This window comes from Candidatus Deferrimicrobiaceae bacterium (assembly GCA_036504035.1).
Taxonomy (GTDB): Bacteria; Desulfobacterota; Deferrimicrobia; order Deferrimicrobiales; family Deferrimicrobiaceae; genus JANXPS01.
Map to the genome: position 1 here is coordinate 345,107 of DASXVV010000006.1, position 55,857 is coordinate 400,963.

Sequence of the window (55,857 nt, forward strand, 5' to 3'; positions counted from 1 at the left end):
CGGTTCGCCAAAATGGGGGCGGGAAGGAGGAGACCTTGACGTTCGTCAAGGACGCCCGTGAAATCGTCCGCGTATACTGGAAACATCAAGCCGATATTGCCGGAGGTCTTTCGAATGGATCGCTATACCAAGGGTTTCGTGCTCGCCTCGCTCGTCTACCTGATGGCCGCAGGTGCCATCGGGGCGCTGACGCGCGGCGCCGCCGCCTCGCCCGAATGGGTCAAGTTCGCCCACGTCCACTTCAACCTGGCGGGCTTCATGTCGATGATGATCTACGGGGTGGGCTACTTCATCCTGCCCCGCTTCAACGGAACGACGCTCAAGTTTCCCGGCTGGGTACCGATCCACTTCTGGCTCGCGAACATCGGGCTGCTCGGGATGGTCTCGACCTTCCGGCCGGAGATCCCGCCGGCCTTCCATGCCTTCGCTGCCGTCTCGGTGATCGGAAACGCCGTCTTCGTCGTCAACCTGGTCGCCACCATGCTGTTCAAGGAGGCGGACGCCGAGGAGGAACCGGTCGCGGCGCCCGCGCCAGGCCCCGCGACGGCATCCACCGGCGCCCCGGACGCAACGTCCTCCTGCTGTTCCCCGGCCGCCGTGTCGCCGCAGGACGCTTTCGGGACGGATACCCCCGTCGCCCTCTCTCCCGACCTCCGGGTCGGCGAGCTCATCACCCGGTGGCCGCACGCCGCCGACGCGCTCGTCAAGGCGGGCCTTGGCGGGCTGGCAGACCCGGCGCACCGGGAGCAGATCAAGTCGATTCCCGTGACCGTCCGGATGGCGTGCCAGCGCCACAACCTCGATCTCGGCCCCACGATGCTGCTGCTGTCGGAAGCCACGGGGCTGCCGATCGTCGCGGCCGGCCCGGCGCCCACGGCCGCCTCCCCCGCTCCCGCCGGCGGCAAAGCATCCGTCGCCGTCACCGCCACCGTCCGCCGCGGCGCAGCCATAGGGCCCGACGCGATCCTGGGCGACATCCTCGCGGTCTACCCCGAGACGGAAAAAGTGTTTCGCAAGCATTTCGGCGGCGGCTGCTTCTCGTGCCCGGGACAGAAGACCGAGTCGGTGCGCCAGAGCGCCCTGCTGCACAACCTCGACATGAAGGCGGTGCTCGCCGACCTCAACAAGGCTGCGGGGGCTACTTCCCCATCATGATGTAGCTTTTCGCGTCGATGAACGGCACGGCGCCGCCGGTGACCGATGGGAGGACACCGTTCCACTTGCGGATCGCCTCCTGCTGCGCCTCGATCGCCCGAAGCTGGATCAGCTCCGACGAGACGTTCTGCTTCTGGAGCCGAAGCGACTCGGCCTCGGCCTGCGCCGACGCGATCTTCTGCTGCGCCTCGATCTTGATCCGGTCGAGGTCGCGCGCCGCCTTGAGCGCGAGCTGCTCGGCGGTCTGCTTCGATTCGATCGCCTGCGTGAACTGCGCGCTGAACTTGAAGTTCACGATCGAGACGTCGACGACGGACAGGTTGTACGCCATCAGCCGCGCCTTGAGCAGCTCCTTGATCTCGGAGCGGATCTTCTCGCGCGTCGTGATCAGCTCGACCGCCGTGTACTTTGCCGTGGTCGCCTTGACGACCTCCTGGGCGACGGGATCGATGACGCGCTCGCGGTAGCCCTCGCCGATGTGCTGGAAGAGCCAGCCCGCCTTGTCGGGGATGACGTTGTAGTTGACCGCGATCGTCTCCTGGATGTCCTGCATGTCCTTCGACGACGCTTCGGCCTCGGTCTGCTCCTTCTGGACCTTGACGTCGATGCGCACGATCTTCTGGTAGCCGGGGATCCGGAAGTGGATCCCCTCGTCGAGGACGATCGGCTGCACCGCGCCGAAGTTGAGGACGACGCCCCGCTGCCCCGGCCCGACGATCACGAACGGGTTGAGGCCGCCCAGCACGATCAGCGCAACGACGACCGCCGCCACCACCCCGATCACGCGCTTGGCTTTCTGCATGCCTGCCGGATCGATCACGATCTTCTCCATCGTCTTCCTCCTGGGTTTCCGGGAATGGTCACTTCTTCGGCAGCCGCTTGAGCGCCTTCGACGCGTGGAAGGCGAGCACCGGGTCGGCGCCCGACGCGACGCCGGACAGGATCGACGCGACCCCCTCGCACGCCGGGCATTGCGCGAGAAGCTGCACGGCTTGCAAAGCCAGCGCCTTGTCGGCGCCCACGGTCAGACCGCCCACGGCGTCGATCAGCGCGGGGCTGGCCGACAACAGCGCCTTCGGGAACTGCCACCCGGCCATATAGGCGAGCACGGCCGCCCGCTCGGCGGGTTCGCCGGTCCGGAGCGTCGCCGCAAGCGTCGCAATATCTTCGTCCCGCCACGCGGTCTCCTGCCAGCCGCATCGGCCATCCCCCATCCGGTCGAACTGCCGGCCATCGAGCATCCGCAGGCATTCGGCCTTCCGGCAATCGGGCAGATCCGGAAACGCGGGGCAGACGTTGTCGGCCGCCGCGAGAAAGCCCGCGCGATTCTTCTTTTCGGCGAACCCCCGCAAGCGTTCAGCCGCGTCATCGCGCCGCGAATCGGCTTTTCCGGGAGAACGCCCCTTGCCGTCGCTTCCCACGACGCTGCGGCCCAGCCAGTCGCCCGCGAACATCACCGGAGTCACCGCCACCCGCAACGGCAGGAGCGCGCTCGTGCTGAACGAATCGCCCTTCCAGTCGCGCCAGTGCAGGTCCCAGAGCGCATCCTTCGTGTCGTCGTACGCCTTGGGCAACTCCATCACAGGATGGACCAGCAGCAGGTCGACCGTGACGGCGGAGAGACACACCGGCACCGACACAGGGAAGGAGATCCCCCGCGCCGGTTGCGTCTTCGGCACCAAATATTTCTCGCACGCGTTGAACAGCGGCGTGTGCTCGCGGTTGCGCCAGGCGCATCCGGAGAGCGTGGAAGACAGGAGGAGCAGGACAAGGAGGATTTTCGCGCCGGCCCGCCGCATCATCGGGCCGCCTTTTCGCAGCCGTCGAATTCCATGCGGAAGAGCCAGCTCCCGGCGAAATCGACCGGAAGGTAGACGACGCTGCCGACCACCTTGGGCAGGAAGAGGATCGCCTGGCGGAAATCGCTGCCCTGGGGGTTCTTCCAGAGGTCGTCGTACATGTCGCAGGCTGCCTGCGGGGCGGCCTTGACCGGCAGGACGACGCCCATGTCGAGCAGCGCGCCCGTCATGCCGACCGGCACGGTCACCGGAAGCGTCGACACGATGCCCGCCGGCGACTCGACCCACGTGCCGTTCACCGACCGGTCGAGCGTGTTGAGCACGACGCGGTTCTCCTTCCGGAGAAAACCGCACCCCTGCGACAGGAGCGACGCCGCGAGCAGGAACGCCAGGGCGAAGGGCAGCGCCCGCCCCATCGGGTTCGATGTCATCGAAATAACCTAGCGACGCCGTCCGAAGAGCCGCAGCAGCATCAGGAACAGATTGACGAAATCGAGGTAGAGCGTGAGCGCGCCCAGGACGGCTGCGTTCCCCGCCCGCCCTTCGTCGACGCCGGACATGATGGCCTTGACCTTCTGCGTATCGTAGGCGGCCAGGCCCGCGAAGACGAAGACGCCGATGATCGAGACGACCCAGTTGACCATCTCGTTCCGCATGAACATGTTGACGACGGAGGCGATGACGATGCCGATCAGCCCCATGAACAGGAAGCTGCCGAAGCCGGTCAGGTCGCGCTTCGTCGCATACCCGTACAGGCTCGTCGCCCCGAACATCCCCGCGGTGATGAAGAACACCGAAGCGATCGAGTCGGCGGTATAGGCGAGGAAAATCACCGAAAGCGTGACGCCGTTGAGCGCCGCGTAGGCGAGGAATCCGCCCTTGGCCATCCCGGCGGTCATGGTCATGATCCGGGAGCTCAAGTACCACACGAGCCCGAATTCTCCGATCAGCAGCGCGTAGAAGAGGAATCGCGTGCCGAAGATCAGCTTGACGGCCTCCTCGGAAGACGCCGTCGCCAACGCCAAGATCGCCGTGACGAAGAGCCCGAGCGACATCCACCCGTAGACGCCCGCCATCACACCGGTGCGCGTGCGCACCAGCGAACCGGCCTGATCCACCTCGTATCGTTCCTGCATGTAAAGATCCTCCTTGGACGCCACTACCGAATTTGACGATCAACCTTTCGATGATATTACGGATTCGCGCGCCGCGCCTGTCTCATTCGTTGCCATTCGCCCGGCCGCAAAGGTATCCTGCGACGAGGGAGGGTCCACCCATGTGCCGCATGATCGCTTTCGCCTCGCAGGATCCGCAGCCGATCGCCCCGTTCCTCGCGCAGCTCGCACGCCTCTCGAGAGAGGGAATCCTCGTCGAGCGATGGACGCGGCACCCGGGCGGGAACCATCCCGACGGCTGGGGCGTCGCCCTTTATCCCGCCGGCGGCGGCACGCTGCGGATCGTGCGCAGCGGCAGCCCCGCGAACGCAGACCCGGCGCTGGCCGCGCTTGGGAGCGAGACGACGGATCGGTTCATCGGGCACATCCGGTTCGCCTCGAATCTCTCCTCGGTGTGCGAAGCCAATGCGCATCCGTTCGTCGTGGACGGCATCGTACTGGGGCACAACGGCACGTTCAAGGGAGCGATCGGCGCGGAAGGCGACGCGCGCGGCGTCAGCGACTCGCTCGTCTTCCTCGAAATGCTGGCGATGCGATGGCGAGACGGCCGCACCTTCGAAGGACTGGCCGAGGCACTCCGCGCGCTGCTTTCCGACGAGCAGCTTGTCGGCGACTACAGCGCCGCCAACTTCCTGATCGCAGAAGGCGGGCGGTTGTTCGCCTTCCGGAAATCGCGCCGGGACCACGACTATTACGCGCTTTACCTGCACCGGTCCGGACGCGAGCTGGTCGTAGCCAGCGAGCGGCTCGACGGCCGCCCCGACTGGACTCCGCTCGGGGAAGGGGAGCTGCTCGAGCTTTCCCTGCCGGAGCCCCGGCGAAAGACGGTCGAGCTGCCGTCCTGATGACGGGCAAAGGGTGAACATGAAGTTCTTCTTCGGTTTCTTCACGCTGGCCTACGCAGGCGCCAATCTCTACGCATTGATGCGTTTCCGTCGGGCGTTCGGCCTGCGCTGGCGGGCGATCCTCCCGTTCCTGCCGCTCTTCATCCCGCTCGTGTTCGCGCCCCCGATCGTCCACCTGCTCGAACGCCCCGGGACGCTTCCCGCCGCCATGATCGCCGCCTGGGCCGGGTACACCTGGCTCGGCGTCCTATTCCTGTTCTTATGGCTGCACGGGGCGGCCGATATCGGCTACTTTTTCTTCCGGAAGGTGCGCAACTATCCCGGGCGCACGCTGCCCCCCACGACGCGGGAGGCCCGCCGGCTATTTCTGGCCGTGGTCGCCGCCCTGGTCGTCGTCGCCGGCTATTCCTTTTACGAGGCGGCGGACATCCGGCCCGAGCACGTCACGATCGCCTCCGACCGGCTGCCGGCCGGGATGAAGAAGCTGCGGATCGCCCAGATCTCCGACCTGCACGTCGGCCTGCTGATCCAGGACCATGCCGTGCACCGCGTGGCGGACATCGTCCGGGACGCCAGGCCGGACCTGCTGGTGTCCACGGGCGACCTCGTCGATGCCGGGTTCGTCTCGACCGGCGCGCTGCCCGAGATCTTCCGGGCGCTCGACCCGCCGCTGGGCAAGTATGCGATCACGGGCAATCACGAATACTACGCCGGGCTGGCGCGGTCGGTCCTCTTCACCGAACGTTCGGGATTCCGGATGCTGCGGGACGAGGCGCTGACGATCCGGGGACCGGAAGAGGACGGTTCGGGGCCTCCCCCGAATGCCGTCCCGGGGCTGCACCCGGGGGCTGCGCGGATGGGACAGGGCGGGAAATCCGCCGACAACGCCCTCCTGCGCATCCTCGGCGTGGACGACGAAGCGGGGAGTTCATTCGGGGCGCTTCCGGAGGAGGCCGAACGAAGGCTCTTCGCGGAACCGCGCTCGCCGCTGTTCACGCTCTACCTGAAGCACCGGCCCCAGATCTCACCCGAAAGCGCGGGGAAATTCGACCTGCAGCTGTCGGGGCATACGCACAACGGGCAACTGTTTCCGTTCCGGTGGATCGTCGAGACGCGTTTCCCGTACCTCGCCGGCCTGTACGACCTGCCGGGCGGGGGGCAGCTCTACACCAGCCGCGGGACGGGGACCTGGGGCCCGCGCATGCGCTTTCTGTCGCCACCCGAGGTGACGATCATCGACGTGGTGCCGAGGTAATGCGGGGCGCTTACGGGTTCGGGATGCTGAAGGAGGCGGGCGGCGCGGGCGGCACGACCACGTTGTCGAGCGCGGCCGGTTTGACGGTATTGTCGAGCACGGGCGGCTCGTCGGGCGGCTCGACGGCGTTCTCGAAAGGGATCGATTCCATCGTGTCGAACGTGACGTTCTCGTCGTTCATCTGGGGAGGCGCCGGCGCAGCGGCTGCGGGCAGCGCGACCGGGGGGACGTCGGGGACGACAGGGACGTCCTCGGCGATCGCGGCGGCGGCCAGGATCAGGAGAGCTGCGGAGATGCCGAGGCGGGTAGCGCGCATAGTCGAAAGTATACCATTCCCTCCGGTTTTGTCGATGCGGCGGCGCCCCGTTCAGCCCGGGTCGGCCTCGTCGGCGACGACCCCGTAGACGTTGCCTTCGGGCGCGTGCCCCCGCTTGTCGAGCGACAGCTTGCAGGCGCGGTAATCGGGCTTGTCTTGCCGGTTGTAGGCGACCAACGCCTGGACGATGTCGCCCGCCAGCCGTCCCTGCTCGACCAGCAGCGTCATCTCCTCGAGCGCGGTCCGGTTGTCGTAGCAGGTCGGGCGATAGGGGCGCGGGGAGATGAGCGCGTCGTACACGTCGCAGACTGCGACGATCTCGACCATCCGTTCCTTCTGGAAGATTCCGAGGGGGTAGCCGGATCCGTCGCGCCGCTCATGGTGCTCGAGCGCCACCCGGGCGGTGATCGCCCCCGCGTCTCCGAAATAATAGGCCAGCAGCACGTATCCCGCGGCGGTGTGGTGCCGGAGCCAATCGCGCTCGTCGCGCGTAAGCGCCGACCGCTTCTTCATGATGGACAGCGGAACGCACAGCTTGCCGATGTCGTGCATCGGCCCGGAGGTGGCGCCCTGGATGGCCGCGCCGGAGGTCCCCATCAGCTCCTGGGCGAGCAGCGTCGAGAGTGCGAAGACGCACAGGATGTGTCGGTAGGTGAACGGGTCGTGATCCCGGAAATGGTCGAGCGACCGGAGCAGCGGCAGCGGCAGCGTCACCCGTTCCATCATCTGCATCATCCCGTAGAAGCGTTTGCCGTCCTCGAAGACGACCTTGTAGGGCCCCTCGCAGAGGAAGCCGACCAGGTCCGGAAGGACCGTGCCGTGCTGGAGAAGGCCGCCGGAAGGCTCGTTCCGGCTGCGCCCTTGATCGGCGATCGTCGAAAGCAGTCCGGCGGTGACCTGGGAGCCTGCGGGAAGCAGCTCTTTTCCTTCGAGCGTATGGACCGGATAGCGGAGCCGGGGGGCAGGAAATGACGAACCGGGCATGGGTGCGACCTCCGAAATGCCTTTACGCCCCGGGCGGGAGCGTTTCCAGGACGAAACGAGCGACGGCGCACCCGGGGAAAGCGGCCAATGCCTGTTCGCACGCTTCCCGGGCAGCGGCGCGGTGGCCGGCCCGGGCGTGGGCGTAGGCGATGTCGCCCATCGCAAGCTCGCGGTAGGAGGCGGCGCCCGCGCTCATGAGGATGAGGAAGCGGTAGCGGTCGAGGGCCGGATGGCGGGTGAAATAATCGCGGCTATCCTCGAACGCGCGGACGGCGTCGTCGAAGCGTCCGGCGCGCAGCAGGCGGATGCCGGCCCGGTGGCGACGCGTCAGCAGAGGGCGGACGACCGCCGAATAGCAGACATAAGGCGCCGCGCCGACCAGGATCGCGTCGAAAAGGCCGTAGGCCGGGAAAACGCGGGCGGTGAGGGCGATCAGGCCGCCGAGGAGCGCCAGGTGCAAAAGCAGCGCCGGGCGCGACAGGCGGCGGACGAACAGGCGGGCGGGCGGCGCGACGGCGTTTTCCGGTTCGGGATCCATCGACACCTTATACCACGCCTTCGGAGCCCAGCGCGGGCGCGCGCGAGGGCGCGGGCCGGTTGACAAGCCACAACCCCGCCATGATCACCGCCCCGCCGGCCACCTGGACCGCCGTCATCCGCTCGCCGAGGAACGCGACCGACATCAGCAGGCCGAAAAAGGGCGACAGGAACATGAAGGCGGTCGCGGTACCGGCGCCGAGCGTCCCGATCCCCTTCATCCAGAAGATGTAGGCCAGCACGGTCGGGAACGCGATCAGGTAGGCGAGCACCCACCAGAAGGCGGGCGAGAGCGCCGACCAGCGGATGGCCGTCATCTCCGGGACCGAGAACGACAACATCATGGCGGTCCCCAATAAAAGCGACCAGCCCGCGGCCTGGAACGGCGTCGTCCGTTCGAGCAGCCGTCGGGATACGAGCGAGGAGAGCGCCCAGCAGGCGCCCGCGGCGGAGAGGAACAGGTCGCCGCGCATCCGCGCCGGATCGGCGCCGGGCAGGATCGTCTCGCCGAAGAAGAGGGCGGCGCCCGTCACGCAGAGCGCGAGCCCCGCGAGGCGGCCCGCCCGCGCCGGCTCGCGCAGGAATACCATGCCGAAAAGGGTTGCCACGACGGGCGAAAGCGTCGGGATGATCATCGCGGCATCGGAGGCGGGCGCCAGCTTCACACCGCGGAAGAAGCAGAAGTTGTAGCCGGCCACCCCGAGCGCGCTCTGAAGCAGCAGGGCGGGCCATGCGTCCCGGCGCGGCACGGGCCGCGCGGAGCGAGCGAAATGGATCCCGACCATCAGGAGGGCGCCGATCCCGAACCGGAGCACCGCGGCGGCGTCCGGCGGCACCTCCTGCACGATCATCTTGGAGGTGGCGTAGGCACTGCCCCAGAGCAGCATCGTGAGGACGAGCCCCGCGCGGGCGCGTCCGGCCGCCGTGGCCTGCCGTCCGACGGGCGTCCGGCTCACGCAGCGGGTCCGGGATCCGCGGGCGGGTCCGGCCACGCGCCGGGGGAGGTCGCCGCCTTCCGGCGGCGCTTGCGGAACCGGCGCAAAAGGAGCGGGACGGCCAGGGCGAGCGCGAGCCAGGCGGCGCTTGCGGCGCGGTTCGCGTCGCGCGGCGGGCCGGGGGTCGCAACGCACCCGCCGCCGCCCGCGGCGGGCGTCGTCGTCACGATCACGCGGACGGGGTCGGACTGCGCGATGACGCCGAGGTCGCCCACGAGGAGGAAGGTGTTGTCGCCGAAGGCCGCGGCGCGCAGCGTCCGCGTCGTTCCGGCGTTCGTGCGCGCCCAGGTGATGCCGCCGTCGGCCGAGTCGAGCACCGCGCCGATGTCGCCGACGGCCAGGAAATGCCCGGCGCCGTATGAGATCCCGTACAAATCGCCCGCCGCCCGCGTCACCGCGGAGGAGCGGTTGACCCAGGCGATGCCGTCACCCGAGGTCACCACCTCGCCCCCCCGGCCGACCGCCACGAAGGTGTTGTCGCCGTGTGCGACCGCCAGCAGCGGGCCCGTCGTCCCGGCGGCCCGCGGGGTCCAGGCGACGCCGTCGCGGCTCGTCGTCGCGCCGTTGTCGCCGACGGCGACGAACGCGCCCGCGCCATGCGCGATGCCGTTCAGAGTCGTCGTGGTGCCGGACGTCAGCGGCAGCCACACGGTGCCCTGCGTCGACTTGAGCAGCGTCCCGCCGTCGCCCGCCGCGACGAAGACCGCCGCGACGTTATCGAATGCGACGCCCCGAAGATGGGGCCGGCCGGCAACATGCTGCGGCGCGCTCCAGATGCGGCCGTCGACCGAGGTCGACGTCGCCCCGTTGTCGCCCACGGCGACGTACCCGCCGTTTCCCCAGGCGATCGACGAGAAGCGATCGGTGGTCCCGGTGCGATACGTCGACCAGGCCGCGCCGTCGTCCGACGCAAAAAAGGCGCCGTTGTCGCCCGCGGCGACGAAGCGGCCGGCCGCGAAGCAGGCGGCCCGGAACGATCCGGAAAAACCGACGCCGCCTCCCTGCCAGGTCGTCCCGTCCGGGGATGTCACGATCGTGCCCCCGCTGCCTACGGCGACGAAGCGTCCGTTGCCGTAGGCCACGCGCGCGAGCGACGCGAAGATCCCGAGGCCGTGGTCGGTCCAGGTAATGCCCCGATCGTCGGACGTGAGGACGGCGCCTTCGTCGCCGACGGCGACGAAACGCCCGTTGCCGGCCGTGACGCCGTTCAGCCCCTTCACCCCTCCCGCGCCGCCGCCGGCGGTCCAGGTGCCGATTTCGGTCGCCACGCAGCGCCAGGGGCGTCCCGAGGCGCCGACCAAGACGAAAACGCCATTATCCCAGGCGATCCCGCGCAGGTCGTTCGGATAATCCACGGTCCAGATACTCCACTGGTCGCCCCAGGCCGAGATATGGAAGTACCCACCGTCCTGAACGGCGATGAAGCGGCCGATGCCGTAGGGGGCGGGGGAGCCCTCGGGAGCGATATCCCGAAACGTCTGGGTCTTCCACGCGGCGGTGCGGGTCCAGGCAATGCCGTCGTAGGAGCCGTAGATCGCGCCGCCCTCGCCGACGGCCACCGCCTTGCCCTCGACCCGGGCCGCCACGGAATAGAGCGTCATCGTGTTGTCGATGGTCCGCGGGGTCCAGATGGCGCCGTCGGGCGACGTGGCCACGAACCCGTTGTCGCCGACCACGACGTACCAGGGCGCCACCGGCGGCTGCGCCGTCGGGAGGCCGGGCGATCGGGCCACCCCGCGGAGGTCGCGCGTCGTGCCGGAACTGCGCGTCGTCCAGCTCAGCCCGTCCGTCGACGTCAGGATCGTGCCTCCCGCGCCGACGGCGACGAACTGCCCCCCGGCGAAGACCAGGCCGTGGAAGGCGATCCCCTGCGGCGCCGGGTTGCGAAGGTGGGCGTGCGCCGGGCCGGACGGCGGCAGCGCCGGCAGCAGGAGCGTGACAAGGCATGCGACAAGGAATACGAGACGGCGCGGCAGGGTCATCGGGATCGCTCCCCGGGTTGGTTTAAGAAACGGGGCGGGCCGGCAAGGTGCCGGCCCGCCCCCGAGTCTGTTGCCTGGTGCCGGTGGCTCTAGTGGCAGCCGCTCGACGGCGTCGTGCAGTTCGACTGGCTCGAACCGAACGGAACGTAGTTCAGCGACGAGAGGATCGAGGCCCGCGCCAGGCCGGCCGGGATCGCCCGGTCGGTCAGCGTTCCCCAGTGGTTCACCAACGCCATGTTGTGGCAGTTGGTGCAACCGCGGCCCGCGTGGCTCGTGTGCTGCACGAACGCCGTGTTCACCAGGTCGTTGAACTGCGGCGACGCCGTGACGCGGACCCGGTGGCACGCCGTGCAGACGAGTGCCGCGGGGGTCCTCTGCCAGTCGGGCGTCGTCTGGCCGCCGTGGCAGATCGTCGCGGTGCACGTCCGCGTGGTGGCGCCCGTATAGCCGAACGTACCCGACTGGGCGTTGTAGCCGGTGGCGAACGCGACCTGGAGGATGGTGTCGAAGTGGAGCACGCTCGTCATCCCGGCGCCAGTGTGGCAGACCGCACAGTTGCCGGTCACCCCCGCCAGCGCGTTGTGTTTCGCGTGCGCCCCCCCGATGTTCGGGAAAACCCCCGCGGGCTGGGTCAGCGGCGGCGTCCCCGGCGGCGGGTTGCCGTGACACGACCGGCAGTCGGCCGGGTGCGACGCCAGCGCCTCGCCGGTGTGACACTGGGCGCAGGCGGGACCGGCACCGGTCCCGGAGCCGCCCGCCAGGGTCGGTCCGTGGCAGGTCGACGTGCCGCTCGTCGCGGCGCAGGAAGCGGTGCCCGCGCGGGCCGCGGGCGCGTGCGCCTGCAGCCAGCCGGCCCCGTGCCCGGAGGCTCCCGGGAAGGGCGGGTGACAGTTGTGGCAGACCGGCTGGTGCCCGAACTTGTTGTACGTCGCGTGGCAGTTGACGCAGACGGCCTGGACTGCGCTGTTCATGATCAAAAGCTGGTGGTGGTTCGCAAGTCCGTGAGACCACGTGTTATCTAGCACAGGGGGGTTTCTCTTCGGTCCCGTAAAATGACATGTATTTGAACATTTTTGACTAGTTGACGATGTGTCATGACAGTTGACGCAACGTGGGGAATTTTGGGTTGAGGCAGTCCCATGCCATAAATAGTTAGCGTTTGGATCAAGTTGATTTCTAAAGGTGCAGTCCAGCCAGCTCGCCGGGTGGAACGCCGGGCCGCCGGCGTGGCAGGTGAGGGCGCCGCGGGTCGCCGCGGAACAGGAGACGCCGCTCTTCCCGCCCGTGAGCGTGTTGTCGACGGGCGGATTCACGGCGTGGCACGGCCGGCACGAGGCGCCTTTGTCGGCGAACGTCGCCGCCTGGTGCGCCGAGACGGTGTCGGGAACCGCGGTGTCGTTCACCACCCAGGTCGCCGCCAGCAGCAGGTGGTCGGGGCCGGCCGTGTGGCATGCGCCGAATGCGCCGAACGACGCAGCGTAGCACGACAGGTTACTCGTGCCGCCCCGCAGGTCGGCCCCGTGGCAGAGCTGGCAGCTCGCGAGGTTGGTCTTCGCCCGCAGGAAGTGGACGTTGTCGACCCAGGCCTGGGTGCCGTGGCCCGGCCCGCCGGCGTGGCAGGCGATCCCGTTGAAGGACGCGGCCGAGCACGACACGCCGCTGGTCCCGCCCTTCAGGTCGACGCCGTGGCAGGGGGTGCAGCCCGACGTGTCGCGCAGCGCGAAAGTCGGGTGCGTCGTCACGAAATCGGCCGGGTGCCCCTTGACGGGGTCGTAGGGCACGGCGTTGTTGACGGTCCCCGTGCACCCCGCGGCGAGCAGCGCCGCGAGCAGCACCAGGACGGGGATCAGGCCGGACCGGCCGGCGGGCGCCGCTATGGTCATCGCATCTCTCCTCATCATCGTCGCCCTCACTTGTGGCAGGCCCGGCAGCGGCCGTCGGCCCGGTTGCCGTGGCAGCGCACGCACGAGCCGGGGTCGACCCGGCCGTCGATGCGGTGCTGCAGGATGTAGTCGCCCCGGTGCGGCAGCATCCGGTCGGGACGGTCGGCGTTGCGCGTCGCGGGCGTCATCTCGGGCCGGCGGGAATGGCACTCGGCGCAGAATGCCGGCTTGTGGCACGAGGCGCACAGGTTCTGCCCCTGCCGGGCGTAGAAGCCGTGCTGCTTGACGAAGACCGTGGAATGCTTGAAGACCGCATAGGTCTTGAGCGTCCCGGCCGAGATGTCGGAGTGGCACTCGGAGCAATCGGCCCGGATGCCCGACAGCTCTTCGGGATGTTTCGGGGGCACCGAGGCCGTCTTCGACAGCACCGAGCAGCCCGCCGCGAACGCCAGGGCAAGCGCCCCGGCCAGAAGAAGTAGGGTCGCGCGCCGCATCATTTCAAGCCTCCCGCGCCGATGCCGAAGTTGTAGGCCACCTTGAGCATGCCGGCGTAATCGTTGTTGAGCCGCGGGCTCTTCGTGTAAGTCACGTCGCCCGACAGCTTCAGGTCGGGACGGAGCTGGTAGCCGGCCGAGGCGACCGCCTGCACCGCATCCTTCCGTCCGGGGGCGTCGGCGAAGACTTCCTTGTAGCGCTGGGTGAGAAGGTCGAACGCCAACCGGAGGTCGGCGGGGCTCCACATGCCGTAGATCCGGTATTCGGAATATTCGTTCTCGGGCCGGTCGCCCGTCATGACCGCCGCGGAAGCGCCCACCGAATCCTTCTTGTCGTTCCAGATCCAGCGAAGCCCCGCCTCGCCGCGGTTCCCCGTGCCGGGGTCTGCCGCGTCGTGGCGGACGTTTTTCAGCCCTCCCTCGAGCACCAGCCCCTTGACGAATTCCCAGTCGAGCGTGACGAACGCCACCCGGACGTTGTCGTTGTTGTCGAACCCGGCGACGGTCGTGTGGAACGCGGGGTTGAGCGCCCCCTGGAACAGGTTGCGATAGTCGTAGCTTTCATAGCCGGCCAGCACGTCCATCCCCGCGCCCGGCACCAGCCGGACCGTGTAGCGCTGGTTCGCGAATCCCTTGGTGGAGAGGTTGTAAGACGCTTGCCCGTTGAATTCGATCGGACCGCCCGGTCGTAGCCACAGGTCGGCGCCGGCCAGCGTGCGATTGCCCGTCGCGCCGTCGCCCTTGGGGAAATCGCCCGACTCCTGCAGGAAGCTTGCCCCGAGCTCGGCGAATCCGGAGGCTGCATAGAAGGCGCGACCGCCGTAGAGCGCGCGGCCCGTCTTGTAGATGCCGCCCCCCTGTTCGACCGGCTTGCCCGCGAAGAGCGCCGCGCCGAACCCGGGAGCCGTGCGCCCCTTGACGAAGACGCCGTCGATCGTGTCGGCCGCGACCCCCTCGACGAGGAAGAAGCGGCCCAGCTTTGCCTCGGCGTTGCCTTCCGGATGACGGTAGTCGAAGTATGCCGCGTCGAAATCGCCACCCGTTCGGCCGCTGCCCGTCTCGTTCTCGAGGTCGAGCCGCCCCCACCCGGCGAAGTGGAACGCCAGCGGCAGGTCGCCCGACAGCTGCGTCGCATCGCCCGACAGGTACTCGTAGACCGGCAGGAACCGGTCTTTTCCGCCGGACGCGACGTCCCGCTGGTAGCTCCTCAGGTAGGTCGTGGACGAGAACGTCGCTTCCGCAGCCTCGGCCGGGCGCAGCGGCAGCGCGAGGAGACCGATGCAGGCGGAAAGCAGGGCAAACGTCCACATCCGGAGTCGGGCTCCGGCACGCGAAGGTCTCATTGCTTCCCCCAATGAATACTGGAATGGGCGACATTGTAACAGACGAACGGCAAAGATCATACGCCCGGAAAAACACGCCCGGCGGAAATCGCGGTACACTGTCGTCTGGTCAAAAAAACGATCCCCTGCGCCAAGGAGACCTGCCATGCACCGCCCGAAGGTTGCCATCCCGACGATCCTCACCCTGACGCTCCTCGCCCTCGCGCTGAGGCCGGCGCCCGCGCGCGCTTTCATGGAAAACGGCTGCGGCACCGGCAAATGCGTCGACTGCCATTCGCTGACCGTCGAGGAGGCCTCCCGCCTGGTCAAGCCGCTCGAGATCGACCGGGTCACCGAGGTCCACGAGAGCCCCGTCCAGGGGCTGTGGGCGGTGGAGGCCGAAAAGGGGGGCGCCAAGGGGACGATCTTCATCGACTACGGGAAGAAGCACGTCCTCCAGGCCCAGATCCTCCGGCTCGACACGAAGGAAAACGTGACGAGCATCCGGAAAGTCGACCCGACGAAGATTTCGCTGGCAGGCGCGCTGCTGATCGGACGGCCGGAGGCGACCAAAAAGATCATCGTCTTCAGCGATCCCGACTGCCATTTCTGCGCGAACCTCCACGGCGCGATCAAGGCCGTCGTGGAAAAAACGCCAGACGTGGCGTTCCAGCTCCTGCTCTTCTCCCGGAACAACGACCCCGCCTCGATCCGGAAGGCGGAGGCCGTGATGTGCACGAAGTCGCTCTCGATGCTCGACAACGCCTATGCCGGCAAGCCCATTCCCGCCCCCGAATGCAAGACCGACGCGGTGACCGAAAACGCGAAGGCCGCCTTGGCCGCCGGCGTCAGCGGCACGCCGGTCCTGATCATGCCCGACGGCCGCATGATCCCCGGCTACCGGGATGCCGACGCGATCCTCCGCCTCCTGAAGGAGGGAGAGCCCCCCGCCGGAAAGCCCGCCAAGTAGCCCCCAGGAGGAATTCCCTTTGCCCGCAGCCGCTGCCGCCCTCTACCGCATCGCCCTCGCCCTCTGGCTGGGCGGGATGACCGTCTACACGTTCGTCATGACCCCGATCATTTTCAAGGCCTACGGCCGGGACGCAGCCGGCGCGATCGTCGGCACGATGATGCCGACTTACTTCCGTTACATCGTCGTGCTGGTTTCCCTGGCGATCGCGGCAAGGCTGCTGGCGGGCGAGGCCGGGCCCGGCGTCTGCCGGATCGTCGGTACGGGCCTGCTGGCTTCGGCGCTGTTCGTCTCGGCCTACCACACCTTCGTCCTGCTGCCGCAGATCGAGTCGGTCAAGAAGGAGGTCGTCTCGTTCGAGACCACCCCGAAGGACGCCCCCGCCCGCAAGGCCTTCTCGCGGCTGCACGGCGTCTCGATGGCGCTGAACCTGCTGCTCCTCGCGGAAGGGCTCGTGCTGGTCGCGGGCGCGGACTGGTTCCGGAGGCCCTCCCCGTGACGCTCGACCCGGACCTGACCGACCAGCTCAAGCGCGTCCTGACCTCGCTCGAGCGGATGCTGCCCAAGCCGATCCCCGAGATCAACTGGGAGTCGGTGCCCGCCGCCAACTGGCGCCGCCACGGCTTTTCGGGCACCCTCGAGCCGATCCCGGAAATCGAGTCCATCCACCTCGACGACCTGCTCGGAATTTCCGAGCAGAAGCAGGCGATCGAGGACAACACGCGCCAGTTCCTCGCGGGGCTCCCGGCCAACAACGCCCTGCTCTGGGGCACGCGGGGCACCGGGAAGTCGTCGCTCGTCCGGGCGCTGCTCCACAAGTACGCGCCGAAAGGGCTTCGCGTCATCCAGGTCGACAAGGACGATCTGGTCCACCTGCCCGAGATCGTCGATGCCATCAAGGGACGCCCCTGCCGATTCATCCTCTTCTCCGACGACCTGTCGTTCGAGGCGGGCGACTCCGGCTACAAGATGCTCAAGAGCGCGCTCGACGGCTCGGTCTACGCGCCGCCCGAGAACGCGCTGATCTACGTCACGTCCAACCGGCGACACCTGCTGCCCGAATACGAGAGCGACAACCGGGGGGCGATGATGGTCAACAACGAGGTGCACCACGGCGAGGCGATCGAGGAGAAGATCTCCCTGTCCGGCCGCTTCGGGCTTTGGGTCGGCTTCCACCCGTTCAGCCAGGACCAGTACCTCGAGGTGACGCGCCAATGGGTGGGCAAATTGTGCGGGAAGCTCGGGAAGCCGCTCGCGTGGTCGAAGGAGGCGGAGGGCGCGGCGATCCTCTGGTCGCAGAAGAAGGGGGACCGCAGCGGCCGCATCGCGTACCAGTTCGCCAGCCACTGGGTCGGGCAGGAGCTGCTCCGTAGCGGGGCGGGAAGCCGTTAGTCCGCATTCGCCCGGTTCCGGCCTGATCTACAATAGAGAAGAAACCCATTTTGCCGCAGGAGACCTGACATGGCTGGCCTGACCGTCGACGAATCCCGCTGCACGCTCTGCAACCTGTGCGCCTCCGACTGCCCCGCCAACGTCATCGTCCTGCCCGACACCGGGTTACCGCAATATGTGGCCGGCGGCGAGACGCGCTGCTACCTGTGCGGCCATTGCGAGGCGATCTGCCCGACCGCGGCGATCGTCGTCGACGACCCGCGCCTCGACCCGCGCATCGTGCCCGCAGGCGACGTCGACATTCTCCCCGAGAAGCTTGGAAGCTACCTCCGGATGCGGCGCTCGGTCCGAAAATACCGGCAGGCGCCGGTCGACCGGGCCGTCATCGAGCAGGTGATGGAGATCGTCCGCTACGCCCCAACCGCGGTCAACCGGCAGCCGCTCCACTGGCTGATCATCCATGACACGGTGGAGCTGCGCCGCCTGACCGGGCTCGCGGTCGACTGGATGCGGCACATGGCCAAGTCCGCTTCGCCGACGAGCGCAGGATTCGATTTCGCGGGGATGGCGAAGCTGTGGGATTCGGGCGGCGGCGATCCCGTCTGCCGCCTGGCGCCGCACCTGGTCGTGGTCCACGCGCGCCAGGACGCCCCCACGGCGTCGGGCGACGCCTATATCGCCCTCGCGCATCTCGACACCGTCGCGCCGTCGTTCGGGCTGGGCGCCTGCTGGGCCGGCCTGTTCCAGGCCGCCGCCGCGAACTGGCCCCCGCTGCGCGAGGCGCTGGCACTGCCCGACGGCCACGTCCCGCTCTACGCGATGATGCTGGGCATCCCGGCGGTGCGCTACCAACGTCCGCCCAAGCGCAACCCGCTCGCCATCGCCTGGCGGTAGCCGCGACCATCCCGGTGGAACCCGAAGGACATCCGGAGGACGAGCGCTTCCTGGTCGAGCTGGGGCGCAAGACGATCAAGGTCTCCTTGGGCCTCGTCGACGAGATCGCCTTTTTCGGGGATACGGTCATCTCTACCGGAAGCGCGCTCCTTCATCCGACGACCGTCCGGTGGCTCGACGTGCTCCGCACCATGCGGCAGGCGGGCGCCGACGCGTTCCCGATCGTCGCGCTGATCAGCTTCCTCATGGGCGCCATCATCGCCTTCATGTCCTCGATCCAGCTCAAGCAGTTCGGGGCGCAGATCTATGTGGCCGACCTCGTGGCGATCGCGATCGTCCGGGAGCTGTCGCCGATCATGACCGCGATCCTCGTCGCGGGGCGCTCGGGCTCGGCCTTCGCCGCCGAGATCGGCTCGATGCGCGTCAACGAGGAGCTGGACGCCCTCGTCACCATGGGGTTCGATCCGATCCGCTTCCTTGTGGTCCCCCGGGTGCTCGCGATGATCGTCGTCCTTCCGCTTCTGACGGTCTACGCCGACCTCTTCGGGATCTTCGGCGGCCTCACGGTCGGCACCGTCGGCCTCGACCTGACCGTCGCCTCCTACCTGGCCGAATCCCGCAAGGTGCTCTCGATCTTTCCCGTCCTGACGAGCTTCGCGAAGACGATCGTCTTCGCCCTGCTCGTGGCCTCGGTCGGCTGCCAGCGCGGCTTCCGCGTCCACGGCGGCGCCGATGCCGTGGGCAGCGCCGCCACATCCTCCGTGGTCACCTCCATCTTCCTCATCATCGTCACCGACTCGATGTTCGCCGTGGCGCAGCAGTACCTCAAGCAATGAGCGCGAACGCCCCGAAACCGGGCGCGCCGGTCATCGAGGTCGAGGGGTTGACCGCGGGCTATGGCGAGCGGATCCTCCTGCGCGACGTGACGTTCACCGTGCGCGCGGGCGAGCTGTTCGCCATCCTCGGCCAGAACGGCTGCGGCAAGTCGACGCTCTTGCGCCACCTGATCGGACTCCAGCGACCGATGGCGGGGACGATCCGGCTGCTGGGGGTTAACATCGCCACGACGGACGAGGCGACGCTGCGCGACGTGCGGCGGCGGATCGGCGTGCTCTTCCAGGCCGGCGGCCTGCTCAACGCGATGACCGTCGGCGAGAACATCGCGCTCCCGCTCTCCGAGCACACGACCCTTTCGGATGCCGACATCGACGGGGTCATCCGGGAAAAGCTCGCGATGGTCAACCTTTCCCGCGCCCGCAACCGGCTGCCATCCGAGCTGTCGGGCGGCATGAAGCGCCGAGCCGCGCTGGCGCGGGCGATGGCTCTCGACCCCCCGCTGCTCTTTTTCGACGAGCCGTCGGCCGGCCTCGACCCGGTCAATTCCCTCGAACTCGACCTGCTCATCGAGAAGCTCAATCGGGATACGGGCACCACGATGATCGTCGTCACCCACGAGCTCCCCTCGATCTTCCGGATCGCCCGGCGGGTGATCTTCCTCGACCCCGAGGCGCAGGGGATCATCGCGGAAGGGGATGCGGCCGTCCTCCGGGAATCCTCGCACGATCCACGGGTATCCAATTTCCTGAACCGGCGCTTGTCGGGGCCGGAAGGATAAGGAGACGTCACTGTGGCTCGAAAAACATCCCACATCGTCGTCGGGCTCTTCGTCGTCCTGGGCACGCTCCTGGCCGCGGCGCTGGTCGTCTGGGTCGGCGCCTCCCGCTACTTCGAGCGGGGAAGCCGATACGTCGCCTGCTTCGACGAATCGGTCCAGGGGCTGCAGAGCGACTCCCCCGTCAAGTACCGGGGGGTCGAGGTGGGGCGCGTCGAGGAGATCCGGGTGGCGCCCGACAACCGGCTCATCGAGGTGCTGATGAAGCTCGACCTTCCGCCGGGCGGGCGGGACAACGTGGTCGCCGAGCTCAAGTCGGTGGGCATCACCGGGCTCGTCTTCGTCGACCTGAACCGGCTCGAGCCGGGCGAGACGCCCCATATCGCGAAGGTCGGCTTTCCGGTCGATTACCCGCTCGTGCCCTCCAGGCCGTCCGCTATCCGCCAGGTCGTGACGCGGGCCGAGGAGCTGGTCGAGAAGATCGGCCGGATCGACTTCGAGGGGGTGACCGGGCAGTTCATCGCCACGAGCAAGTCCGCAGAGCGGCTGTTCGACGGACCGGGGACGCGCCAGGTCGTCGAGAACCTCGACCGGCTCTCCGCGCGGCTCGACCGGCTGATCGGCCGCATCGACAACGTCTACTCCAACGAGCGGCTCGCGCGCATCACCGATGCGGCCGCGGCCGACGCCGAGGCGCTGGGCAAACTCATCGCCCGCGTCGAGACCGAGATCGGGAACGCCGCGATCGGCGACCGCTCCGCCGAGGCGAAGGCGCTGATCGCCGAGGCGAGGGCTGCCGTGGCGGAGGCGCGCACCGTGGTCGCCGCGGCCCGCACGACGGTTACCGACGCCGGGACGGCCGTCACCGACGCCCGCGCGGAGATCAAGGGAATGAAGCTGGCGGAAACGGGACAGTCGGCCGCCCGCATCGCCGAAGGGCTTGAAGAGCAGCAACGGACGCTGGGGCCCGCCGCGCGGTCCTCCGTCGAGGAGCTTCGCCGCACCTCGGCCGAGCTGCGCGAGCTGGTCAAGCAGCTCAAGGACTCCCCCTCCGAGCTGCTGTTCAGCGAACCGCCGCCACACCGGAAATGATTCGAATGGAGGGACCTACGATGCGGACTCGCCCGATGTGGCTGGTCGCCGCCCTGCTGCTGCTCCTGCCGGGATGCTTCCGGAGCGCCAAGGCGCCGGGACCCGGAGAACGCTACGTCCTGGAATACGCGCCGCCGATTGCCGCGGGCACCACCGGCAGCGCGATCCCCGACACCTTGCGGATCGGGCGCTTCTCCGCCGCGGAATCGCTCAGGACCACCCAGATGGTCTATCGGCCGGCGCCGTTCCGGAAGGAGACCGATTATTACAACCGGTGGATCGTGCCGCCCGAATCGCTCGTCGACGGATTCCTGCTGCGCGACTTTCGGCAGGCGGGCGCCTTCGCGGCGGTCGCTTCCGACGACGACCGGCAGGCCGCGAGGTTCCTTCTCCTGGGAGATCTCGAAGCGTTCGAGGAGGTCGACGGAAGCGCGGGGCGCGTCGCCGCCCTCGCGGCGACCATCACGCTGCTCGACCTGTCGAAGCGGGAGATCCCGGAGCGGCTGCTTTTCCAGAAAACGTACCGGTTCGAGGAGCCGCTCGGCGAGGAGGGCCCCCGGGGGCTGGCGGCGGCGATGAGCCGCGCGATGTCGCGCTTCTCGGCCCGCTGCATCGCGGACGCGACGGAAGCGGCGCAGTGCCGCGCGGAGGCCCCGCCGATCCGGTGAGGACGCATGCGCGCCTAGGAGTACTTCTCCCGGAGCGCGACCTTGTTGATCTTGCCGACGCTGGTCTTGTCGATCGCCTCGACCAGGCGGACCTTGACCAGGACGACCTGCTTCCCGATCGTTCCCCGGTCGGCCGATTCGACGACGTGGCGCACGATCTCCCGGGCCTTCACCGCGCCGAGCGCCCCGGGCTTCGGAACGACCAGCGCCAGCGGCCGCTCGCCCCATTTCTCGTCGGGCATCCCGATGACCGCCACTTCGCCCACCGCGGGATGCGCCGCGATGACGTCCTCGAGCTCCAACGAGGAGATCCATTCACCGCCGATCTTGATCACGTCCTTCGTCCGGTCGGTGATCTTCACGTAGCCCTGCGCATCGATCCAGGCCACATCGCTCGTGTGCAGCCAGCCGCCCGCCCACAACTTTTCGGAAGTCTTGGTGTCCTTCAGGTAGCCCTGCGTCAGCCACGGCGCGCGCACGACCACCTCGCCGACGGCCTTCCCGTCCCGGGGGACATCCTCCAACCGTTCGTTGACGGTGCGCAGATCGACCAGCGGGACCGGCACACCGGTCTTGCAGCGGATCTCGGCCTGCTCCTCGTCCGGCAGCGCAAGCTGCCCGGGCTGCAGGTGCGAGATCGTGAGGATCGGGCACGTCTCGGACATCCCGTAACCGGTGAAGATGTCGACGCCCCGCCGCATCGCCGCCAGGCAGAGCGCCTTCGACATCGCCGCCCCGCCGATCATCACCTTCCATTTCGACAGGTCGACCTCGTCGACCTTCGGCGACTTGAGCAGCATGTGCAGGATTGTCGGGACGCAGTGGGAGAAGGTGACCTTCTCCTGCGCGATCAGCTCGAGCAGGTGCTCCGGCACATAGCGCCCGGGATAGACCTGCTTCACGCCCATCATCGTCGCGATGTACGGCATCCCCCAGGCGTGGACGTGGAACATCGGCGTGATCGGCATGTAGACGTCCTCGCGGTGGAAGCGACCCTGAACCGAGGGGGAAGCCAGCGACGCGAGCACGCCGAGGGTGTGAAGCACCAGCTGCCGGTGGCTGAAGTAGACGCCCTTCGGCAAGCCCGTCGTGCCGGTGGTGTAGAAGGTGGTCGCACGCGTGTTCTCATCGAAGTCGGGGAATTCGTGCATGTCGTCGGCGCCAGCCAGCAGCGCCTCGTACTCCCCCGCGAAGTCGATGTGGGTCCTCGGCAGGATGGACTCCTCGTCCTGCAGCAGCACGAACTTCTTGACCGTGTCGAGCCGCCCCTTGACCTGCTCGAGGATCGGCAGGAAGTCGGCGTTGACGAGCAGCACGTCATCCTCGGCGTGGTCGATCGTGAAGAGGATCTGCTCGGGGGAGAAGCGGACGTTGATCGTGTGCAGCACCGCGCCGATCATCGGCACCGCGAAGAAGCATTCGAGGTAGCGGTGGCTGTCGTAGTCCATGATGGCGACCGTGTCGCCCGGCTTGACGCCGAGGCCGGTCAGCGCGTTCGCCAGCCGCTGAACCCGCGCGTGCAGCTCCCGGTAGGTAAAGCGAAGCTTCCCGCGATAGACGATCTCCTGGTCGGGCGCCGAGACGATCGGGGCCTGCAGCATGCTTTTGATGAGCAGCGGGTAGTCGTGGGCCGATTCGGTCCGGTCGATCTGCTTGGACATCATGTCGGTCGGGTTCTCCTGGGCTCGCCATGCAGGCGCATGGGGCCGTTACTTCTTTAATTTGACGATGACAACCTTGTACTCTTTGCCACCATGATTCAGGATGGCAATATGTATTTTTCCCTTCACAGGGATACAATTGATCCCACCCCAAAATGCCGAAACTTTCTTTTTGCTTCCCTCATCGGCCATTTCTATCGGAAAAGGACCCGACTTTATAGTATTCATCGATTCATTATCTATATTAACCATAAATGATATATTTAGTTTTTTATTGGATACTATTTCAACATCTTTTATCTCATTCGGTTTAATTATAAAGTCATTGATGTACTCTTCATTCGGGGACAACCCGGACCAATCGCTTTTCTCGGCCATAGCATGGGTGGACAACAGCATCAAAGTCACTGCTGTCATGATGACCTTCCAATTCTTCATTATTCCAGCCCCTCCTGTCATTTTATAACTCGGTGCCGCCATTGGCATTTCGCAGCCACATCATCCTGTCTATCATGTCATTGTTTGGCACGACAACGCAATTTGGCGGGGGAATACCCCGGGCGGCGGCGCGCCCCTCAGCAACGGGCCCGAAAATGGAAAAGGGGTCACGGCGCGGTTGCCGTAACCCCTTGCATCAAGTGGTCGGGATGACTGGATTTGAACCAGCGACCCCCTCGTCCCGAACGAGGTGCTCTACCAAGCTGAGCCACATCCCGGTGAAAGACTTCGCATTATATTAGATTCCGCCGGCCCGAGTCAAGCGCCAGGGGGCGCCTGAGCGCCTTCCCCGCCGGATCGCCCGGCCGCCCCTACTTCGACGTGAAGATGTAGATGGTGCCCATGATGATGAGGAGGGCGCCGAACAGCTTCCGGTGGAGCCCCTCGGGCAGGGCGATCGCGTAGCCGGAGGCGAGGTACGAGCCGATCAGGAATCCAGCGACGAGCAGCAACACCCCGGCGACGTTGACGTTGCCCGACTTGTAGAACTGGAGGAACGCGAGGACCCCGATGGGGGGCAGCAGCATGCCCAGCGAGGTGCCGGTCGCCATCTTCTGGCTGAAACCGAAGAACCAGACCATGGCCGGGATGACGAAGACGCCGCCGCCGATACCGAACATCCCGGAGACGGATCCGGTGAAGGCGCCGATGGCCAGGAAGCCGAGGATGAACGAGACCGACGGCATCAAAGGATTTCCCTTTCAGAGTCCCATCGGGTCGCCGCAGACGAACACCGAGATGTCGGAGTAGGTCGGCTTGCGCTCGATGATCGAGTAGACGCGGCAGATCCGCTGGGGCGAGTTGCACTCCTCGCAGAAGCCAGTGGTCGCGCACGGGGTTGCCACTCCCAGCCGCTTCGCGTTGCGCGGGGCCGCGACGGTCTTGATGCGCCGGATGCCGTCGGGGACGTCGGCGACGATCTTGTTGGCGCCCGCCACGACGATGGCGCGGCCGGGGCCGAACGTCATCGCGTTGGTGCGGTTGCCGTTGCCGTCGAGGTTGACGAGGACGCCGGTCAGCGTCACCGCGTTGGTGCCGCAAAGGAACAGGTCGCACGTCTGCTGGGCGATGCGCACGTTTGCCTTCTGGTCGGCCGGGACGCGGCCGTGGTCGAGCAGCGTCTTGCCGTTGCCCTCGAGCGCCTCGTAGATTCCCATCTCGGCCACCGAGAACGATCCGCCGAAGCCGATCGACTGCGCCGTCTCGCACTCCTTCAGCAGCCGCTTGCGCAACGCGTCCTGCGTCGGGAAGAACTCGGCGTTGAAGCCGTTCTTCCGGAGCGCCTCGACACACTTGTTGCCGCGAACCGCGAGGTGCCAAAGCCCGATCTCGATCCGACCCATTCGTCTTCCTCCTTGGCGTTCGCCGCAGCCCGAATGATCCCGGCCTAGACCGGGATTCCGGAAGCGGCGGTGGCGATGTTCTTCCGCATCTTTGCGATCGCGGCGGCGTAGTTTCCGTTGCCGAAGATGCCCGAACCCGAGACGATCACGTTGGCGCCGGCCGAGATGACCGTGCCGACGTTGTCGGGCTTGATGCCGCCGTCGACCTCGATGTCGACCTGCAGCCCCGCCCGGTCGATCATCGTGCGCAGCCGGTCGATCTTGGCGGTCACCGCCGGCAGGTAGGCCTGCCCGCCGAAACCGGGGTTGACCGACATGAGCAGGACGAGGTCGACGTCGCCCAGCACGTATTCGACGGCGGAGAGCGGCGTCGAAGGATTGAGCACGGCGCCCGCCTTCGCCCCGGCCTCGCGGATCTGCGCCAGTGCGCGTTGCAGGTGCGGCGTGGCCTCGGCGTGGACCGTGATGATGTCGGCGCCCGCCGAAGCGAAGGCGTCGATGTAGCGCTCGGGCTCGACGATCATCAGGTGGACGTCGAGCGGGCGCGTCGCGGTTTTCTTGATGGCGGCCACGACGGGCGGGCCGAAGGTGATGTTGGGGACGAAGCGGCCGTCCATCACGTCGAGATGGAGCCAGTCGGCGCCGGCGGCCTCGATCGCGCGGACCTCGTCGGCCAGCTGCCCGAAGTCGGCGGACAGGAGCGACGGGGCGATGCGATATTTCATGGCGTTTTAGTCCTTTCGCAGCAGCGCGGCGAAAAAGCCGTCGGTGCCGTGCCGGTGGGGGTAGAGCCGCACCGAGCCGTCTTCGCCGACTGCGTCCTGGGGACCCGGCCAGCCGCGAGCGAGGATGATCCCGCGCCCGATGCGCGTCGCGCCCGTGTCGGCGACAAACGCCTCGACGACCTGCTCGTCCTCCTCGCGCAACGGCGAGCAGGTGCAGTAGAGCAGCATCCCGCCGGGCTTGAGGGCGGTCCAGACGTTGCGGAGGATCGAAAGCTGCAACACAGCCATACGGGCGGGGCCTTCCGGATCGAATCGCCACTTGGCGTCGGGGTTGCGGCGGATGATGCCCATGCCGGTGCACGGCGCATCGACCAGCGCCTTGTCGAACCGGCCCTCGGAGCCCGGAAGCGCGGCCGACGCCCAGTCGTGGATGCACGTTTCGACGCCCGGGACGCGCAGCTGCTCGATCGTCTCGCGCAGGATCGACACGCGCGCCTCGGAGACGTCGGTCGCCGTGATCGACGCCTTGCCGCCGGACAGCCCCGAAAGGTGCGCGGTCTTGCCGCCGGGGGCGGCGCAGGCGTCGAGGATCGCATCGCCCGCGGAGGGGTGGAGCAGCGGCGCGATCAGCTGCGCCCCTTCGTCCATGACGAGGTAGCGCCCCTGCCGGAAATCGGTGTCGGTGTGGATGGCGGACGGGCTGCGCAGCACGATGCCGTCGGGCGCGTACCGGCACGGCTCGGGCTCGCGCCCCGACTCGGCCAGGTGCGCCATCAAGGCGTCGAGGGTGAGGCCGAACGGATTGGCGCGCACGGTGAAAGGCGGCTTCTCGAGGGCGGCGGCAAGGTAAGCGGTTGCCTCGGGCCCGCCCATCGTGCGCATCAGGGCGGTAGCCAGCGCCTCGGGCGCGGAGCATTCGGCGCCCACGCGCGCGGCCCACGGCCCTTCGGGCAGCTTGACGCGCGTGCCGTCGCGCAGCACGGATCTGAGCACGCCGTTGGCGAAGCCCGCGACCTGCTCGCCCCGCAGCGCCTTGACCGCCTCGACCGTCTCGAACAGCGCCGCCCGCTCGGGAACCCGCATGTACATGAGCTGGTAGACGGCCAGCCGCAGCGCGTTGCGCACGGACGGGTCGGTCTTTTCGAGGGAGCGCGAGAGGTGGGGGCGCAATACCGTGTCGAGCGTGCCGCGGCGCCGCAGCGTGCCCATCACGAGCTCGGTGAGCAGCGCACGGTCGCGCATGTCGGGAAAGGTGCCGGTGCGCAGCGCGTGGTCGATCAGGATGTCGGCGTACCCTCCGTCGGAATCGACGCGCGCCAGGATGCGGATCGCCTCGCCGCGCACGGTGGGACGGCCCGACTTGACGCCCGGCGCGTTGGGGTTGAACGGCTGGACCGCCGCGGGACGCTTGGCGGGACGGACGCCCCGCGCGGCCGGTTTCCCGGACGCGGGCGGGCGAGGCAATTTTCCGGGCTGACGGGGGTCTTTGCTGCCGGGGCGGTTGCTCATCTTCAGGCCAGCCGGTCGCCGGGCTTGATCTGCCGGCCGAGGGCCCATGCGGCGGAATCCATCGGCTTGCCCCCTTCGGGCTGGACGGTGTCGAGCCGCAAGGAACCGCTTCCGCAGGCGACAACCACGCCGCCCTTCCCCGCGGAGAGGATCTCTCCCGGCGCCCCAGCGCAACCCTCCTCGGCGGCCACCGTCACGGCGATCAACTTGAGCCCCTTGCCGCCGTGCTCCGCGGTCACGGAGGGCCACGGCGTCAGCCCCCGCACGAGGTTGCGGAGATCGCGGGCGGAACGCGACCAGTCGGCCTTCCCGTGCTCCTTCCGGAGCATCGGCGCCGTCGTCGCCAGCGCGTCGTCCTGGGGGATCGCCACGAGCTTGTCGTCATGGAGCATCTGCAACGCCTCGCGCAGCGCCTGCGCGCCCAGCTCGGCCAGCCGCGGGTAGATCGTCTCGGCCGTGTCGTCGTCGCCGATGGGCAGCTCGCGGACGTGCAGGATGGGGCCCGTATCCATACCGGCGTCCATCTTCATGATCGTGACGCCGGACACCGTCTCGCCCCGCGCGACCGCCCAGTTGATCGGCGCGGCGCCCCGGTAGCGGGGGAGAAGCGAGGCGTGGACGTTGATGCAACCGTATTTCGGAATGTCGAGGATCGACTGCGGGAGGATGTGGCCGTAGGCGGCGACGACGATCAGGTCTGGCTTTTCCTCGGCGAAGCGCGCGACCGCATCGGGGTTGCGCGCCTTCTCGGGCTGGAAGACGGGAATGCCCAGCCGCTGCGCCTCGGCCTTGACCGGCGTCGGGGCGATCACGTTGCCCCGGCCGGCGGGGCGGTCGGGGTTGGTCGCGACGAGCGTGACGTTCTCGGCGTCGGCGAGCGCCCGAAGCGAGGGCACCGCGAACGCGGGCGTGCCCATGAAGATGGTCTTGAAGATCGGCTGGAAGAGAAACATCCGGGGGCGCGCTATCGTTCTTCAGCGGCCGGCCGAAGCGGCCAGGCGGCTGATGAACAGCACCCCGTCGAGGTGGTCGATCTCGTGCTGGAGGGCGCGCGCCAGGAAATCGCGGGCGCGGAAGCGGACCGGGTCGCCCGACGCGTCGAGCGCCTTGACCTCGACCTCTTCGGCCCGGGCGACGATCCCCTCGACGCCGGGAACGCTCAGGCACCCTTCGACGTCCTCGACGCGGCCGACCCGGTCGACGATCTCGGGATTGACCAGCGCGAAAGCGGGGTGCTCCTTCTCGACCGCCGACACGTCGACTACGATGACGCGCAAGCCCACGCCGATCTGCGGGGCGGCCAGGCCGACGCCGTGCGACTCGTACATCGTCTCGAACATGTCGTCGATCAACCGGCGAACGCCGCTGTCGACGGAAGGGACGGGGGCGGACTTCTTTTCGAGAAACGGATCAGGATATGTGAGGATGGATCGTATCATCGTTGACGGCCCTTTTCGGCGGATAGAAGCGGATGACGTTCTTTCCGCTCTCTTTTCCCCAGTATAGCGCCCGGTCCGCATTGCCGACAAGCGTATCGGCGGTGAGGTCGACGCCCGGGCCGGCCGAGGCCACGCCGAACGTGGCGGTCAGCTTGACCGGATTGCCGTCGGCGTCGTACGCCTTCTGGGTCAGGAGTCGTTGCGCCCGCTGCGCGGCATTGAGCGCCTGCTCGCGGTCGGTGTCGACCAGGATCCAGGCGAACTCGTCCCCGCCCAGCCGCGCCATCGCGTCGTACGCCCGGCGCCCCTGGTCGAGCGCCTCGCCGAACTGCCGGATCACCGCATCGCCCACCGGCTGGCCGTGCGCCTCGTTGACGTTGCGGAAGTCGTCGATGTCGACGATGATGCAGGAGAGGGGACGCCCGATCCGGCGCGCCATCTCGAGGTTACGTTGCAGGTCGCTCGTGAACTGCCGGCGGTTGGGCAGGCCGGTGAGCTCGTCGACCCCCGCCCGGTCGCCGATCTCGCGCGTGCGCAGCTCGAGCGACCGGTACATGGCCGAAAGCCGCAGCATCGGCCGCACATGGTTGGCGAGCGTCTCGGGATCCTCGTCGGCCATCAGCAGCAGGTCGGCGCCCGCCTCGCGGAACAGCTGCTCCTTCTGGCGGGCGTTGTGGCCGCCGACCAGCACGACCGGTACGCCCGAGGCGCCCCGTCGGGCCCGGAACCGGTTCAGAAGGTCGAGTTCTTCTTCAACCTGGCCGTATTCGCCGAGGACGACCCCGACGAGCCCGTCGACGGGAAATTCGGGATCGACCAGCCGGGCCCAGGATGCCGCGCGCTCGACGTGGTAGCCCGAATCCCCGACGAGTCCGGCGATCCGGTTCAAGGCGGGCCAAATCGGGCGGGCAACCAGTACGGCGCGTTCCAAGGGAGGGTTCCTCTTCTTGCCTGGGGTCGGCAGTCCCATTATTATTGATAAATAAAACAGAAAAGGATACGGCTTTTTCGATGAAATCTACCCGTTTCGCCGCCGTCGCACTCGCAGGGATCGCGCTGTCCGCCCTGGCCCTCGCCGCGTTCGCCGACCCCGACGACACCGCGTCTAAACATCGCGTTGCCTTCCGGCATCTTCCCCCGGGGGAATTCCTCATCTACCTGCCCGAGAAATACGCCGCCTGCATCCCGTGCCACCCGAGACCCGTTTTCGAGGACGAGGATTTCAACGTCGAGACCAACTGGCGCGACACGACGATGGGCAAGAACCTGCACGGTCTCCATGTCTATCGGCAGCCCGACGGCGTCAACTGCTCGGTGTGCCACGTCTGGGACGAGACGGCGGGAAAGTTCATCTGGGGAAAAAAGATCAAGGTGACCGTCACGGAGAAGGGCGGGTCTTGCACGCCGGCGTGCCATCACCCCAAGAAATACGACAACGCGGGGCGGCTCTAGCCCGGGTCCCGCCCGGGGGTCATCGTCCGCCCAGGACGTCGGCGTTGCGCAACGCCACGGCCGCGACGTTGGCGAATGCGATGAGCAGCTCGAGATCCTCGTCCGAAAACGCCTCGACCGCGTGATGGTCGAGGTTGATGACGCCCACCACCTCGCTCCCCCACTTGATCGGGACCGCCATCTCCGAGCGCACGTTGGGATTGGCCTCGACGTACCGGTCGTCGGTTCGCACGTCGGTCACCAGAATGGGCACGCCTTCCTGCGCGACGTAGCCGGTGATCCCCTCACCGATCCGGAGCCGGATCTCGGATTTGACCGACTCGCCCAGCCCCTGCTCGGCCTCGATCCGCAACACCCCCGTCTCGCGGTCGACCAGGATCATCGATCCCGAGGAGGCCCCCATCAGCTCGGTCGCCCGGTCGACGATGAGCTGGAACAGGACGGACGGGTCCTTCTCCTCGTTGAGCGCCTTGCTGATGGCGAAGATCGCGGCCAGCTTGCGCGCCTTCCGGTCGAGCTTGGTCACCATCTCGGCATTCTCGAGCGCGACGCCGGCGAAGTTGGCCATGACCGACAGCAGCTTGAGATCGGTGTCGCCGGGGGAGCGGCCGTCCATCGGCGTGGCGGCCGCCAGCACGCCGAGCACCATGCCGGGCGCCTGCACGGGCGCCGCCAGGAACCCCTTGACGCCGACCCGGTGCATCAGCCGCAGCAGCTTCCGGTCGCTGCCCATCTGGCTTTCGGAGACGATCAGCCCCTGTCCGCTGGAAATGATCTGCGCGAAGACGTTGTCGTGCATCTCCTGCTTGTATTTCTCGAAGCCCCGCCCGCGCTGCAGCCCCGCGATCGACCGGACGACCAGCATCTCCTCGCCCGGCGCCTTGAGCAGCAGGATGCACCGCTCGACCCTCAGCACCGAGGCGGTCGCGGAGGCGATGAGGTCGAGGCTGCGCTGCACGTCACCCACGCGGGTGCTCATCGCCTCGGACACCTCGAACAGCCCCGACGTGAGCGCGGCGGCCAGCGCCACCTCCTTGGGATCCTCGGCGCGCGGCGGCTTCCCGAACAGCGCCGCCCGCAGGACGGAGAAGACGGTCATCTCGTGCCCAGAAGCGTGTGGACGGTCTCGACCAGTTCGGTCAGGTTGGCCGACTTGACGACGTAGGCATCGGACGCCCACGTGTTGAAGTCCTGCCGGAACTCGCCGAACGCGGTCAGCAGCAGCACGGGAATGTTGACGTCCTTCTCGCGGATGCGGCGCAACACCTCGAGGCCGTCGATCCCGGGCATCTTGACGTCGAGCGTCACGAGGTCGGGCTTGAACGAATCCAGTTTCTCGAGCGCGATGAAGCCGTCCTCGGCCAGTTCGACCACGAAGCCCTGCTCGACCAGCTCGTCCCGAAACAGCTCGCGGATGTTTTCTTCGTCGTCGACCACCAGGATCTTCTTCATTGGAACCGCCCTCCCCGGGACCATGTGCCCCTGCCGGATATCGTATACCCGTGCAACAAGTTACCTTGCATCTTCCCCCCACTTGGCCTGAAGTCCCGGATCGATCCCGATGCGCGACAGCACGCGCGAGACGACGAAATCGACCAGCTCGGCGACCGTCTGAGGCCGGTGGTAAAATCCCGGGCAGGCAGGCAGAATGTCGGCGCCGGCGCGCGACAGCGCCAGCAGGTTTTCGAGGTGGATCGCCGAGAACGGCATTTCCCGCGGCAGCAGCACGAGCGGTTTTTTTTCCTTGAGCGCAACGTCGGCGCAGCGCAAAAGCACCGACGAGGAGAGGCCGTGGGCGATGCGGGCGGCCGTGCCCATCGAGCAGGGCGCGACGATCATCGCGTCGGGCGGATTGGAGCCCGAGGTGAACGGGATCGAGAAATCGTTCTCTGGGTGAAGTCGGAACGACGACGGGTGGCACTTCATCCGGACGGCCAGCCATTCCTGGCGCGCGGGCCGGGACTCCGGCAGCGGGTCGTCCCCGGGCAGCTCGGCGGCCAGGATCTCCCAAGCGGTCCGGGTGACGAGGACATGCAGCTCGGCGCCGGCGGCCACCAGGAGTTCGCCGGTGCGGACGCCGTAGATCGCGCCGCTTGCGCCGGATATCCCCAGAAGGATTCTCATGCTGCCGACTTGCCTCCCGAGGGACCGGACGCCGCCGAAACGGTCAGAGCGCCAGGTCGAGGTAGGTGCAGATTCCCAGCACGATGCTGATGACGCCGTTGAGGTTGAAGAACGCCACGTTGACCCGCGACAGGTCGTCGGGCCGGACGATCGCATGCTCGTAGACGAGCGTCGCCGCGCAGATTCCCCAGCCGGCCAGGTACCAATACCCCAGCCCGAACTCATGATACCCCACGAGCAACAGCGCCGCCATCGCCAAGTGGAAGGCGTGCGCAGTCCACAAGGCGCCGCGGACGCCCAGCAGCCGCGGGATCGAGTGGATTCCCTGCGACCGGTCGAACGCGATGTCCTGAAGCGCGTAGAAGATGTCGAAGCCGGCCACCCAGAACATGACCGCGAGGCAGAAGACCAGCATCCGCGGGTCGTACGTCCCGGTGACCGCCATCCAGGCGGCGAGCGGCGCGATGCCGAGGCAGACGCCCAGCACCAGGTGGCACGCCCATGTGACCCGCTTCATGTACGAATAGGAAAAAAGAAGGACGAGCAGCACGGGCGACAGCCTGAAGCAGAGCGGGTTGAGCTTGTATGCGGAAAAGACCAGCAGGCCCGCGAACATCGCCGTGAAACGCATCGCGGATCGCCGGTCGACCATCCCCGCGGGGATCGCCCGCATTCTCGTGCGCGGATTCTTCGCGTCGATGTCGGCATCGACGATCCGGTTGAAGCCCATCGCCGCGCTGCGCGCCCCGACCATTGCGAGGATGATCCAGCCGATCGTGGTGAGCGACGGCAGTGCGTACGGCCGCCCGATCTCGCGCGCCGCGAGGAACATCCCCATCATCGCGAACGGCAGCGCGAAAACCGTGTGCGCGATCTTGATCATCTCGAGATAGACGGCGATGCGGCGAAACATGGCGATCAGAACCCGTACTCCTTCCAGCGCTTCGTCACGAGGTCGGTGACCTCCTTCGGCATCGAGATGTCGTCGGGCCACTCGCGGGCAAAGCCTTCGGACGCCCACTTGCGCGTCGCGTCGATCCCCATCTTGGAGCCGTAGTGCGGGATCGGGGAGGCGTGCTCGAGCGCGTCGACCGGCCCCTCGACGATCATCGTGTCGCGCTTGGGGTCGACGTTGTTGCCGATCCGCCAGATCACCTCGGACAGATTCTGGATGTCGACGTCGGCGTCGAAGACCACGACGAACTTCGAGAACATCATGAGCCCCATACCCCACACCGCGCTCATCACCTTGCGGGCGTGGCCGGGGTACTTCTTGTCGATCGACAGGAAGACATAGTTGTGGAAGATCCCCTCGATCGGCAGGTTCATGTCGACGACCTCGGGCAGCACCTTCTGCAGCATCGGCAGGAAGATCCGCTCGGTCGCCTTGCCCAGGTAGACGTCCTCCATCGGCGGCTTGCCCACGATGGTCGCCGGGTAGATCGCGTCCTTGCGGCGCGTGACGCAGGTGAGGTGAAACACGGGATACTGGTCGGCCAGCGAATAATAGCCGGTGTGGTCGCCGAACGGCCCCTCGGTGCGAAGCTCGGCCGGGTCGACGTAGCCCTCGAGGATGATCTCGGCCTGCGCCGGCACCTCGAGGTCGACCGTCTTGCACTTGACCATCTCGACCGGCTCCTTCCGCAGGAAGCCGGAGAACATCATCTCGTCGATGTTGGGCGGGACGGGCGCGCTCGCCGAGTACATCGTCGCCGGGTCGCCGCCCAGCGAAATCGCGACCGGCATCCGCTCGGCCGCCTTCTTGAAGCCCCGGTAGTGCTCGGCGCCCCCCTTGTGGATGTGCCAGTGCATGCCCGTCGTGCGCTCGTCGTAGACATGCATCCGATACATGCCGACGTTGCGTCGCCCCGTCTTTGGGTCCTTCGTGAACACCGCGGGCAGCGTGATGAACGGACCGCCGTCGTCGGGCCACGTCTTGACGATCGGCAGGAAGGCCAGCGAGGCGTTGTCCTTCTCGACCACTTCCTGGCACGGCGCGTGGGAAACGGTCTTCGGGAGGAAGTCGGCCATCTGGGCGAGCTTCGGCAGCATCTTAAGCTTGTCGAGGAAGCCGGTGGGGATCTCGGGCTCGAGCAATTCGTTGACCCGCGCGCCGATCTCGTCGAGATTCTTCACGCCGAGGGCGAGGCACATCCGCGACATCGTGCCGAACAGGTTCATGACCAGCGGCACGGACGCACCCTTCACGTTGGTGAAGAGCACCGCCGGCCCCCCGGACTTGATCAGCCGGTCGGCGATCTCGGCCACCTCGAGCTCGGAGGAGACGGGCACGGTCACTTTCACCAGCTCGCCGCGCTTTTCCAGGGCGGCCATGAATTCGCGGAGGTCGCGGAATGCCATCGGAAGCTCCTTATATTCGGAAGAATAGATCGAAACGAGGGAATGATATCACGCCGCAAGAATCGGGTTGAGCGGGAGGCGCGCCCGGCGCATCTTGATAGACGGGGAAGCGCTCAAAAGGAAAAGGAGGCCGCCCATGGCCGCGTCCGATTACGCGCGAATCGAACAGGCGATCCGGTTTCTGGAAACGAATTTCCGCCGGCAGCCGGGCCTCGACGAGGTCGCTGCGGCCGCGGGGCTGAGCCCGTTCCACTTCCAGCGCCTCTTCACCCGCTGGGCGGGGATCAGCCCGAAGCGGTTCCTGCAGTTCCTCACCGCCGAGAACGCCCGGGCGCTATTGGCGAATTCCGCGAGCGTCCTCGACGCGGCCTACGCATCGGGGCTGTCGGGCCCCGGCCGCCTGCATGATCTCGTCGTCAACGTTTACGCCGTCACCCCGGGCGAGCTCAAATCCGCGGGGGAGGGGATCGCGATCCGGTACGGGACCGTGGCAAGCCCGTTCGGCGACTGCCTGCTGGCGATCACGGCAAGGGGAATCTGCGGCCTGGCGTTCCTGTCGGGAAGCGACCCGGAGGAATTCCTGGCGTCGCTCGCCGAACGGTGGGGCCGCGCGACGCTCGTCGAGGACGGCAGGGCCGTGAAGGCCGTCGCGGAGCGCGTGTTCGCGCCGCCGGGGCCAGGGGGCGGCCTCCCGCTGACCGTGGCCGTCCGCGGCTCGAATTTCCAGGTGAAGGTGTGGGAGGCGCTGGTCCGGATTCCGCCGGGTTGCGTCGTCTCGTACGAGACGATCGCCGGGCAGGTCGGCTCGCCCCGCGCCGTGCGCGCCGTTGGAAGTGCGGTCGCCCGCAACGACGTGGCGTATCTCATCCCGTGCCACCGGGTCATTCGGAAGACGGGCGCCTTCGCGAACTACCGTTGGGGGGAGACCCGGAAGAAGGCGATCCTCGCCTGGGAATCGGCCTACGCCTTCTCGAGCGTCACCCGGGTGTCGTAGAACGAGACGCTGCCGCCGACGGGGTCGACCAGGCACGTGTTCTTCAGGTACGGGTCGGTCCACATCGCCGCATTGGCGCTGAAGCCGGTGGCGCGCGCCGGGTCGCCCTTGATCGTCTTCCCGTCGATGACGAGGTCGGAAGCGCCGCTCGCCCAGTGGCCGTACCCGGGCAGGAAGGTCATCACGCCGGGCCGGATCGTCTCGGTCACGGAGACCCGCCCCACCATCTCTTTCTTCCGGCCGTGCCCCAGATCCCACACCCCCGCCCGGTTGGTGGCCGACACCACGCGGGCCCGCGCGCCGTCCGCAAGCCCCAGCGCCTTCGCGTCGACCGGGTTCAGGATGAATGCGTTCTCGGGCCGCATCGACAGCGTCCAGTAGTCGGCGACCGTGCGCGACTTCGTGTGGAGGATGTCCTTCTGGGTGATCATCCGGAGCGGGTATCCGTGCGTCAGCCCCGCCTCCTCGGGCGTCTGCCCCATGGCCGTCCTCACCGGGACGTAGAGGGCGTATCCCGGATTGGCCGCTCCCGTGAAAGCGTTGCGCGTGCCCGCGGTCTTTTCCTGGTAGATGTTGATCGCCCGACCGTACCGGTTGACGACTAGGCCCTCCGACGGGATCTCCCGGTACTCCTGGAAGCGCCCGCCCCGGTTGAGCAGGGTGACCACCTTGCGCCACTCGGGCCCCGCGATCCGCTCCCAGCGGGCCGCATCGAACACGCTCTTGGGAAGGTGCCGCCGCGCGTCGAGGAAGAGTGCGGTCTCGGCGTCGTCGGCGTCGGCCACCGGATCGCCGTCGTTCGCGACGTTGGCCACCATCCGGATGTAAAAATCGTCGGGACGCGTGAAGTCTTTCCCCGGTTCGAAGCCGTCCTTCCCGAATCCCTTCATGCCGAGCTTTTCGGCCAGCGCCATCAGCAGCGCCTCGTAGGAGATCGGCATCGCTTCCCCGTAGACGACGACCGTCTCGGGGATCGGCGCGATGACCGGCTGCCGGATGGGCTGGACCTTCGCCGGCATGTTGGGGTGCGACCCCTGCATCTCCCACCGCTCGAGGTAGGACAGGTCGGGGAAGACGTAGTCGGCGTAGGTGGATGTGGGGCCGACCAGGATGTCGCTCGCGAAATAGAGCGGCACCTTCGAGACGTCGGCGAGCACGGAAATGCCGCCCTGTGCCGCAGGCAGCGCATAGGTGGGCGCGGCCATGTAGCTGAACAGCGCCTTGACCGGGTAGGGATACCCTTCGCCGATCGACGGCAGCGTCTCCTCGTAGACGTCGGAGGAGAGCGGCCACCAGTTGCGCCGGGCCGGATATCCCGCGAACAGCGTCGAATCCTCGTAGCGGATGTCGTGGCGGATCACGCTGGTGCCGAAGCGCGGCAGCTTGCCGGGATGCGCCGCCGCGAGATCGGTCGGCTGCCCCGGCTTCCCGCCCGTGGCGTTGTAGGTCGACGCCGCGATCATCCCCCCCGCGTGATCGAAGTTGCCCAGCAGCAGGTTGACCGTCATCGCGGCCGTGACGTTGTAGAAGCCGTTGGTGTGCTGGGCGATGCCCCGGTGGACGTCGACGACCGCCTTCTTGCCGTGCGCCGCCAGCTCGTGCGCCACCGTCCCGATCTCGGCCGCCGGGATGCCGCACAGCTTCGACCACCCGGCCATCGTCTTCTCGTTGGCCGCGTCGGCGATGATCTGCAGCCCGCTCTTGACGCGCACCCCGCGCACCTTGGCATCGACGATCAGGTCGCCCGCGATCGGCGTCTTCTCGTCATTCGGGTCGACGGCCACCGGCTCGCCGTCCTTCAGGGCGACGAGGTATTCGAAGGGGCGCTCCTTCCCGTCCTTGCCCATCCGGGGTTCCGGACCTTTGACCCCGATCTCGGAGGCGCGCAGGAAGCGGCCCGGCGCGCCGTCGTCGCCGATCTTCACGAGCAGCGTCGCGTTGCTCCAGGTCGTCTCGCCCGCAGCCGCGGCGGCCGCCTTGTTGGCGCACGCCAGATATTTCGCGTCGTAAAGCCCGCCGTCGATCATCGTCTTGATGATCCCCATGAACAGCGCGGCGTCCTCCCCGGGCACGACCGGCAGGTAGCGGTTGGCCTTGGACGCCAGCTTCGAGAAGCGCGGGTCGGCCACCGCGATCTTCAGGGAACCGTCGACCAGCCGCTGCGTGATGCGCGCCGATCGGTTCGGGGGGCCGTAGTTGGCGTCGAACAGGTTCGACCCGACGAACAGCGCGTAGGTCGCGTGCTCGATGTCGCCCTGCCAGTAGAAGTTCGAGCCGCCGGAGAACGACTCCCCATCGTACTGGTGGCTCATCGCCTTGCAGGTGAAGTAGAGCGATCCCTGGCAGACCGTCGTGTGGCCGTGCGTGTTGACCGTGCCGAAGCCATCGGCGAAGAAGCGCTGGCCGAACTCGGACCGCCCGCCCTTCATGCGCCCCCACTGGAAGACCATCTGGTTGTTCTTCGGCCCCAGGTCGGGGTGGTCGGGATCGATCAGCAGGTGCAGGCTCGCCGCGTGCTTCTTCTTGAAGTCGGCCACCGCCTGCTTCTTGTCGCCGGCCTTCGCGATCGCCTTGACATCGCCGGCCATCGCTTTTGCGATCTTCGCGTCGCGCAGTGCCCAGATCGCCCGCAGCCCTTCGACGTGACGCCGCTCCTCGCCCGGCACGTGAGCGAACAGCAAGCCCCCCTCGACGATCTCGCGCACCGCCTGGTCGAATGCAATGGTTTGCCACTTCCCCTCGCCCCGTCGCCCGGCGCGCTTGAGCACCTTCCGGATGCGATAAGGGTCGTAGGCCGTCTGGAGGCCGGCGTGCCCCTTGGGGCAGACCGGGACATCGAGCTTCGCGACGTCTTCCGGAGCGGTTGCCATCGGGACGCTCGGCAGGGCGTTGAAGGGAGAGTACGGGCTCCCGTCGATCTTGACCGCCAAGCCGTCGATCAGCTTGACCTTGATGCTGCAACCCGTATTGCACTGGAGGCACGCGGTGTAGAGGATGTTGCGCGCCTTGGCCAGCTCGTACGCTTCGCCGGTCCCGAGCGTCCCGGCCTCGGCGCGCGCGAGCAGCCCCGTCGCCCATTCGAGTTGCGACGCCAGCAGCGCCCCCCCGAGCAGCGCCCCGGTCCCTTTGAGGAAATCGCGCCGGGAGCAGTGGCCTTTTTTGTGCACTTTCTCCTCCATCACGCCTTTTCCAGCGCGACCATCGTGTCGTAGAACGAGAGGCTGCCGCCGACGGGATCGACCAACGCCGTGTTCTTTACGTAGGGGTCGATCCACATCGACGCGTTGGCGTTGAAGCCGACGCCGCGCCTCGGGTCGCCCGGGACCGTCTTCCCGTCGATCTCGATGTCGGAGGCGCCGCTCGCCCATTGCCCGTGCCCGATCGTAAACGAGATGACGCCCGGCTTGATCGTCTCGGTCGGCTTCACGCGCCCCACGATCTGCTTGCGCTTCCCGTGCCCGAGCTCCCAGGTGCCGTCCCGGTTGGTGGCCGAGACGATGCGTGCCCGGTCGCCATCCTTGAAGCCCAGCGCCTTCGCGTCGCGCGCGTTGACGAGGATCTCGTTCTCGGGCCGGATGCCGGTCGTCAGCCAGTAGTTGGTGATCGTGCGCGACTTGGTCTGCGTGATGTCCTTCTGGGTGATCATGTGGAGCGGGTAGCGTTTCGACGACAGCCCCGCCTCGGCCGGCGATTTCCCCGAAAGCGTCGACACGGGCACAAAGGTCGCCAAGCCGGGGTTGGCGATTCCCGTGATCGAATTGCGCGTTCCGGCCGTCTTCTCCTGGTAGAAGTTGATCCCCTTGCCGTACCGGTTCGACACCAGTTCGCCCGGATAGACGTCCTTGTAATCCTGATAACGCCCTCCGCGGTTAAGCAGGTGGACCACCTTGCCCCAGTCGGCCCCCGCGATCCGGGCCCACCGGTCCGCGTCGAACACGGACTTCGGCAGGTGACGGCGCGAATCGAGGAAGAGCGCCAACTCAGCTTCGCTGGCGTCTGGCACCGGCGCGCCGTCGCGCGCGACGTTGACCACCATCCGGAGGTAGTAATCGTCGGGACGGGTGAGGTCCTGGCCCGGGCCGAACCCGTCCTTCCCGAATCCCTTCATCCCGAGCTTTTCGGCGAACGCCATCAGCATCGTCTCGTAGGAGACCGGCACCGTCTCCCCGTAGACGACCACCGTCTCTGGGATCGGCGCGATCAGCGGCTGGCGCATCGGCTGGACCTTCGACGCCATGCCCCACTGCGACCCGCCCATCTCCCATCGTTCGAGATACGAGAGGTCCGGGAAGATGTAGTCCGCGAACTGGCTCGTGGGCCCGACGAGGATGTCGCTCGCGAAGTAGAGGGGGATCTTCGTCGTGTCGCACAGGATGTCGATGATCGCGTGGCCGCCGGGCATCGTGTAAACCGGGGCGCCCATGTAGGTCATGAGCGCCTTGGCGGGATACGGATAGGCGTCGCCGATCGACGGCACGACCTCCATGTAGAGGTCAGACGACAGCGGGTACCAGTTCCGCTTCGACGGGTAGCCCGAAAAGAGCGTCGTGTCCTCGTAGCGGATCTCGTGGCGGATGACACTGATCCCGAAGCAGCCGATCTTCCCGGGCACCGCTTTGGGCAGGTCGAACGGCTGCCCCTTTCCGTTGCCCAGGGCGTTGTAGGCCGCCTGCGGGATGACGCCGCCCGTGTGGTCGTAGTTGCCGAGCAGCAGATTGATCGTCGCCGCCGCCGTCACGTTGTAGAAGCCGTTGGTATGCATCGAGACGCCGCGGCAGATGTCGACCGCCGCCTTCTTGCCGTGGGAGGTGAGCTCGCTTGCGACCGTCTCGATCTCGGCTACCGGGATGCCGCAGAGCTTCGACCACCCGGCCATGGACTGCCGGTTCGCCTCGTCGGACACCAACCGGAAGCCGCTCTTGACCCGGATGCCGCCGACCTTGCCGTCGACCGCCAGATCGCCCGTCACCGGCGCCTGATCGTCGTCCGGATCGACCGCCACCGGCGCGCCGTTTTTCAGCGCGACGAGGAACTCGAAGCGGCGCTCCCTGCCGTCCTTGCCCTTGCGGGTCTCGGCGGCCTTGAGCCCGATCTCGGAGGCGCGCAGGAATTTCCCCGGCAGGCCGTCTTCGCCGATCTTCACGAGCAGCGCGGCATTGGTCCAGGTCGATTCTCCCGACGCCGTCGCGGCGGCCTTGTTGGCGGCCGAGAGGTATTTCGCGTCGTACTTCCCGTTCTCGATCATCCACCGGAGGATCGCCATGAACAGCGCGCCGTCCTGCCCCGGGTTGACCGGAAGATAGCGGTTCGCCTTCGACGCCAGCTTCGAGAAGCGCGGGTCGGCCACGGTGATCTTGAGGTCGCCTGCGACCATCCGCCGCATGACGCGCGACGCCCGCTGGGGCGGGCCGAAATTCGCGTCGAACATGTTGACGCCCGCACACAGCAAGTACTCGGCGTGCTCGTGGTCGACCCCCCAGTAGCCCTTCGGGCCGCCCGAAAAACCGGCGCCGTCGTATTGCTCCATCATCGCCCGCCCGGCGTACTGCATCGAGCCGACGCAGGCCGAGGTGTGGGTGTGGGTATTGACCGTGCCGAAGCAGTCGTTGAAGAAGCGCGTCGTGAAGTCGGTGCGGCCCCCCTTCATCCGGCCCCAGAAATAGACGAACTGGTTGTTCTTCGGGCCCAGGTCGGGATGATCGGAATCGATCAGCAGGTGGAGGTTCGCCGCATGCTTCGCCTTGAAATCGGCGACCGCCTTTTTCTTGTCCTTCGCCGAGCGGATCGTCTTGACGTCGTCGGCCATCGCTTTCGCGACCGCCGCGTCACGCAACACCCAGATGTCCTTCAGTCCTTCGACGTGACGCTCCTCCTCGCCGGGGACGTGCGCGAAAAGCTTGCCTCCCTCGACGATCTCGGTCACCGCCCGGTCGAACGCGATCGTCCGCCATTTCCCTTCGCCACGCTTCCCGGCGCGCTTGAGCACCTTGCGGATGCGATAGGGGTCGTAGACGGTTTGGAGCCCGGCGTGCCCCTTGGGGCAGATCGGGGCGTCGAGCTTCGCCGCATCGGCCGGCGGCGTCGCCATCGGCTGGTTCGGAACCATGCTGAAGGGGGAGTAGGGGCTGCCGTCGATCTTGACCGCCAAGCCGTCGATCAGCTTGACCTTGACGCCGCAACTGTTGTTGCACTGGAGGCACGAGGTGTAGAGGATGTTCTGCGCACGCGCCAGTTCGTAGCTCTCGGCCGGCGTCAGCGTCCCCGCCTCGGCGCGGGCGAGCAGCCCGGTCGCCCATTCGAGCTGCGCCGCCAGCAGGGCGCCGCCCAGCAGCGCGCCGCTCCCCTTGAGGAAATCGCGGCGGTTGCAGCCCGGCCCGGCAGGAGCGGCCGGGTCCCGCGGGCTCATCGATGTCCCTCCGGCAATATGTAGGCCACGCGCGGGTTGGTCATGGTGCCCCCGAACGTCACCTTGCCCGTCAGCGCGCTGTACTCGGACACCTTGCCGATCCAGACGAGCGAGTGGGCGAGCGCCTCCTTCTTCACCTTCGCGACGACGCTTTGCGGATCGTTCTCGTCGCCGAAGTAGTGCGCGCGCCCGATGCAGGTGGAGGTGCACGCCGGGAGGATTCCCTCGCGGATGCGGTGGAAGCACATCTGGCACTTGCGCGGCGTGTCGACCTTGATGCTCTTGCCGTCGCGCGCCCACTTCTTCCCGTATTCGCCGGACAGCCGCTTCTCGTAGTCGGGGACGAACGGCGCCCCGTCGGACCAGTTGAGGATCTTGTCCAGGCCGCGCGCCTTGTAGGGGCACGCCTTGACGCACTTGCCGCACTGGATGCACTCGTCGTAGTCGATCAGCACCATGCCGCCCGAGATCCCCTCGGTGCTCTTGTAGGTGGCCTTCCCTTTCTTCGGACAGACGCCGACACAGGGCGGGAAGTCGCAGTGCTGGCAGGGGCGGGGGATGAAGCGGCGGCTGACGTTCGGGAAGATGCCCGACTCCTCCTCGAAGACCGGATGGTAGGCGAGACCGCGGGGCGTCGCGTTCTCGGCGAGACAGGCGGCCGTGCAGGCGCGGCAGCCGACGCACTTGCGGAGATCGATGATGAACACCCAGCGGCGGGCGGCATCGGGACGGTCGAGCGCGCGCACGAGGTCTTTCTGCATGGCGACGAGAATATCGACCGGTTCCGTGCTCACGAATCTTCCTCCGTTTCGGCACCGGCGGGAACCCCCGCCGGGCTCGCATTGTTCGAGACCATTCGCTGCAGCAGCATGGCGATCACCCCGGCGTCGTCGAGGTCGACGACCAGCGCCGACGTCGCGACCGGCACGTCGGACGCCACGGCGACCAGCTCGGATTCCGGGACCGGGAGCGGCGGCTTGCCTGTCGCCGACCGGTGCACGACGATCTTGGGGAAACGCGACGCCTTGTACCCTTCGACCAGCACGAGGTCGACGTCGCGGGCGTGGCGGCCCACCAGCGATTCGAGCGAAGGCGCGACCGCGTGCCGTTCGACCAGCGCGGTCTTCGTAGCCGACGAGATGATGACCTTGTCGGCGCCGGCTTCCGCGAATCGCCAGGAGTCCTTGCCTTCGTGGTCGATCTGGAATTCATGGGCGTCGTGCTTGAAGGCAGCCAGGCGCAGCCCAGCCGTCGAAAGTTCCCGGATCACCTTCTCGAGGAGCGTCGTCTTTCCCGAGTTTTTCGGGCCGATGAAGCATATTACGGGGACGCCCGGCATTTCGTTACCCAAAGGACCGCCTGTTCCATACAATGATCGGATAGCAGATTATACCAGAGGGAATCCCGATGAATGTCTCTCCGCTCCCGTTCGACGAAGCCGTCGATGCCCTCCTCACGCTGGCCCGAACCTGCGGGACGCGGATCGTCCTCCTCCCCGACGCCGTCGGTTGCGTGCTCGCGGAAGACATCGTCTCCGACCGGCCGATCCCGCCGTTCGACCGCGCGGCGATGGACGGGTACGCCATCCGGTGGGCAGGCCAGGACGCCGGGCACGCGTTTCGGGTCGTCGGCACCGTTTGCCCGGGACAGCGATGGGAGGGGGATGCCTCCGCAAACGACGCCCTGAAGATCATGACCGGCGCGATGGTCCCTCCTTCCTTCGATACCGTCGTGCCGTTCGAGGAAACGGAAGTCATCGAAGGAGGCCCGGACATCCGCGTCACGGCAGCGCCGGGAGAGGGGCAGCATGTGGCACGGGAAGGAGAGGACGCCCGGGTCGGCGAGGTTCTCGTCTCGTCCGGAACGCTCCTGCAGCCGCGCCACATCGCCACGCTTGCCGCGGTCGGCAAGTGGGAAGTCGCCGTCCAGATTCCGCCCACCATCGCCGTGCTGGCCACCGGCGGCGAGTTGAAGGAACCGTGGGAAAAGGTCGATCAGCCGTTCATCCGGAACGGGAATGCCCATTTCCTGCTCGCGGCGCTCGCCGCCGGCGGTCTTCGCAACGTCGATTACCTGGGCATCGCGCCCGACGAGCGGGAGGCGCTGACGGCCCGCCTGCGCGACGGGCTTTCGCGGGACGTCCTGATCGTCACCGGCGGTGTCTCGGCCGGCGACACCGACCTGGTGCCCGAGTGCCTCGCCGCCTGCGGCGTCGCGCAGCTGTTCCACAAGGTCGCCGTCCAGCCGGGAAAGCCGATCTTCGTCGGCGCGACCCCCGGCGGCAACGTCGCGATCGGCCTGCCGGGAAACCCGGTCGCGGTCATGCTCCATTTCGCGATGCTCGTGCGCCCCTTCCTCCTGCGCTGCTGCGGCGTCGTCGACTGCCTGCCCAAGCCGGCCTGGCTGCCGCTCGCGGAGGGCGTGAAGAACCGGAGCGGACGGCTGAAATACGCCGCGGCCCGACTCGAAAGCTCGGGCAAAGCCACGTTCGTCCAGGAGATCGCCTCGCACGGCTCGGGCGATTTCGTCTCGGCCGTCTGGGCCGAGGGCGTTTTCGAGATCCCCGCCGAGGCCACGCACCTTCCCGCCGGCGCCCCGGTCCGCTTCTACCCGGTCTGGGGTGAGCTGCTGTTCGACGGCAATGACTGACGTTCCGGCGCCCCGGATCACGGCCGCCGTTCTGGCCGGCGGCGCCTCCCGGCGAATGGGACGCGACAAGGCGCTTCTCCCGTTCCGGGGAGAGCCGATGCTCCAGGCCATCCTCCGCCGCCTTTCGACCATATTCCTTGACCCGTTCGTCGTTTCCAATACACCCGAGCGCTACCCGTTCCTCGCTTTCCCCATCGTCCCCGATCGGGTTCCAGGGCTGGGACCGCTCGCCGGCATCGATGCCGCGTTGCGCCACGCAGACACACCGTTCGTGTTCGTCTGCGGCTGCGACATGCCTTTCCTGTCGGAATCACTGCTGCGATTGCTGGCGGGAAAAACGAGGGAGGGCATCGATCTCGTGCTCCCGTTCGGACCCGATGGCGCCCAACCACTCTGCGCGATCTGGGGAAGATCGGCGTTGCCGGCCGTCGAGGCGGCGCTGGCCGAAGAGCGGCTATCGTTGATTTCTCTGGCAGATCGAATGACCGTTCGTAATGTTACGGCGGTCGAGGTCGCCGCGGTCGATCCGGAATTCGCGTCGTTCCGGAACTTCAATACCTCGAAGGAGTGGCAGGCCGGCCCGGGCTGAGCCGGGGGCGAAACTACTTTTTCCGGAACCCGTTCATGGTATTCCGGAGGCTTTCCCTGAATTCGTTTCGGAAGCGATAGACCCCGGCCACCGTCTGGGCAAGGAGGATAAGGTAGATCAACCCGAGGCCGACCATCCCGTACCCGGCCATCCGGAACCGGAAGAACAGCCAGGCGTAAAAAATGAACGACACGAAGGTGAATGCCGACAGGGCGGAAATGAAACGCAAAACACCCCACCTGCGGCTCAGCTCGCCGAACAGGAAATTGCTCGCGTAGGCCAATGGGGCAAACAGAACCAGCATCACCAGAACAAACAACAACCGCTGGCCGATTTCCATGGCAACGCCCCCCGGGAGGAAGATGGCGCGACCACGATGACCGGCCGCCCCGGCAAGATAACACTTCCTCGCCGCGATGCATACCGTTCCGTCGCCGCGCCGAACCGGAAAGCGATCAGGCCGCCTTCGTCGCCGAACCGAGCCAGGACGCCGTCGACGCAAACGCATGGAAATTCGTCAGCGGGATCTCCCAGTGCTTCCGCAACCGCTCGATATTCACCGAATAGCCCACCTCGTTGAACCAGCGGTACATCAGCGCCATGTCGTGTCCCAGCGTCGACTCCAGCCTTTCTTCCGGCAGCACCTCGTACCGGATGTCGTGCTTCGTCACCCGCGAGATAACCGATAGCGCCTCGGGGATCGTCAGCTCGTCGCCCGCGATCTCGATCGACTGATGCAGGTACCAGTCAGAGGTCCGGAACGCCGCGGCGACGAACTCCCCGATGTCACGGACCGCGATCATCTGCAGCCGCCGGTCGGCCCGGATGCCCAGCGTTACCTCCCCGTCCCGAATGCCCGGCAGGATCCAGGGCGCCAGAAAGTTATCCATGAAGAAGACCGGGCGGAAGATCGTGAACGGAACGCCGGACTTCTTCAGGTACGCCTCGATCCGCCCCTTCGTCTCGAAGTGGGGGATGCCGGTACCGCGGTCCGCCGAAACGACCGAACTGAACACAAGATGCTGGATATCGGCATTCCTTGCGGCGTCGACGAACGCGCAACCCATCTCGACTTCCGCATCCATGCCCTTCTCGAACGGCGTCGTGACGAGATACGCCTTGTCGACCGTCTCAAGCGTCCGATCCAGCGATTTCCGGTCGGACAGGTCGCCCTCGACCAGTTCGACGCCCCGCCGCTTCCACTCGGCCGCCTTCCCGGCGTTCCGCGTCAGGCCGACGACCTTGATCCCGTGTCGCAGCAGACTGTCCGCCACCGCGCCGCCCTGTTGACCCGTGATGCCCGTGACGAGCACGCCTTCTCTTGTTGCTGCCATGACCGTCTCCCCTTCATTGCCACACCGGGCGGTTTACCGCTCGGTTATCCGGTTTCGTTTCCTGAGTACACCGCCGGCGCTTCGGATGACCGGCCCGAGACATAGAGTTAGATCGTCCGGGCCCCCGCCGGGTTTCCCGGATCTTTCCATTCGGGGCGCCATCAAACAAGTATGGGCGCCAAGAGGGCAAAGGCGTTTTCGGATCGGGAGTTTTCATGGCTTCGGTTTCCGGCGTCATCGAATTGCGCGGCCACATCATCGACTCGCTCACCTTGTCCAAGGTGCTTGACGAGATTTTCGATTCCGGCGCCGAGGCCGAAACGGAAGCGCTTTGCATCGGCATGCGTCCGCGGGATACGAGTTACGCCCGGCTACGGGTGACGGCCGGCTCGGCGGAAAAACTGTCGGCCCTCCTTGACCGTCTTGCCCGGCTGGGTGCCGACCGGCCCGCGAAGGTCGTCCCGTCATGCGCCGCATCCTGATGTGCCCGCCGGATCACTTCGGAATCGAATATGAGATCAACCCTTGGATGTCGCGAAGCCGGGGCGTGAACGCATCGGAAGCCCGGCACCAGTGGGAATCGCTCTTCGATCTCCTGAAAAGTCGACTGGGATTCGCGATTTCCGTACTCCCCCCGGAACCGGGGCTGCCCGACCTGGTGTTCACGGCGAACGCCGGGTTGGTCAAAGACGGCCTGTTCATCCCGGCCGTTTTTCGCCACAAGGAACGCCAGGGGGAGTCCGCCGTCTTCCGCCGCTGGTTCGAGGCGCAGGGGTACGAGGTCCGCCCATTGCCGGCGGATTTCCATTTCGAGGGAGAGGGCGATTTCCTTCGTGCGGGCCCCAACCTGTTCGCAGGCTATCGGATCAGGACCGACATCCGGGCGCACGCCATGGTCGGGGATATTCTCGGGGAACGGGTGCTATCGGTTGAATTGACCGACCCGCGCTTCTATCACTTGGACACCTGCTTCTGCCCGCTGGCGCCCGATTCGGCGATCTGGCACCCGCCGGCCTTCGACCGCTACGCCCGCGCGGTGTTCGAGGCGCATGTGCCGAATCTGATCGAGGTCGCTCTCCCGGATGCCATGCGCTTTGCCTGCAACGCCGTGGTCGACGGGAAAAAGATCGTCCTGAATACGGGCTGCGGGCGGCTGGGCTCGACGCTCTCCGCCGGGGGCTACGAGGTGGTGGAAACCCCTCTTTCGGAGTTCATCAAGGCCGGCGGCGCGGCAAAATGCCTGGTACTTTTCCTCGACTGACCCTGTTCCCGTTTCCTCCCGAGAAAAACCGAATCCCGCACGAATACATCCAAATAGGCGACGGGCGCGGGACGTGCCTGCCTTGAAGGAGGAACATGGTCATGCGAAAAAGTTTATTGGCATTATCGGGCATCGTCGCCCTGGTCGCCCTCGTCGCAGGAGGGGCATCCTGGGCCAACTGGATGCACAAGGGTCAAACCAAGGTCGCACTGCCCGCCGTACCGGGAGTCAAGACCTCCGCCGGCGGCGACGCCGTCTTCGACCTGAGCAAGGACGGCAAGACGCTGCATTACAAGCTGAACCTCAAGAACATCGAGAACGTCACGATGGCGCACGTCCACGCCGTCGGGGCCGACGGCACGCCGGCCGCCATCCTCGCCTGGCTGGACCCGGTCAACGGGACCGCGCCTTCGCTGCGCCCCGGAAAGTTTTCGGGGAAGCTGGCGGAAGGCAGCATCACGGCCGACAAGCTCGGCGGGCCGCTGAAGGGCGGGACCGTCAAGGAGCTGTTCGAAAAGATCGAGCACGGGTCCGCGGGCGTGGCCGTCCACACGAAGCAGAACGGGGGCGGTGAGCTCTGGGGTGTCCGCAAGGCAACGAAGCCGGAAACGAAGGATTCATCCGGAGAATCGGCGCCAGGCTACTGACCACCGCATTCTTGGTTCGTGATCCGGGCATGACGAAAAGGGCCCTCGGATGGATTTCCGGGGGCCCTTTCCTAAACAATGCCGTGGAGTTACTGGTCCGTGTCGATCTGCGCCTTCTGTAGCTTCCCCGAATAATCGACGAAGACGGTCTTCCACTCGCTGAAGATGTCGAGCGCCGCCGAACCGCCCTCACGGTGGCCGTTCCCGGTCTGCTTGATGCCGCCGAACGGCAGGTGCGCCTCGGCGCCGATCGTCGCCCCGTTGATGTAGGTGATCCCCGCCTCGAGATCGCGAATGGCGCGGAAGGCGACGTTGACGTCCTGCGTGAAGATCGAAGAGGAGAGCCCGTATCGCGTGGCGTTGTGCACCTCGACCGCCTGCGCGTAATCGTCCACCGGAAGGATCAGCGTGACCGGCCCGAAGATCTCTTCGCGGGCGATCCGCATCTTCGGGTCGCCGTCGGTGAAGACCGTCGGCTTGTAGAAGAACCCGCGGGCGCAGGCGCCCTCCTCGTAGATCGCGCCGCCCGTCAGGAGCTTCGCTCCCTCCCCGATGCCGATCTCGACGTACCGCGCCACCTTTTCCCGGGCCACTGCGTTGATGAGCGGCCCGACGTCGGTCTGCGGTTCGAGGCCGTTCCCGAGCCGAAGCCCCTTGACCCGGGCCAGCAGCAGGTCGGTGAACGGCTTCAGGACGGGTTTGTGGACTATGAGCCGGCTTGTGGCCGTGCACCGCTGCCCGGTCGTGCCGAAGGCGCCCCAGAGCGCCCCCTCGACCGCGAGCGGAATGTCCGCGTCCTCCATCACGATCTGGGCATTCTTGCCGCCCATCTCGAGCGACACCTTCTTCCCGAACCGCGCGCCCGTCTCAGCCAGCAGAGCGCCGACCGCGCTCGACCCGGTAAACGAGACCAGGTCCACCTCCGGGTGCGCCGCCAGCGCCGTACCGGCTTCCCCGCCGGTGCCGAAGACGAGGTTGACCACGCCCGGCGGCACGCCGGCCTTCGCAAGGATCGCGACCAGACGGGCGGCGCATGCGGGGGCGTCCGACGCAGGTTTCAGGACGACGGTATTGCCGCAAAGGAGCGCCGGGAACAACTTCCAGGAGGGGATCGCGACGGGGAAATTCCATGGGGTGATCAGGGCGGCCACGCCGACCGGCATCCGGACGGTCATCGCGAATTTGTCCCGAAGCTCGGAAGGCGTCGTGATGCCGAAGAGTCGACGCCCCTCGGAGGCCTGGTAGAGCGCCGTGTCGATCCCTTCCTGGACATCGCCCCGTGCTTCCTTGAGCACCTTTCCCATCTCGCGCGTCATGAGGCGCGACAGCGCCTCCTTCTCCGCCCGGAGCATCGCCTCGGCGCGCAGGAGGATTTCGCCGCGCGCCGGGGCCGGCGTCCGCTTCCACGCCGGGAAAGCCGCCCGGGCCGCGGCTACGGCCTTCTGGACATCCGCCGGACCGGACCGCGGAAAGGTCCCGACGACCTCCCCCGTGGCCGGGTCGATGTCCTCGAACGTGGCGCCGGACTCCGCATCGACCCACACCCCGTCGATGAAGTTGCGAAATGCTTCAGGAACGATCCCAGCCTTCATCGCGCACCTCCCGCAATGCCGTCTCGAAGATCGACAGCGCCGCATCGACCTGCGGCCTCCGGAGCACGAGGGGCGGGGAGAAGCGGATCGTGTTCTCGCCGGCAGGCAGGACGAGCAACCCCTTTTCGAAGCAGCGCCGAACCACCCGGTTGCGTCCGGAGACCGCCCTCACCTTCGTTTTTCGATCCAGCACCAACTCGACCCCGATCATCAGGCCGCGGCCGCGAACATCCCCGATCGCCTCATGCTCGCTTTTTAAGATGCACAATCCGTCGATCAGGCATCGTCCCATCGCGGCCGCGTTTTCGATCAGCCCGCCTTCCAACAGGTCGAGCGTCGCCAGTGCGGCGGCGCAAGCGACGGGATTGCCGCCGAACGTGGAGGCATGGGCGCCCGGAGGCCAGTCCATGATCGATGCCGGCGCAATCGTCGCGGAGAGCGGCAGCCCCGATGCGATCCCCTTGGCCAGGACGACGATGTCGGGCCTGATTCCGGCGTGCGATGCGGCCAGCATCTTCCCGGTGCGACCCATTCCCGACTGCACCTCGTCGGCCACGAGCAGGATGCCGTGCTTCCGGCAAATCTGCTCGACCCGCCGCAGGAAGCGGTCCGGGGGCACGATGTATCCCCCTTCGCCCTGGATCGGCTCGAGGACGATGGCCGCCGTCTCCTCGGGCGACACCTCGTGGCGGAAGATCTTCTCCTCGATCCAGCCGGCGCACTCGGCATCGCAAGACTCCGGCAACCTGCCGAACGGGCATCGGTAACAGTCTGCATAGGGGGCATGGACGACGCCGGGAACCAGCGGGGCGAAGCCGCGGCGGTGGATCGTCTTCGATGCCGTCAGGGAGAGCGCGCCCAGGGTTCGTCCGTGGAAGCCGCCGTAGAAGGCGACGATGTGCTGGCGCCCGGTGTGGTGCCGCGCAAGCTTGATCGCCGCCTCGATGCCTTCCGCGCCCGAGTTGCCGAAATAGACCTTTTTTTCGCCGTCGCCGGGGCAAAGCCCGGCGAGCCGCTCGGCGAGAAGCGGCGCCGGGGCGTTATGGAAATCGGTCCCCGACATGTGCAGCAGTTCCCGGGACTGTGCCGCGATCGCGTCGACGACCTTCGGGTGGCAATGGCCCGTTGCGCAGACCGCCAGTCCCGCGGTGAAATCGAGGAAGGCGTTCCCGTCGGGATCGAAGACGGCGACGCCGCGGCCGCGGACCGCGACCAGCGGGTAGGGACGCGTGTACGATGGAGAAAGGAAGCGGTCATCCCGGGCGATCAGCTCGGCGGCTTTCGGACCCGGCGGCGGGACTGAGATCTTCGGCGCATCGATCATCGGGCACGCTCCTCATTGCGACGTTCATGCGGAAGTCGGGTAAAGTATATCGTAGTCAACATTTTAAGGAGGCGTCATGTCCCCTTTCCAGGGCGTGGACTTTTACGAAATCGACCTCGACCTCACAGATGAGGAGCGGATGGCGCGAGACACGGTCCGCCGCTTCGTCGATCGGGAGTTCCTGCCGGTCATTCGGGAGCATTATCGCGCGGGCACTTTCCCCCTCGACCTCATCCCGAAGATGGGCGCTCTAGGGCTCTTCGGTACGAACCTTTCCGGATACGGCCTTCCCGCCGCAAGCAACGTCGCCTACGGGCTCATCATGCAGGAGCTCGAACGGGGCGACTCGGGGCTTCGCTCCTGCGCCTCCGTCCAGGGGGCGCTGGTGATGTACCCGATCCTGACCTTCGGAACCGAAGAACAGAAGACGCGCTGGCTGCGCGCGCTTGCGTCCGGGGATGCGATCGGCTGCTTCGGCCTGACCGAGGCGGACCACGGCTCCGACCCGTCCGGCATGGCCACTCGGGCGGAAAAAGTTCCCGGCGGCTACCGGCTTACGGGGTCGAAGATGTGGATCACGAACGGAACGATTGCCGATCTGGCGATCGTATGGGCCAAACTGGAAGGGACCGTTCGCGGCTTCCTCGTGGAAAAGGGTGTTCCGGGATTTACGGCGCGGGAGGTGACGACAAAGCTCTCGCTTCGCGCCTCGGTGACCGCCGAGCTGGTTTTCGACGACTGCCTGCTGCCGGAGACGAGTCTCTTGCCCGGCACGGAGGGACTGAAAAGCGCCCTGGCGTGCCTGAATCAGGCGCGGTACGGCATCGCCTGGGGGGCGGTCGGGGCGATGATGGCCTGCTTCGGGGAGGCGCGCGATTATGCGATGGGACGATCGCAGTTCGGCCGGCCGATCGCTGGCTTTCAGCTCACGCAGGAAAAGCTGGCGGACATGGTCACGGCGATCACCGCGGCGCAGCTTTTATGCCTGAAGCTCGGCCGCTTGAAGGACTCTGGGAGGATGCACCACACGCAGGTCTCGCTCGCCAAGCGAAACAATGTCCGCCGGGCGCTCGAAGTCGCCCGATGCTGCCGCGGGATCCTCGGCGCCAACGGGATCACCGACGAATATCAGGCGATGCGCCACGCCTGCAACCTTGAGTCGGTCGAGACCTACGAGGGCACGTACGAGATCCACACGCTGCTCATCGGGAAGTCTTTGACGGGGATCGACGCGACAAAGTGACCAGGTTGCCGGGCATCCCCTCGACGAAGGCCCGGATTCGATCTCGCGTCTCCCGAAAAGCGGCCAGCACCTCGTCTTCGCTCCCCCGGACCCGGACAGGATCCTCGAACGGGTGGTGGATTCTGACTCCGTGCCCCGGGAAAACCGGGCATTGCGCATCGGCGTAATCGCACAGGGTGATCACGAAGTCGAAGCTTTTCTCGTCGAGATCGTCGACGTGCTTGGAGTATTGATGCGTGATGTCGACCCCGGCCTCCTGCATCACCCGGACGGCCGTCGGGTGGAGGTAGCAAGGCGCCACCCCGGCGGAATGGGCCTCGATGCCGTCGGATTTCAACGCCCTGGCCCACCCTTCCGCCATCTGGCTGCGGCAGGCGTTCGCCGTGCAAAGGAACAGGACCTTCAGGCAGCCTTTCGGGGCAACGACCGGGCGCGCCGGCATCTCGGCCTTGCGCAGCCAGGCGACCGTCGCGCCCCAGCCGCCGGCCTCGGGCGGTGCAACGGTGTACGATTCGACCATCGGATGCCGCGCGAGGAGCGCAGCAATCGCCTGCCGCTGGATGCCCTTCCCCTTGCCGTGGATCAGCCGCACCTGGTGAAATCCTGCTGCGATCGCGGCCTCCAGATACTCCTCGACCACCGACACTACCTCGGAAGGCCTGAACGGGTGCAGATCGATGACGTCCTCGATCGGCATGCGGTGCGGTACGCCATCGTCGATAAATGAATCGTCCATGGCTTTCATCTTACCGTATCCGTCGGCTTCCGGTAAGATATCCTCCATGTCCAGGCGCGTCATCATCGGAACCGCAGGCCACATCGACCACGGAAAGAGCGCGCTTGTCCGCGCCCTGACCGGCGTCGATCCCGACCGCCTCAAGGAAGAGAAAGCGCGTGGGATCACGATCGAACTCGGCTTCGCCCACATGCTGCTCCCGTCGGGGACTCTGGCCGGGATCGTCGACGTGCCGGGGCACGAGCGGTTCGTCCGCACGATGGTCGCCGGGGCGGCGGGCATCGACATCGTCCTTCTCGTTATCGGCGTCGACGAGGGGGTCAAGCCGCAGACGCGGGAGCACCTCGACATCTGCCGCCTTCTCTCGATCCGGCACGGAATCGTCGTCCTCAACAAGCGCGACCGGGTCGACGACGAATGGGCGCAGCTCCAGGAAGAGGAAGTACGCGCTTTCGTGCGGGGCACATTCCTGGAAGATGCACCCGTTCTGCACGTTTCCGCGCTGACGGGTCAGGGCATCCCGGAGCTGGCCGCCGCGATCGACCGGCTTGCCGCCACCATACCCGGAAAAGATCCGCTCCTGCCGTTCCGGTTGCCGATCGACCGCTCCTTCACGATCAAGGGGTTCGGAACCGTCGTGACGGGAACCGTGACCGGCGGATCGATCCGGACCGGGGAAGAGGTGTCCATCCAGCCCGGCGGGCCGACCGCCCGCATCCGGGGATTGCAGGTCCACGGAACGCCGGCCGAGCAGGCCGAGGCCGGGAACCGGGCCGCGGTCAATCTCCAGGGGATCGATCGGGAAAACGCTCCGCGCGGCGCCGTCCTGTGTCGACCGGGCGACTTCCAACCCACCCGTTCGGTCGAGGCGAAGATCGAATATCTGCAACTGGCGGCAAGGCCCATGAAATCCCGCGAACGGGTTACTTTTCACTCCGGGACCGCCTCGACGCCGGGGCGAGTGTTCCTGTATGGCCGAACCGAACTGCCCCCCGGGGAGTCGTCCGTGGCGCGTATTGATTTTTCAGACCCGTTCATACTGATGGGCGGCGATCGTTTCATTTTGCGCGGCTTTGCGCCACTCGAAAACTTCGGATACACGCTCGGCGGCGGCGTGGTGCTCCACCCGCACCCTCCCCGGCGCAGGGGTGCGGGGCGATCGATCCCCCTCGCTCTCAACGGTCTAGGCTCGACGGATTCCACGGAGAGGATTCTAGCGGCGCTCTCCGACGCGAGCCTCGACGGGACCGACGAACGCCGTCTTTGCGCCGTTGCCGGCGTGAGCAACCCTGTTGCCCGGAAAACGTTGGACCGCCTGGTGGCCTCCGGTCAAGTTGTCAGGCTCAAACAAGCGAACGGCTATCGTTTCTGGCATCATGTAGCGGTCCTTGAAATCCGAAGCCTGTTGCTGGAGGCGCTCTCGGGGCTCCACGAACGCTTCCCGGAAAGGGCCGGATTCCCGATCGAGGAAATCGCCTCTGCCACAGCCAGGGTGCTCGATCCTGAGCTGTCGATTCTGGCCATCGCAGGCGATCCCAGGGCAGAGCGACAGGGCGACTTGGTTTATTTACCGGATAAACGCCCCCGTTCGGTCGAGTTAACGTCTCCGCTGGCCGAATCGATGGTCCGGACGGTCGTGCAGGCCGGCTTGGCCGGCCTCTCCAACCGGGAGCTGGCCGACGCCACCGCGCGGCCTCTGGATCCCAGGCTGTTCGAAAAAACGCTCGAGGGGTTGGTTCGGGAAAGGAAGATCCTGAAGGTCAAGGAGCTCTACTTCGATCCGGGTTCCGTGGACGCGCTGAAGGGGCGCCTGATCGACTACCTTGCGTCCCACGGGGAAATCACCGTCCCGGAGTTCAAGGAGATGGCCGGCCTGTCCCGGAAATATGTCATCCCACTGATCGAGCATTTCGACCTGACCAAGGTGACCTTGCGGGTAGGAGACAAGCGGGTCCTTCGCAAAACAGGTAACGGCTAGATTACACCTTCTTCTTTCCCCCGGATGGCGAGGGCATAAAGCGCCCCGGACCCGAAGCCGGCCAGACTCCCCCAGATCGAAAGCGGGAACGGGTTGAGGAATCCGCGCACCCACCCTCCAAGTCCCCCCATCCCGTAGTCATTGACGAGCAGGGCCACGATCCAGATGCAGGCAAACAGGTAGGCCGGCACGCTCATGACGCGCCCCATGCCGTACATCCGGATCGGGACGTTCGGAAAAAAGACCAGGTAAGAGCCCAACACCCCCGCAACGGCACCTGCCGATCCGAGCGCCGAGGGGGCTCCGACCCGCCCCAGTACCAAGTGCACGATTCCCGCCGATATCCCCGAAAGCGCAAAGCACCCCAGGAATGGCCATATCCCCAGCCGTTCTTCCAGTTGCGGTCCCAGAATCGCGAGGAACAGGCCGCCGCCCAAGAGTGGCAGAAGCGCGCCAGGCAGGAAGGCGTAGGCCAACAAGCTCCAGTACGCCCCGGGGACGAACCCCGCTCCCGAAATCAACGAGACTCGGGCATCCACCCATCGAACGGACTCCCCGCCGAGATGCGAAAACAGGTATAGCATGAAGGGCAACAGGATGAGCGCTCCGGTCGCCAGCGGGA

56 protein-coding genes and 1 tRNA gene (1 of these 57 running past the window's edge) are annotated in these 55,857 nt (G+C 66.9%); 20 read left to right on the forward strand and 37 right to left on the reverse strand.

The window, feature by feature from the left end:
* Positions 1-114 precede the first annotated feature (114 nt).
* Positions 115-1,155: a hypothetical protein gene (locus VGK27_02850; GenBank protein HEY3489044.1), complete on the forward strand. Its 1,041-nt coding sequence runs from the start codon at positions 115-117 to the stop codon at positions 1,153-1,155.
* Here the strand turns inward: VGK27_02850 and VGK27_02855 are convergent.
* From VGK27_02855 to VGK27_02870, 4 genes are read right to left on the reverse strand one after another with little or no spacing between them, the layout of a single operon-like run.
* Positions 1,139-1,987 carry a prohibitin family protein gene (locus VGK27_02855; GenBank protein ID HEY3489045.1) on the reverse strand — a complete coding sequence of 283 codons (849 nt, stop codon included), beginning with the start codon at positions 1,985-1,987 and terminating at the stop codon, positions 1,139-1,141. The two genes, VGK27_02850 and VGK27_02855, sit on opposite strands and share 17 nt — an antisense overlap.
* 28 nt (positions 1,988-2,015) lie before the next feature.
* Positions 2,016-2,957: a hypothetical protein gene (locus tag VGK27_02860; protein HEY3489046.1), complete on the reverse strand. Its 942-nt coding sequence runs from the start codon at positions 2,955-2,957 to the stop codon at positions 2,016-2,018.
* Complete coding sequence (locus VGK27_02865; GenBank protein ID HEY3489047.1) at positions 2,954-3,385, reverse strand: hypothetical protein; 432 nt, start codon at positions 3,383-3,385, stop codon at positions 2,954-2,956. Before VGK27_02865 ends, VGK27_02860 begins: the two co-directional genes overlap by 4 nt.
* Before the next feature lie 9 nt (positions 3,386-3,394).
* Positions 3,395-4,090 carry a Bax inhibitor-1/YccA family protein gene (locus tag VGK27_02870; protein HEY3489048.1) on the reverse strand — a complete coding sequence of 232 codons (696 nt, stop codon included), beginning with the start codon at positions 4,088-4,090 and terminating at the stop codon, positions 3,395-3,397.
* A 140-nt stretch (positions 4,091-4,230) separates the two neighbouring features.
* Here VGK27_02870 and VGK27_02875 point away from each other — a divergent pair, with 140 nt between their 5' ends.
* Both VGK27_02875 and VGK27_02880 read left to right on the forward strand, forming a co-directional pair.
* The gene (locus VGK27_02875; protein ID HEY3489049.1) at positions 4,231-4,974 is read left to right on the forward strand and encodes a class II glutamine amidotransferase; all 744 of its coding nucleotides are present in this window, start codon (positions 4,231-4,233) and stop codon (positions 4,972-4,974) included.
* A gap of 19 nt (positions 4,975-4,993) precedes the next feature.
* Positions 4,994-6,229: a metallophosphoesterase gene (locus VGK27_02880; protein ID HEY3489050.1), complete on the forward strand. Its 1,236-nt coding sequence runs from the start codon at positions 4,994-4,996 to the stop codon at positions 6,227-6,229.
* A 10-nt stretch (positions 6,230-6,239) separates the two neighbouring features.
* On the opposite strand, the gene VGK27_02885 is transcribed toward VGK27_02880, so the two are convergent.
* The 8 genes from VGK27_02885 to VGK27_02920 form a co-directional block, all read right to left on the reverse strand.
* Complete coding sequence (locus tag VGK27_02885) at positions 6,240-6,545, reverse strand: hypothetical protein (protein HEY3489051.1); 306 nt, start codon at positions 6,543-6,545, stop codon at positions 6,240-6,242.
* Between the two features lie 51 nt (positions 6,546-6,596).
* Positions 6,597-7,529 (reverse strand): HD domain-containing phosphohydrolase, encoded by a 933-nt coding sequence (locus VGK27_02890; GenBank protein ID HEY3489052.1) that lies wholly within the window; start codon positions 7,527-7,529, stop codon positions 6,597-6,599.
* Between the two features lie 22 nt (positions 7,530-7,551).
* On the reverse strand, positions 7,552-8,067 hold the full coding sequence (locus VGK27_02895) for a hypothetical protein (GenBank protein HEY3489053.1): 516 nt from the start codon (positions 8,065-8,067) through the stop codon (positions 7,552-7,554).
* A gap of 7 nt (positions 8,068-8,074) precedes the next feature.
* Positions 8,075-9,022, reverse strand: a complete 948-nt coding sequence (locus VGK27_02900; protein ID HEY3489054.1) for an EamA family transporter — start codon at positions 9,020-9,022, stop codon at positions 8,075-8,077.
* A complete protein-coding gene (locus tag VGK27_02905) occupies positions 9,019-11,043 on the reverse strand; it encodes a hypothetical protein (GenBank protein HEY3489055.1) in 2,025 nt (674 codons plus the stop codon). The genes VGK27_02900 and VGK27_02905 overlap by 4 nt, the downstream gene beginning before the upstream one ends.
* Before the next feature lie 89 nt (positions 11,044-11,132).
* Positions 11,133-12,926 (reverse strand): CxxxxCH/CxxCH domain-containing protein, encoded by a 1,794-nt coding sequence (locus VGK27_02910; protein HEY3489056.1) that lies wholly within the window; start codon positions 12,924-12,926, stop codon positions 11,133-11,135.
* Between the two features lie 26 nt (positions 12,927-12,952).
* Positions 12,953-13,423 carry a hypothetical protein gene (locus VGK27_02915; protein ID HEY3489057.1) on the reverse strand — a complete coding sequence of 157 codons (471 nt, stop codon included), beginning with the start codon at positions 13,421-13,423 and terminating at the stop codon, positions 12,953-12,955.
* Positions 13,420-14,730, reverse strand: a complete 1,311-nt coding sequence (locus VGK27_02920) for a hypothetical protein (GenBank protein ID HEY3489058.1) — start codon at positions 14,728-14,730, stop codon at positions 13,420-13,422. Before VGK27_02920 ends, VGK27_02915 begins: the two co-directional genes overlap by 4 nt.
* A 178-nt stretch (positions 14,731-14,908) precedes the next feature.
* Here VGK27_02920 and VGK27_02925 point away from each other — a divergent pair, with 178 nt between their 5' ends.
* The 8 genes from VGK27_02925 (at position 14,909) to VGK27_02960 (ending at position 21,370) form a co-directional block, all read left to right on the forward strand.
* Positions 14,909-15,712: a DsbC family protein gene (locus VGK27_02925; GenBank protein HEY3489059.1), complete on the forward strand. Its 804-nt coding sequence runs from the start codon at positions 14,909-14,911 to the stop codon at positions 15,710-15,712.
* Between the two features lie 19 nt (positions 15,713-15,731).
* Positions 15,732-16,211: a DUF4149 domain-containing protein gene (locus VGK27_02930; GenBank protein HEY3489060.1), complete on the forward strand. Its 480-nt coding sequence runs from the start codon at positions 15,732-15,734 to the stop codon at positions 16,209-16,211.
* Positions 16,208-17,104, forward strand: a complete 897-nt coding sequence (locus VGK27_02935; protein HEY3489061.1) for an ATP-binding protein — start codon at positions 16,208-16,210, stop codon at positions 17,102-17,104. Before VGK27_02930 ends, VGK27_02935 begins: the two co-directional genes overlap by 4 nt.
* A gap of 69 nt (positions 17,105-17,173) precedes the next feature.
* On the forward strand, positions 17,174-17,998 hold the full coding sequence (locus VGK27_02940; protein ID HEY3489062.1) for a nitroreductase family protein: 825 nt from the start codon (positions 17,174-17,176) through the stop codon (positions 17,996-17,998).
* A gap of 14 nt (positions 17,999-18,012) precedes the next feature.
* Positions 18,013-18,834, forward strand: coding sequence for an ABC transporter permease (locus VGK27_02945; protein ID HEY3489063.1), 822 nt, complete (start codon positions 18,013-18,015; stop codon positions 18,832-18,834).
* Positions 18,831-19,613, forward strand: coding sequence for an ATP-binding cassette domain-containing protein (locus VGK27_02950; GenBank protein ID HEY3489064.1), 783 nt, complete (start codon positions 18,831-18,833; stop codon positions 19,611-19,613). The genes VGK27_02945 and VGK27_02950 overlap by 4 nt, the downstream gene beginning before the upstream one ends.
* A gap of 12 nt (positions 19,614-19,625) precedes the next feature.
* The gene (locus tag VGK27_02955; GenBank protein HEY3489065.1) at positions 19,626-20,702 is read left to right on the forward strand and encodes an MlaD family protein; all 1,077 of its coding nucleotides are present in this window, start codon (positions 19,626-19,628) and stop codon (positions 20,700-20,702) included.
* A 20-nt stretch (positions 20,703-20,722) separates the two neighbouring features.
* The gene (locus VGK27_02960; protein ID HEY3489066.1) at positions 20,723-21,370 is read left to right on the forward strand and encodes an ABC-type transport auxiliary lipoprotein family protein; all 648 of its coding nucleotides are present in this window, start codon (positions 20,723-20,725) and stop codon (positions 21,368-21,370) included.
* A gap of 14 nt (positions 21,371-21,384) precedes the next feature.
* On the opposite strand, the gene VGK27_02965 is transcribed toward VGK27_02960, so the two are convergent.
* The 10 genes from VGK27_02965 to VGK27_03010 form a co-directional block, all read right to left on the reverse strand.
* Positions 21,385-23,034: a fatty acid--CoA ligase gene (locus VGK27_02965; protein HEY3489067.1), complete on the reverse strand. Its 1,650-nt coding sequence runs from the start codon at positions 23,032-23,034 to the stop codon at positions 21,385-21,387.
* A gap of 45 nt (positions 23,035-23,079) precedes the next feature.
* Positions 23,080-23,469: a hypothetical protein gene (locus tag VGK27_02970; GenBank protein ID HEY3489068.1), complete on the reverse strand. Its 390-nt coding sequence runs from the start codon at positions 23,467-23,469 to the stop codon at positions 23,080-23,082.
* A gap of 201 nt (positions 23,470-23,670) precedes the next feature.
* Positions 23,671-23,747 (reverse strand) — tRNA-Pro (locus VGK27_02975).
* A 93-nt stretch (positions 23,748-23,840) separates the two neighbouring features.
* Positions 23,841-24,215: a sulfite exporter TauE/SafE family protein gene (locus tag VGK27_02980; GenBank protein HEY3489069.1), complete on the reverse strand. Its 375-nt coding sequence runs from the start codon at positions 24,213-24,215 to the stop codon at positions 23,841-23,843.
* 15 nt (positions 24,216-24,230) lie between these two features.
* Positions 24,231-24,872, reverse strand: a complete 642-nt coding sequence (locus VGK27_02985) for a lactate utilization protein (protein HEY3489070.1) — start codon at positions 24,870-24,872, stop codon at positions 24,231-24,233.
* Positions 24,873-24,916: 44 nt separating this feature from the next.
* A complete protein-coding gene (gene rpe / locus VGK27_02990) occupies positions 24,917-25,597 on the reverse strand; it encodes a ribulose-phosphate 3-epimerase (protein ID HEY3489071.1) in 681 nt (226 codons plus the stop codon).
* 6 nt (positions 25,598-25,603) lie between these two features.
* The gene (rsmB, locus tag VGK27_02995; GenBank protein ID HEY3489072.1) at positions 25,604-27,106 is read right to left on the reverse strand and encodes a 16S rRNA (cytosine(967)-C(5))-methyltransferase RsmB; all 1,503 of its coding nucleotides are present in this window, start codon (positions 27,104-27,106) and stop codon (positions 25,604-25,606) included.
* A gap of 2 nt (positions 27,107-27,108) precedes the next feature.
* On the reverse strand, positions 27,109-28,059 hold the full coding sequence (gene fmt, locus VGK27_03000; protein HEY3489073.1) for a methionyl-tRNA formyltransferase: 951 nt from the start codon (positions 28,057-28,059) through the stop codon (positions 27,109-27,111).
* 21 nt (positions 28,060-28,080) lie between these two features.
* Positions 28,081-28,545: a peptide deformylase gene (def, locus tag VGK27_03005; protein ID HEY3489074.1), complete on the reverse strand. Its 465-nt coding sequence runs from the start codon at positions 28,543-28,545 to the stop codon at positions 28,081-28,083.
* A complete protein-coding gene (locus VGK27_03010; protein ID HEY3489075.1) occupies positions 28,517-29,476 on the reverse strand; it encodes a GGDEF domain-containing protein in 960 nt (319 codons plus the stop codon). The genes def and VGK27_03010 overlap by 29 nt, the downstream gene beginning before the upstream one ends.
* Positions 29,477-29,556: 80 nt before the next feature.
* Here VGK27_03010 and VGK27_03015 point away from each other — a divergent pair, with 80 nt between their 5' ends.
* Positions 29,557-29,997, forward strand: a complete 441-nt coding sequence (locus VGK27_03015; GenBank protein HEY3489076.1) for a hypothetical protein — start codon at positions 29,557-29,559, stop codon at positions 29,995-29,997.
* A gap of 19 nt (positions 29,998-30,016) precedes the next feature.
* Here VGK27_03015 and VGK27_03020 read toward each other — a convergent pair whose 3' ends face one another.
* The 5 genes from VGK27_03020 to VGK27_03040 are packed head-to-tail and all read right to left on the reverse strand — an operon-like array spanning position 30,017 to position 34,482.
* On the reverse strand, positions 30,017-31,096 hold the full coding sequence (locus tag VGK27_03020) for a GAF domain-containing protein (protein HEY3489077.1): 1,080 nt from the start codon (positions 31,094-31,096) through the stop codon (positions 30,017-30,019).
* Complete coding sequence (locus VGK27_03025; GenBank protein HEY3489078.1) at positions 31,093-31,449, reverse strand: response regulator; 357 nt, start codon at positions 31,447-31,449, stop codon at positions 31,093-31,095. Before VGK27_03025 ends, VGK27_03020 begins: the two co-directional genes overlap by 4 nt.
* 60 nt (positions 31,450-31,509) lie before the next feature.
* Positions 31,510-32,121, reverse strand: coding sequence for a flavin prenyltransferase UbiX (locus tag VGK27_03030; protein HEY3489079.1), 612 nt, complete (start codon positions 32,119-32,121; stop codon positions 31,510-31,512).
* A 43-nt stretch (positions 32,122-32,164) separates the two neighbouring features.
* Positions 32,165-33,034, reverse strand: coding sequence for a UbiA-like polyprenyltransferase (locus VGK27_03035; GenBank protein HEY3489080.1), 870 nt, complete (start codon positions 33,032-33,034; stop codon positions 32,165-32,167).
* A gap of 5 nt (positions 33,035-33,039) precedes the next feature.
* Complete coding sequence (locus tag VGK27_03040; protein ID HEY3489081.1) at positions 33,040-34,482, reverse strand: menaquinone biosynthesis decarboxylase; 1,443 nt, start codon at positions 34,480-34,482, stop codon at positions 33,040-33,042.
* A 136-nt stretch (positions 34,483-34,618) separates the two neighbouring features.
* On the opposite strand from VGK27_03040, the gene VGK27_03045 reads away from it, so the two are divergent.
* Positions 34,619-35,476, forward strand: a complete 858-nt coding sequence (locus tag VGK27_03045; GenBank protein ID HEY3489082.1) for a methylated-DNA--[protein]-cysteine S-methyltransferase — start codon at positions 34,619-34,621, stop codon at positions 35,474-35,476.
* Here the strand turns inward: VGK27_03045 and VGK27_03050 are convergent.
* From VGK27_03050 to mobB, 4 genes are read right to left on the reverse strand one after another with little or no spacing between them, the layout of a single operon-like run.
* Complete coding sequence (locus VGK27_03050) at positions 35,443-38,643, reverse strand: molybdopterin-dependent oxidoreductase (GenBank protein ID HEY3489083.1); 3,201 nt, start codon at positions 38,641-38,643, stop codon at positions 35,443-35,445. The two genes, VGK27_03045 and VGK27_03050, sit on opposite strands and share 34 nt — an antisense overlap.
* A gap of 11 nt (positions 38,644-38,654) precedes the next feature.
* A complete protein-coding gene (locus VGK27_03055; GenBank protein ID HEY3489084.1) occupies positions 38,655-41,882 on the reverse strand; it encodes a molybdopterin-dependent oxidoreductase in 3,228 nt (1,075 codons plus the stop codon).
* Complete coding sequence (locus VGK27_03060; GenBank protein ID HEY3489085.1) at positions 41,879-42,676, reverse strand: 4Fe-4S dicluster domain-containing protein; 798 nt, start codon at positions 42,674-42,676, stop codon at positions 41,879-41,881. The genes VGK27_03055 and VGK27_03060 overlap by 4 nt, the downstream gene beginning before the upstream one ends.
* Positions 42,673-43,233: a molybdopterin-guanine dinucleotide biosynthesis protein B gene (mobB, locus tag VGK27_03065; protein ID HEY3489086.1), complete on the reverse strand. Its 561-nt coding sequence runs from the start codon at positions 43,231-43,233 to the stop codon at positions 42,673-42,675. Before mobB ends, VGK27_03060 begins: the two co-directional genes overlap by 4 nt.
* A gap of 56 nt (positions 43,234-43,289) precedes the next feature.
* Between mobB and VGK27_03070 the strand changes: the two genes are divergently transcribed.
* Positions 43,290-44,531, forward strand: coding sequence for a molybdopterin molybdotransferase MoeA (locus VGK27_03070; GenBank protein HEY3489087.1), 1,242 nt, complete (start codon positions 43,290-43,292; stop codon positions 44,529-44,531).
* Complete coding sequence (locus tag VGK27_03075) at positions 44,524-45,120, forward strand: molybdenum cofactor guanylyltransferase (protein HEY3489088.1); 597 nt, start codon at positions 44,524-44,526, stop codon at positions 45,118-45,120. Before VGK27_03070 ends, VGK27_03075 begins: the two co-directional genes overlap by 8 nt.
* Positions 45,121-45,133: 13 nt before the next feature.
* Here VGK27_03075 and VGK27_03080 read toward each other — a convergent pair whose 3' ends face one another.
* Together VGK27_03080 and VGK27_03085 are read right to left on the reverse strand one after the other, a co-directional pair.
* On the reverse strand, positions 45,134-45,460 hold the full coding sequence (locus VGK27_03080) for a hypothetical protein (GenBank protein HEY3489089.1): 327 nt from the start codon (positions 45,458-45,460) through the stop codon (positions 45,134-45,136).
* Between the two features lie 115 nt (positions 45,461-45,575).
* Positions 45,576-46,454, reverse strand: coding sequence for an NmrA/HSCARG family protein (locus VGK27_03085; protein HEY3489090.1), 879 nt, complete (start codon positions 46,452-46,454; stop codon positions 45,576-45,578).
* A 215-nt stretch (positions 46,455-46,669) separates the two neighbouring features.
* Here VGK27_03085 and VGK27_03090 point away from each other — a divergent pair, with 215 nt between their 5' ends.
* From VGK27_03090 to VGK27_03100, 3 genes are all read left to right on the forward strand, one after another.
* Positions 46,670-46,936 carry a hypothetical protein gene (locus VGK27_03090; protein ID HEY3489091.1) on the forward strand — a complete coding sequence of 89 codons (267 nt, stop codon included), beginning with the start codon at positions 46,670-46,672 and terminating at the stop codon, positions 46,934-46,936.
* Entirely contained in the window at positions 46,921-47,715 is a 795-nt protein-coding gene (locus tag VGK27_03095) for a hypothetical protein (protein ID HEY3489092.1), read from the forward strand. The genes VGK27_03090 and VGK27_03095 overlap by 16 nt, the downstream gene beginning before the upstream one ends.
* Positions 47,716-47,816: 101 nt before the next feature.
* Positions 47,817-48,362, forward strand: coding sequence for a CHRD domain-containing protein (locus tag VGK27_03100; protein ID HEY3489093.1), 546 nt, complete (start codon positions 47,817-47,819; stop codon positions 48,360-48,362).
* Between the two features lie 89 nt (positions 48,363-48,451).
* On the opposite strand, the gene VGK27_03105 is transcribed toward VGK27_03100, so the two are convergent.
* Positions 48,452-49,954, reverse strand: coding sequence for an aldehyde dehydrogenase family protein (locus tag VGK27_03105; GenBank protein HEY3489094.1), 1,503 nt, complete (start codon positions 49,952-49,954; stop codon positions 48,452-48,454).
* A complete protein-coding gene (locus tag VGK27_03110; protein HEY3489095.1) occupies positions 49,932-51,278 on the reverse strand; it encodes an acetyl ornithine aminotransferase family protein in 1,347 nt (448 codons plus the stop codon). The genes VGK27_03105 and VGK27_03110 overlap by 23 nt, the downstream gene beginning before the upstream one ends.
* Before the next feature lie 76 nt (positions 51,279-51,354).
* Here VGK27_03110 and VGK27_03115 point away from each other — a divergent pair, with 76 nt between their 5' ends.
* A complete protein-coding gene (locus tag VGK27_03115; GenBank protein HEY3489096.1) occupies positions 51,355-52,521 on the forward strand; it encodes an acyl-CoA dehydrogenase family protein in 1,167 nt (388 codons plus the stop codon).
* On the opposite strand, the gene VGK27_03120 is transcribed toward VGK27_03115, so the two are convergent.
* Positions 52,481-53,266, reverse strand: coding sequence for a Smr/MutS family protein (locus VGK27_03120; GenBank protein ID HEY3489097.1), 786 nt, complete (start codon positions 53,264-53,266; stop codon positions 52,481-52,483). The genes VGK27_03115 and VGK27_03120 overlap by 41 nt on opposite strands.
* Positions 53,267-53,303: 37 nt before the next feature.
* Here VGK27_03120 and selB point away from each other — a divergent pair, with 37 nt between their 5' ends.
* A complete protein-coding gene (gene selB / locus VGK27_03125; protein ID HEY3489098.1) occupies positions 53,304-55,235 on the forward strand; it encodes a selenocysteine-specific translation elongation factor in 1,932 nt (643 codons plus the stop codon).
* On the opposite strand, the gene VGK27_03130 is transcribed toward selB, so the two are convergent.
* Positions 55,232-55,857, reverse strand: partial view of a rhomboid family intramembrane serine protease gene (locus VGK27_03130; GenBank protein HEY3489099.1) — the 3' portion only. 580 nt of this gene lie beyond the right edge of the window; the window shows 626 of its 1,206 coding nt (coding positions 581-1,206); its start codon lies beyond the right edge, outside the window; its stop codon occupies positions 55,232-55,234. The two genes, selB and VGK27_03130, sit on opposite strands and share 4 nt — an antisense overlap.

Bases quoted from the DNA above. Each gene is read 5' to 3' on its own strand.
- VGK27_02850 (HEY3489044.1), top strand. From the start codon at position 115: ATGGATCGCTATACCAAGGGTTTCGTGCTCGCCTCGCTCGTCTACCTG.
- VGK27_02855 (HEY3489045.1), bottom strand. From the start codon at position 1,987: ATGGAGAAGATCGTGATCGATCCGGCAGGCATGCAGAAAGCCAAGCGC.
- VGK27_02860 (HEY3489046.1), bottom strand. From the start codon at position 2,957: ATGATGCGGCGGGCCGGCGCGAAAATCCTCCTTGTCCTGCTCCTCCTG.
- VGK27_02865 (HEY3489047.1), bottom strand. From the start codon at position 3,385: ATGACATCGAACCCGATGGGGCGGGCGCTGCCCTTCGCCCTGGCGTTC.
- VGK27_02870 (HEY3489048.1), bottom strand. From the start codon at position 4,090: ATGCAGGAACGATACGAGGTGGATCAGGCCGGTTCGCTGGTGCGCACG.
- VGK27_02875 (HEY3489049.1), top strand. From the start codon at position 4,231: ATGTGCCGCATGATCGCTTTCGCCTCGCAGGATCCGCAGCCGATCGCC.
- VGK27_02880 (HEY3489050.1), top strand. From the start codon at position 4,994: ATGAAGTTCTTCTTCGGTTTCTTCACGCTGGCCTACGCAGGCGCCAAT.
- VGK27_02885 (HEY3489051.1), bottom strand. From the start codon at position 6,545: ATGCGCGCTACCCGCCTCGGCATCTCCGCAGCTCTCCTGATCCTGGCC.
- VGK27_02890 (HEY3489052.1), bottom strand. From the start codon at position 7,529: ATGCCCGGTTCGTCATTTCCTGCCCCCCGGCTCCGCTATCCGGTCCAT.
- VGK27_02895 (HEY3489053.1), bottom strand. From the start codon at position 8,067: ATGGATCCCGAACCGGAAAACGCCGTCGCGCCGCCCGCCCGCCTGTTC.
- VGK27_02905 (HEY3489055.1), bottom strand. From the start codon at position 11,043: ATGACCCTGCCGCGCCGTCTCGTATTCCTTGTCGCATGCCTTGTCACG.
- VGK27_02910 (HEY3489056.1), bottom strand. From the start codon at position 12,926: ATGACCATAGCGGCGCCCGCCGGCCGGTCCGGCCTGATCCCCGTCCTG.
- VGK27_02915 (HEY3489057.1), bottom strand. From the start codon at position 13,423: ATGATGCGGCGCGCGACCCTACTTCTTCTGGCCGGGGCGCTTGCCCTG.
- VGK27_02920 (HEY3489058.1), bottom strand. From the start codon at position 14,730: ATGTGGACGTTTGCCCTGCTTTCCGCCTGCATCGGTCTCCTCGCGCTG.
- VGK27_02925 (HEY3489059.1), top strand. From the start codon at position 14,909: ATGCACCGCCCGAAGGTTGCCATCCCGACGATCCTCACCCTGACGCTC.
- VGK27_02940 (HEY3489062.1), top strand. From the start codon at position 17,174: ATGGCTGGCCTGACCGTCGACGAATCCCGCTGCACGCTCTGCAACCTG.
- VGK27_02950 (HEY3489064.1), top strand. From the start codon at position 18,831: ATGAGCGCGAACGCCCCGAAACCGGGCGCGCCGGTCATCGAGGTCGAG.
- VGK27_02960 (HEY3489066.1), top strand. From the start codon at position 20,723: ATGCGGACTCGCCCGATGTGGCTGGTCGCCGCCCTGCTGCTGCTCCTG.
- VGK27_02965 (HEY3489067.1), bottom strand. From the start codon at position 23,034: ATGATGTCCAAGCAGATCGACCGGACCGAATCGGCCCACGACTACCCG.
- VGK27_02970 (HEY3489068.1), bottom strand. From the start codon at position 23,469: ATGAAGAATTGGAAGGTCATCATGACAGCAGTGACTTTGATGCTGTTG.
- VGK27_02980 (HEY3489069.1), bottom strand. From the start codon at position 24,215: ATGCCGTCGGTCTCGTTCATCCTCGGCTTCCTGGCCATCGGCGCCTTC.
- VGK27_02985 (HEY3489070.1), bottom strand. From the start codon at position 24,872: ATGGGTCGGATCGAGATCGGGCTTTGGCACCTCGCGGTTCGCGGCAAC.
- rpe (HEY3489071.1), bottom strand. From the start codon at position 25,597: ATGAAATATCGCATCGCCCCGTCGCTCCTGTCCGCCGACTTCGGGCAG.
- rsmB (HEY3489072.1), bottom strand. From the start codon at position 27,106: ATGAGCAACCGCCCCGGCAGCAAAGACCCCCGTCAGCCCGGAAAATTG.
- fmt (HEY3489073.1), bottom strand. From the start codon at position 28,059: ATGTTTCTCTTCCAGCCGATCTTCAAGACCATCTTCATGGGCACGCCC.
- def (HEY3489074.1), bottom strand. From the start codon at position 28,545: ATGATACGATCCATCCTCACATATCCTGATCCGTTTCTCGAAAAGAAG.
- VGK27_03015 (HEY3489076.1), top strand. From the start codon at position 29,557: ATGAAATCTACCCGTTTCGCCGCCGTCGCACTCGCAGGGATCGCGCTG.
- VGK27_03020 (HEY3489077.1), bottom strand. From the start codon at position 31,096: ATGACCGTCTTCTCCGTCCTGCGGGCGGCGCTGTTCGGGAAGCCGCCG.
- VGK27_03025 (HEY3489078.1), bottom strand. From the start codon at position 31,449: ATGAAGAAGATCCTGGTGGTCGACGACGAAGAAAACATCCGCGAGCTG.
- VGK27_03030 (HEY3489079.1), bottom strand. From the start codon at position 32,121: ATGAGAATCCTTCTGGGGATATCCGGCGCAAGCGGCGCGATCTACGGC.
- VGK27_03035 (HEY3489080.1), bottom strand. From the start codon at position 33,034: ATGTTTCGCCGCATCGCCGTCTATCTCGAGATGATCAAGATCGCGCAC.
- VGK27_03040 (HEY3489081.1), bottom strand. From the start codon at position 34,482: ATGGCATTCCGCGACCTCCGCGAATTCATGGCCGCCCTGGAAAAGCGC.
- VGK27_03045 (HEY3489082.1), top strand. From the start codon at position 34,619: ATGGCCGCGTCCGATTACGCGCGAATCGAACAGGCGATCCGGTTTCTG.
- VGK27_03055 (HEY3489084.1), bottom strand. From the start codon at position 41,882: ATGAGCCCGCGGGACCCGGCCGCTCCTGCCGGGCCGGGCTGCAACCGC.
- VGK27_03070 (HEY3489087.1), top strand. From the start codon at position 43,290: ATGAATGTCTCTCCGCTCCCGTTCGACGAAGCCGTCGATGCCCTCCTC.
- VGK27_03075 (HEY3489088.1), top strand. From the start codon at position 44,524: ATGACTGACGTTCCGGCGCCCCGGATCACGGCCGCCGTTCTGGCCGGC.
- VGK27_03080 (HEY3489089.1), bottom strand. From the start codon at position 45,460: ATGGAAATCGGCCAGCGGTTGTTGTTTGTTCTGGTGATGCTGGTTCTG.
- VGK27_03085 (HEY3489090.1), bottom strand. From the start codon at position 46,454: ATGGCAGCAACAAGAGAAGGCGTGCTCGTCACGGGCATCACGGGTCAA.
- VGK27_03090 (HEY3489091.1), top strand. From the start codon at position 46,670: ATGGCTTCGGTTTCCGGCGTCATCGAATTGCGCGGCCACATCATCGAC.
- VGK27_03095 (HEY3489092.1), top strand. From the start codon at position 46,921: ATGCGCCGCATCCTGATGTGCCCGCCGGATCACTTCGGAATCGAATAT.
- VGK27_03100 (HEY3489093.1), top strand. From the start codon at position 47,817: ATGCGAAAAAGTTTATTGGCATTATCGGGCATCGTCGCCCTGGTCGCC.
- VGK27_03105 (HEY3489094.1), bottom strand. From the start codon at position 49,954: ATGAAGGCTGGGATCGTTCCTGAAGCATTTCGCAACTTCATCGACGGG.
- VGK27_03110 (HEY3489095.1), bottom strand. From the start codon at position 51,278: ATGATCGATGCGCCGAAGATCTCAGTCCCGCCGCCGGGTCCGAAAGCC.
- VGK27_03115 (HEY3489096.1), top strand. From the start codon at position 51,355: ATGTCCCCTTTCCAGGGCGTGGACTTTTACGAAATCGACCTCGACCTC.
- VGK27_03120 (HEY3489097.1), bottom strand. From the start codon at position 53,266: ATGAAAGCCATGGACGATTCATTTATCGACGATGGCGTACCGCACCGC.
- selB (HEY3489098.1), top strand. From the start codon at position 53,304: ATGTCCAGGCGCGTCATCATCGGAACCGCAGGCCACATCGACCACGGA.